The organism is Pseudomonas sp. 13B_3.2_Bac1, from assembly GCF_025466205.1.
Lineage (GTDB): Bacteria > Pseudomonadota > Gammaproteobacteria > Pseudomonadales > Pseudomonadaceae > Aquipseudomonas > Aquipseudomonas fluorescens_H.
In genome coordinates, this window is sequence record NZ_JANLOG010000152.1 from 1 (window position 1) to 55,673 (window position 55,673).

Consider the following 55,673-nt stretch of genomic DNA (forward strand, 5'->3'; position numbering starts at 1 on the left):
GGGGGGGGGGGGGGGGGGGGGGGGGGGGGGGGGGGGGGGGCGCCCCCCCCCCCCCCCCCGCGGGGCCCCCCCCCCCCCCGCTCCCACAGGGGACATGCGTTGCTCATCCGATTTTTTGTACAACGACTTACGCGGTAACCGTGCATGACATACGACTACATCATCGCTGGCGCCGGCGCAGCAGGTTGCGTTCTGGCCAATCGGCTTTCGGCCTCCGGGCAATACACGGTGCTGCTGCTGGAAGCGGGTGGCAAGGACAGCTCGCTGTGGTTCAGGATCCCGGTCGGCTTCGCCAAAATGTATTACAACCCGACCTTCAACTGGATGTACTACAGCCAGCCGCAGAAGCAGTTGGGCAATCGCGAAATCTACGCTCCGCGCGGCAAAGTGCAGGGCGGTTCGGGTTCAATCAACGCGATGATTTACGTGCGCGGCCAGGCCCATGACTTCGATGACTGGGCGGCCAACGGTAACGACGGCTGGGGCTTCAAGGACGTGCTGCCGTACTTCCGCAAACTGGAAAACCATCCGCTGGGTGACAGCGAATACCACGGCGCTAGCGGCCCGATCAGCATCACTCCGATGAAGGGCCAGACTCACCCGATTTGCGATGTGTTCCTCGAGGGCTGTTCAGAGTTGGGCTACCCGCGCAGCGACGATTTCAACGGGGCAAAATTCGAAGGCGCGGGCCTGTACGACGTCAACACCAAAAACGGCCAGCGTTGCTCCAGCAGCTTCGCGCATTTGCATCCGGCACTGAGCCGGCCGAACCTGACCGTCGAGCATTACGCATTGGTCGATCGCGTACTGTTTGACGAGACGCAGCAGCGCGCCACAGGCATCTCGATCACCCAGCATGGTGTGGTGCGGACGTTCACCGCGCGCAAGGAAGTGATCCTGTGTGCCGGCGCCGTCGACACGCCGAAAATCCTGCAATTGTCCGGCGTGGCTGATCGCGCGTTGCTGGAAAAGCAACAGATCCCGCTGGTCAGGCACCTGCCGGCAGTGGGGCAGAACCTGCAAGATCACCTGTGCGTCAGCTACTACTACAAAGCCAATATCCCGACGCTGAACGATGAACTGAGCTCGCTGTTCGGCCAGCTCAAACTGGGCATCAAATACCTGCTGACCCGCAAGGGCGCACTGGCCATGAGCGTCAATCAGGCGGGCGGTTTCTTCCGTGGCAACGCGCAGCAGGCGCATCCCAATTTGCAGCTGTACTTCAACCCGCTGTCGTACCAGATTCCGAAAAACAACAAGGCCAGCCTCAAGCCGGAGCCGTATTCGGGCTTCCTGCTGTGCTTCAACCCGTGCCGGCCGACCAGTCGCGGCTACGTCGAAATTGCGTCGAAGAATCCGCGTGATGCGGCACTGATCGATCCGAACTATCTGAGCACGCAAAAGGACATTGACGAAGTGATTCAGGGCAGTCGCCTGATGCGCAAGATCATGAACGCCCCGGCGCTCAAGAGCATCACCGTTGATGAAGTCCTGCCGGGACCGGCAGTGGAAACCGACGAGCAGATGTTGCAGTACTTCCGCGACAACTGTGGCTCGATCTATCACCTCTGTGGTTCCTGCGCTATGGGGGCGGATGAGCAGACTTCGGTGGTCGACAAGCGTCTGAAGGTGCATGGCCTTGCCGGGTTGCGGATTGTCGATGCGTCGATCTTCCCGAACGTGACCTCGGGCAATACGCATGCGGCGGTGTTGATGGTGGCGGAGAAGGGCGCTGATCTGATTTTGCAGGATGCGTAGGTTTTAGCGGCTGGCGTAATGCGCTGTGACAGATGCGCGGCGGCATTTTTTCAGCGTGCGCTAGGCTTTGATTGCCGGTCACTTATCGGGCCGGCAAGTCTTTCAAGGAGCCACGGATCATGGATGATCTGGTCAAGGAAGTTGTTCCGTTGTTGCAGTATCTGATTCCCGGATTTGTTTCTACCTGGATTTTTTACACGCTCACTTCGTTCAAGCGGCCTGACACCTTTGGGCAGATTGTGCAGGCGTTGATTTTTACGTTTGTGATTCATGGGGTGGTGTTGGGGATCGGGGCTATTGGCTTATGGATAGGCTCGAAGGGCTTTTCTGTAGGGAAATGGGATGGCAAAGCCCAGGCTATTTGGGCGTTTATGGTTGCAATGGGGCTTGGTTTGCTGTCGTGTGCTCTGGCTTCGAATGACAAATTGCACAAATGGTTACGAAGAAAAAATGTAACGAATAAAAACTCTTACCCCAGCGAGTGGTACAGCACCTTTGCTCGCCACAATCGGCTGGTTACGCTGCATTTGACGGATGAAAGGCGATTGTTTGGCTGGCCCGTCGAGTGGCCTTCCGGCCCGCTGGAGGGGCAGTTCATCATGCTGAATCCAGGCTGGCTGGGGGAGGATGGCGTGGCGTTGCCTTTTGGCGCCGAACTATTGGTGATAGATTCCTCGAAAGTCCAGTGGGTCGAATTCAGTTCTGTCGAAGAGGTTCCATCATGAGCGCAAAAGAGCCTACTCCCATGCCGCCAAGCGTCAGGCGCCTCTTTTATGGCCCGGACGGCAAGCTGCTGGCCAAACCCCTCGTCAAAGGGCCGAGTGCGCCGCCACCGCTAAAGCGCCAGTACCGGGATTGACCGAACGCCGCTCATCGAGCGGCGTTTCGTTATGTTGTGCATTGGTGGGATCTCCGGTCAGAGCGTATCCACCAACCAATCCCTGAACGCTTTCAATGACGGTAACGCCTCATTACGCGGCGGATACACCAGGTAATAGCTGCGCCGGCTGGTGATCGGCTCCCCCAGTTGCAGCAGCTCGCCGTTAAGCAATTCATCCTCCACCAGAATCCGCGGCACCAGCCCCACGCCGATATTCGCCCGCACCGCTTGGATCAGGTGCGAAGTCATTTCAAAGCTCGGGCCGATGCGCATGCTGCGGTGTGGCAAACCATGATGGGTGAACCATTCCGCCCAGGCCTGGGCGTTGCTGCTGACATTGAGCAGTAACTGCCCGGCGATGTGTTGTTCCGCTTCATCGCGTTCGGCCAATGACAACTGCGCACTGGCAATCACCACCAGTTCTTCAGTGTGCAGGGGCAGGGCGCTCAAGCCCGGCCAGTCTCCCGCACCGACACAGATCGCCGCATCGATCTCGCTGGTGTCGAAGTCAATCGCTTCGATCCGTGAATGCAAGTGCACGGTCATGCCGGGGTGCGCGGTGTAGAAGTCCTTGAGTCGCGGCAGCAGCCATTTCGAGCCGAAGGTCGGCAGCGTCGCCAGACGCAAACTGTGGATGCCTGAACCGAACGCCATGGCCTGCAGGGTTGCGCTGCGGATCTGCCCGAGGGCTTCGGCCAGTTCACGCTGGTACATGCGCCCGACATCGGTCAGCACCACTTGCCGACCTTCGCGGCTGAACAGGCGCATGCCGAGCATCTTTTCCAGAATCTGCACCTGACGGCTGACCGCGCTTTGCGTCAGCGACAGTTCGTGGGCGGCGCGGGTGTAGCTTTCATGGCGTGCGGCGGCCTCGAAGGCCAGCAATAACGACATGGAAGGGGTGAGGGTTCGCGGATTCATTCGTTTTAGTCATGGATTGCGGGTCGATTTTACGTTTGTCCCGACGGCGCCAAGCAATGAACATAAGCACCATGAGATGGCGGGAGCGTGACGCAATCATTCATTGCGCACAACTGTTCACCGCCACACGGCCCGATTTTGACCGAGATTTCCTCACCGATGATTGCCCAGCTGTCACCCGCCGCTGCATTGACCACTGATTACCAACTGTTCCTCAACGCCCTGAAAGCCAGTGGTTTTCGTGGCGAGATCAGTGCCGACTACGCCAGCCGCGTAGTGCTCGCCACCGACAACTCGATCTACCAGCGTCTGCCGCAAGCGGCGGTGTTTCCAATGGATGCGGAGGATGTGGCGCGGGTGGCACGGCTGATCGCCGAGCCGGCGTATCAGCAAGTGGTGATTACCCCGCGTGGCGGTGGTACCGGCACCAACGGCCAGTCGCTGACCGACGGCATCGTCGTCGACCTGTCGCGGCACATGAACCGCATTCTGGAAATCAACGTCGAGCAGCGCTGGGTGCGGGTGCAGGCCGGGGTGGTCAAGGATCAGCTCAACGCCGCGCTGAAATCCGCCGGGCTGTTTTTCGCCCCGGAGCTGTCGACCTCCAACCGCGCCACCGTTGGCGGCATGATCAACACCGACGCCAGCGGCCAGGGCAGTTGCACCTACGGCAAGACCCGCGACCATGTGCTGGAACTCGACATGGTTCTGCGCGGCGGTGAACGCCTGCACGGCGCCGCGCTGGCGGAAGACGACCTGACAGCGCTGTGCGCCCGTGAAGATCGGGTGGGTGAAGTCTATCGCTGTGCGCGGCAGATCATTGACGAGCAGGGCGAGCTGATCCAGCAGCGCTTCCCCGATCTCAACCGCTGCCTGACCGGCTACGACCTGGCGCACCTGCGCGAGGCCGACAACCGCTTCAACCTCAACAGCGTGTTGTGCGGCGCCGAGGGCTCACTCGGCTTTGTGGTCGAGGCAAAGCTCAACGTGCTGCCGATCCCCAAGCACACGATGCTGGTGAATATCCGCTACGCCGGATTCATGGATGCGCTGCGCGATGCCCGGGCGCTGATGGCGCTCAAGCCGCTGTCGATTGAAACCGTGGATTCCAAGGTGTTGCTGCTGGCGATGCAGGACATCGTCTGGCACGGCGTCGCCGAATACTTCCCGGAAAGTGCCGAGCGGCCGACGCTGGGGATCAACCTGGTGGAGTTCTGTGGCGACGATCCTGAAGATCTGCAGCACCGGGTTCAAGCCTTCCTTGAGCACTTGAGCAGTGACACCACGGTCGAACGCCTTGGCCATACGCTGGCGGTCGGCCAAGCGGCGGTGAACAAGGTCTATGGCATGCGCAAGCGCGCCGTCGGCCTGCTCGGCAACGTTGCCGGCGAAGCGCGGCCGCAGCCATTTGTTGAAGACACCGCGGTACCGCCGCAGCACTTGGCCGAGTACATCGCCGAGTTGCGCGAACTGCTCGACAGCCACGGCTTGCAGTACGGCATGTTCGGCCACGTCGATGCTGGCGTGCTGCACGTGCGGCCGATTCTCGACATGAAGGATCCGCAGCAAGCGGCGCTGGTGCGTCCGGTGTCCGACGGTGTCGCCGCGCTGACCCAACGCTACGGCGGCCTGTTGTGGGGCGAACATGGCAAAGGTCTGCGCTCGGAATACGCGCCGGCCTTTTTCGGTGAGCTGTACCCGGCGTTGCAGGCACTGAAAGCCGCGTTCGACCCGTTCAACCAGTTCAACCCGGGCAAGATCGCCACCCCGGCCAACACCGCTGCGGCATTGCTGAAGATCGACGAAGTGACCTTGCGCGGCGAACTCGATCGGCAGATCGACGAAAAGGTCTGGCAGAGCTACGGCGCGGCCATGCATTGCAACGGCAACGGCGCCTGCTACAACTTTGATCCCGACGACGCCATGTGTCCGTCGTGGAAAGCCACCCGCGAGCGTGCGCAATCGCCCAAGGGCCGCGCCTCACTGATCCGTGAATGGCTGCGTTTGCAGGGCGAGGCAGGGGTGGATGTGCTGTCGGATGCGATCCGCCGTCCGGCGTTTTTCCGCAACCTGTGGACGCGCTGGCGCAACAGCCGTGGGCAAGCCGCCGACTTTTCCCATGAGGTGTATGACGCCATGGCCGGATGCCTGGCGTGTAAATCCTGCGCGGGGCAATGCCCGGTCAAGGTCAACGTGCCGGAGTTTCGCTCGCGGTTTCTGGAGTTGTATCACGGCCGTTATCTGCGCCCGGCGCGGGATTATCTGATTGCTTCGCTGGAGTACAGCATTCCGTACATGGCGCGAATTCCGGCGCTGTACAACGGTTTGATGGGCGCTTCATTCGTGCGCCAACAGTTGGAGCGTCTCGGTGGAATGGTCGATGTGCCGTTGCTCAGCCGCTTTGATTTCCACGCGGCGATGCGCCGGTGGAAGGTGCAGCCGGCGACGGTTTCCACGCTGTCGACGCTGACCCAGGCCCAGCGCGAGCGCAGTGTGGTACTGGTGCAGGATGCCTTCACCCGTTACTTCGAAGCGCCGCTGCTGGCGGATCTGGTGGAGCTGATTTCGCGGCTGGGCTATCAGGTTTATCTGGCGCCGTTCAGCGCCAACGGCAAGCCGTTGCATGTGCAGGGCTTTCTGTCGGCGTTCAACCGCGCGGCACTGCGCAATGCGCGGCAACTGCGAGAGCTGGCGGATGTTGGCGTACCGTTGCTGGGGCTGGATCCGGCGATGACCCTGGTCTATCGCCAGGAATACTTGAAAGTGCCGGGTATGGAGCAATGCCCGGAAGTCGCGCTGGTACAGGAATGGCTGCTCAAGGTGATGCCGGAGCAGGCGAAGGACAAATCGGCAAGTGCATTCCGGCTCCTGGCGCATTGCACCGAGAAAACCAACGCGCCGGCCGCCACTCGTCAGTGGGAGCAAGTGTTCGAACGGGTCGGCTTGAAACTGGCGACGCAGGCCACCGGTTGCTGCGGCATGTCCGGCACCTACGGCCATGAAGCGCGCAACCGCGAAACTTCGGCGGTGATCTATGAGCAATCGTGGGCGCGGCAGGTCGAGGCACCGGCGGAGCAGGGCGAAGCACTGGCCACCGGCTATTCGTGCCGCAGTCAGGTCAAGCGCCAGTCGGATCGGGCGCTGCGCCATCCGTTGCAGGTGCTGCTTGAGGTGGTACGTCGCTGAGCGGTTCGTCGTCCGGGGAGTTGTCCCAGATCAGCCGTGGGTCGAAACTCATCGCCGAGAGCATGGTGAACACCACCACCATGCCGAAAAACAGGATGCCCGGGCGTGGTTCGATATCGCCCAGCGCCTGGAACTTCACCAGCGCCGCGACCAGCGCGACCACCAGCACGTCGAGCATCGACCAGTAGCCGATCAGCTCGACGAAACGGTACAACTTCGAGCGCTCACGGCGCGCCCAGTTGCTGTCGCGCTGCACGGTGATCAGCAGCAGCGACAGGGCCACGAACTTGATGCCCGGCACCGCGATGCTGGCGATGAAAATGATCAGCGCGATGTCCCACGCGCCGCCCTCCCAGAACTCCAGTACGCCGCTCATGATCGTGCTGTCGGCGCCGTTGCCGAGCATCATGGTGTTCATCACCGGCAGCAGATTGGCCGGCACGTAAAACGCCAGCGCGGCAAACAGGAAGGCCCAGGTACGCGCCAGGGAATTGGTCTTGCGCCGATGCAACGGCGCGTCGCAACGCGGGCATTGGTGCGGCTCATCGGTCATGTCGCAGGCCAGCCCGCAGCTGTGGCACAGGCACAGATTCAGTTCGCTGGCGGTCGCTGGACGCTTCATAGGATGTCCCAAAGGTCACGAATGTCGCGCCCGGCAATGCGGATCATCATCAGGCTCAACACGGCCAGGGCAAACAGGCCGATACCCGGCAGCACATCGAGCAGCCCGGCCAGTTTGAACACCGCGACCATCGCCCCCAGCAGACACACTTCGAGCATGCTCCACGGACGCAGGGTTTCCAGCCAGCGCATGCACAGCTTGAAGCCCGGTGCCCGGCGCGATGACAAGGCGAAACTCAGCACCCAGATCAACAGCACCAGTTGAAACGCTGGGGCGATGATGATCGAAATCGCCGCGACCATCGCCATGAATGTGATCGGTCCCTGACTCAGCGCCAGCACCGAATCCCACAGCGTCGCGCTGTTTTTCAAACCCTTCATGCTGATGCTCATCACCGGATAGAAATTGGCGAACAGCCACAGCATCGCCGCGGTGAAACTCAAGGCCAGCCGCTGCTCGACGGTCAAGCCGTTATAGCGCTGCAGCACGCCGCCGCAACGTACGCAGAGGGTTTTCTGGTGTTTGCCGAGCACGACTTTTTCGTACACGCAGTCGCAATGCTCGCAGATGATCAGGTGTTCGGTTGAGGTCATGGGCAACGCTCGACGCCAGGGCACAAGACCTGATCACTATAGACCTCACTGTCTGCTCCTGCAGTAAAGCGGATTTTGTTGATGTCAGGTATTGCCGGTAACAATAAGAAAGTTGTCGCGGATCTGAATAAACTCGCGACCGTAAACATGAAATCCCTATTCTGTTTACCCTTTGGTTTTGGCCACCTGTTATCAGGCGGCCTTTTTTTTGCCCGGTTTTTAATGTTGTTATCAACTTGACGGATATCGCAAATGCAAACAGGCCGCTTGAGCGACCTGTTTCTTCGAGCCCTTCAATCAAGTTGTTTTAGTTGTTCCATATGTTTGCTGTACAGCGCCGCTTCTTCTGTCAGCGCCTTGTGCACCGAAGGGCGGGCATCGATGCGATTCTTCCACGCCATCAGGTGTGGCAGGTGTTCGATCTGTGCGCCGGAGCGTTCGTGCCACCAGGTGGCGAAGACGTACGCATCGGCCACGGAGAACTGGTCACCGGTCAGCCAGGTACGGCCGTCGGCCAGGCGTGCGTCGAGTTGGGCATAGGCGCTGACGATCTTGTTGCGTGTCCACTGTGTGCCGTCTTCAGTCAGCAATTTGCGCATCAACGGAATGTGTTTCTGGGCGATCTCGGTGGCGACGAAGGTCAGCAACTGGTCGACCTTGACCCGTTCCAGCGTGCCGCGCGCCGGGATCAGGCCGGACTCTGGATGCTGGTCGGCGAGGTAGGAGGTAATGACGATGGTTTCCGACAGGATATCGTTGAAGGTGTTGTCGAGCAGCAGGGCGGGTACATACAGCAGTGGGTTCACCGCCGCGAAATCTTCGCCGCTGGAGGTGGTCCGGCCGAATACGTCGAAGTGCACCAATTCCGGGGTCAGGCCCAATTCGTTGGCGATGATCTGGACGGCCTGGGAGCAAGTCTGGTTGGCAATGTAGAGCTTCATGGTAGTCACCTTTGGGAGAAAGTCGGGGCCCTGGAGTGGACCGGCAAATCCAGTCTGCACGCCGCGGTTAAGGCGATAAATACCGTGAAAGGTGATGCTCTGTAGCTTTTATGGAGACAATTGGGCCGCACAGCTATCCCTCCGCCAAACCCGCCGTGGCGGGCATTCAGGCCTGATTGTCTCCGCTGGAGCTACTAAGAGTAGCGTCCGGTGTTGTTTATCCGGCGTCAGGTCTCGGCCACCATTCGCTCAACGGCAAATGCCCACCGCAGAGACCACGGCGATGTTGACGAAACAGTTGATCAGCTCAGGCGCTTATCTGGAGAAGTTCAGCGACGTTCCCCCGGAACTGTTGTGGACGCTGGAGCGGATCGGTCAGTCGATGGAAGACACCCTGAACGCGCGTCCCGGCGAGGGCGACATCTGGGTCTTCGGTTACGGCTCGCTGATCTGGAACCCGCTGTTCGAATTTGCCGAGCACCAATTGGCGACCCTGCACGGTTGGCATCGCAGTTTCTGCCTGCGGATGATCGCCGGGCGCGCGACAGTGGCACTGCCGGGTCGGATGCTGGCCCTGCAGCGCGGCGGGGAAACCCACGGCGTCGCGTTCAAGATCAGCCAGGCGGTGGCTCGCGACGAACTGATTTCACTGTGGATCCGCGAAATGCCCACCGGTGCCTACCGGCCGATCTGGACCGGCGTGCAACTGGCCGATGGTCGTGACGTACTGGCGCTGGTGTTTGTCGCGGATCCCGATCACCCGCTGTTCGAGGCGGATGCACGGATTGAGACCATCGCCGGTAGTGTGGCACTCGCCGAAGGACCGATGGGGACGAACGCAGATTATGTGCACCGACTGTGTTGCGCGCTGAGTGAAAGCGGCATTGTCGATGAATACATCGGCGCCTTGTCGGCAGAACTCATGGATTGAACTAATCGCGTATCGGGAAGTTATGCAGTGAAGTTTTATTGCAGGGATGCGTGCGTCTTGAAGTTGCAGTTTTTTAATAAGTTTTGAACATCATCAATAGTTTCGGGAGAAGTGAAATGGTCGCCAGTCGTAAACGGCTTTCCGTCGCATTAAGTGCGCTCTTAGTGGCCGGCACGGCCGGCATCGTCGTCAACTATGGCGATCATTTCGGACCGATAGCCAACGCTCATGCCGACACCGCGCCAGCCGCCAAAGCCGAGGTGGATGTTGCCACCGTCGTGTTCAAGACGATCAGTGAATGGCAAAGCTATTCCGGGCGCCTGGAGGCGGTCGACAAAGTGGATATCCGACCGTTGGTGCCGGGCACCATCGTCGGCGTGCACTTCAAGGATGGCACGCTGGTGAAGAAGGGCGATCTGCTGTTCACCCTCGACCAGCGTCCCTATCTGGCGGAAGTCGATCGCGCCGCCGGGCAACTGGCTGCTGCCGAGTCCCGTGCCGGCTATACCGCCACCGACGCCGGACGTGCCGCCCGGCTGGTGGAACAGAACGCGATCGCCAAGCGTGATTTTGACGAGAAACAAAACGCCGCCCGTGAAGCCGTGGCTCAGGTCAAGGTGGCGAAAGCAGCGCTGGATGCCGCTCGGGTCAACCTGTCGTACACCGAGATCAAGGCACCGGTGGCCGGTCGAGTTTCCCGCGCCGAACTGACGGTCGGCAACGTGGTGTCGAGCGGCGCAACGGCGCCGCTGCTGACCCGCCTGGTATCGGTCTCGCCGATCTACGCCTCGTTCGATGTCGATGAACAAACCTACCTGCGCTACCTCAATCAGGCGTCCGGCAGCGGCGCCCCCGTGTCCCTGGGGCTGGCCGACGAAGACGGCTATTCGCGTCAGGGCGCAGTGGATTCGATCGACAACCAGCTCGACACCCAGTCCGGCACCATCCGCGTCCGGGCGCGTTTCGACAACGCCAACGGCGCGCTGCTGCCGGGTCTGTATGCGCGGATCAAGGTCGGTGGCGGCAAGCCGTTCGAGACCGTGCTGGTTGACGACTCGGCGATCGGCACCGATCAGGCGCGCAAGTTCGTGCTGGTGGTCGGCGCCCAGGATCGCGTCGAGTACCGCGAAGTGACGCTGGGCAACCTGCATGAAGGGCTGCGCATCGTCACGTCCGGCCTCAAGGCAGGAGACCGGGTGATCGTCAGCGGCGTACAGCGTGTACGCCCCAACGACGCCGTTCACGTCAATACCGTCGACATGGTCAGCGTCAATCGCGCCGCCAGGCCTGCGGCTTAATCCGGGAATCGCCATGAACATCTCAAAATTCTTTATCGACCGGCCGATCTTTGCCGGTGTGTTGTCGATGGTAATCGTGCTGGCCGGGCTGATCGCCCTGACCCGGCTGCCGACTGCCGAATACCCCGAAGTGGTGCCACCCTCGGTGGTGGTGCGTGCCGAATACCCTGGCGCCAACCCGAAAGTCATCGCCGAAACCGTGGCCTCGCCAATCGAAGAACAGATCAACGGTGTCGAGGACATGCTGTACATGCAGTCTCTGGCCAACAGTGACGGCAAGATGACCACTACCGTGACGTTCAAGCTCGGCACCGATCCGGACAAGGCTCAGCAGTTCGTGCAGAACCGCGTGGCCCAGGCCCTGCCGCGCTTGCCTGAGGACGTGCAGCACCTTGGTGTGACCACCATCAAGTCGTCGCCGACCCTGACCATGGGCGTGAGCATTCTTTCGCCCAATCAGCGTTATGACCTGACCTATCTGCGCAACTATGCGCTGATCAACGTAAAGGATCGCCTGGCGCGGATTCCCGGCGTCGGTGAAGTGGTGATGTGGGGTGCGGGCGATTATTCGATGCGCATCTGGCTCGATCCGCAGAAAGTCGCACGTCTGAACATGACCGCGCTGGACGTGGTGAAAGCCATTCGCGAGCAGAACGTACAGGTCGCTGCCGGCATTGTCGGCGGTGCACCGATGCTCACCGACGTGCCAATGCAACTGAGCGTCAACGCCCAGGGCCGACTGAAGACCGAGCAGGAATTTCGCGACATCATCCTCAAGAGCAGCGCCGGCGCGGTGACGCATCTGTCGGACGTGGCACGGGTGGAAATGGCCGCCTCCGAATACACCTTGCGCGCCATGCTCGACAACAAGCCTGCAGTGCAGATGATCATCTTCCAGCAGCCGGGTGCCAACTCGCTGCAGATTTCCGATGACGTGCGCAAGGTCATGGAGGAAATCAAACAGGACATGCCGGACGGTGTCGATTACGGCATCAAGTACGACCCGACCCAGTTTGTCCGCGACAGCATCCACGCGGTGATCCAGACCCTGCTTGAGGCCATCGCGCTGGTGGTGCTGGTGGTCATCGTGTTCCTGCAAACCTGGCGTGCGTCGCTGATCCCGTTGCTGGCGGTGCCGGTGTCGATCATTGGTACGTTCGCGCTGCTGCTGGGGTTCGGTTACACCATCAACGCCTTGTCGCTGTTCGGCATGGTGCTGGCCATCGGCATCGTGGTCGACGACGCGATCGTGGTGGTGGAGAACGTCGAGCGCAATATTGCAGCCGGTCTGTCGCCCCGTGATGCGACCTATAAAGCCATGCAGGAAGTCAGCGGGCCAATCATCGCGATTGCACTGACGCTGGTGGCGGTGTTTGTGCCGCTGGCGTTCATGTCCGGACTCACCGGGCAGTTCTACCAGCAGTTTGCGATGACCATCGCGATTTCGACGGTGATTTCTGCGTTCAATTCGCTGACCTTGTCGCCGGCACTCGCGGCCATCCTGCTCAAGGGGCATGACGCGCCGAAAGATCGTCTGACGCGGATCATGGACACGCTGCTTGGTGGCTTCTTCAACGTCTTCAATCGAGTGTTCAATCGTGGCTCGGACAATTACGGCAAAGGCGTGCGCCATGTGGTCAACCGCAAACTGGTGATGCTGGTGATCTATGGCGTGTTGCTCGGCGCGGCGGTGTGGATGGGCAAAATTGTGCCCGGCGGTTTTGTGCCGGGGCAGGACAAGGATTACGTGGTAGCGATCGCGCAACTGCCGAGCGGCGCGACCCTGGACCGAACCGAGAAAGTCGTGCGCGACATGGGCGATATCGCCCTGGCGATTCCCGGGGTGAAGAACTTGCCGCAGTTCCCCGGTCTGTCGGTCAGCCTGGCCAACTCGCCGAGCAGCGCCCTGGTGTTTCCGGTGCTGGAGCCCTCGAAGTACCGCAGCAAGGAGCAATCCGCCTCGGCGATCGTTGCCCGGTTGAACGCTGAATACGCCGGTATCAAGGACGCCGCGATTGCCGTGTTCCCGCCCCCGCCAGTGGCCGGTCTGGGCACTGTTGGCGGCTTCAAGCTGATGATCGAAGACCGCGGCGCGCTGGGTTACGAGGCGCTGAACAAGGCGACGCGGGACTTCCTCGCCGCAGCCGCCAAAGCGCCGGAACTCGGCCCGGCGTTCTCGACCTTCCAGATCAACATGCCGCAACTGAATGTCGAGCTGGATCGGGTCAAGGCCAAGCAGTTGGGGGTGTCGGTGACGGATGTATTCGACACCCTGCAGATCTATCTGGGCTCGATGTACGTCAACGACTTCAACGCCTTTGGCCGTGTATATCAGGTACGGGCTCAGGCCGATGCCCCGTTCCGTGCCAACGCCGAAAATATCGGCGTGCTGAAAACCCGCAACGACAAGGGCGAGATGGTGCCGCTGTCGTCGCTGATCAAGGTCACCACCACTTACGGCCCGGAAATGGTCGTGCGTTACAACGGCTTCACCGCTGCCGATATCAACGGCGGGCCGGCCCCGGGTTATTCGTCCGGTCAGGCGCAGGCTGCGGTCGACCGGATTGCGAAAGAGGTGTTTCCGCGCGGTATCAGGTACGAATGGACGGACCTGACCTACCAGCAAGTGCTGGCCGGCGATTCGGCGCTGTGGGTGTTCCCGATCAGCGTATTGCTGGTGTTCCTGGTGCTGGCGGCGCTGTACGAAAGCCTGACCTTGCCGCTGGCGATCATCCTGATCGTGCCGATGAGCATTCTCTCGGCGCTGGCCGGGGTGTGGTTGACCCATGGCGACAACAACATCTTCACCCAGATCGGCTTGATGGTGCTGGTGGGGCTGTCGGCGAAGAACGCAATCCTGATCGTCGAATTCGCCCGTGAACTGGAGATGCAGGGCCGCAGCGTGGTGCAAGCCGCGATCGAGGCCAGTCGGCTGCGGCTGCGACCGATTCTGATGACCTCCATCGCGTTCATCATGGGCGTGGTGCCGCTGGTGTTCTCCACCGGCGCCGGTGCCGAGATGCGCCAGGCCATGGGCATCGCGGTGTTCTTCGGCATGCTCGGCGTGACCCTGTTCGGGCTGATGCTGACGCCGGTGTTCTACGTGCTGCTGCGCAAGCTGTCCGGTGTCGAGCATCTGGTCGACACGCACGGCAGGCATCCGCACCCGGGCGCCGACGCAACGGCCCACGATCACAGCATTGTCACTCACGGCGTTTCGACCCACCCGACTTTGCCGCGCACGCCGCAAGCGGCCTACGAGAAGTAAGGAGAACGACATGAAAGTATTTGCCTTGAATCGTTTGCTGGTGGGCAGTGTCTGGCTCGCCGCGGTACTGGCCACCGCCGGTTGCTCGCTGGCGCCGACTTACCTCAAACCCAATGTGTCGATGCCACCGGCCTACAAGGAAGAGAAGACCCAGGAGCCGCGTACCGCGTTGTCTGCCGCTGAAGCCGGGTCTTGGAAAACCGCGCAGCCGTCGGAGGGCATCGCTCGTGGTGAATGGTGGACGGTGTTCGGCGATCAGCAGTTGAACGACTTGCAGCAACAGGCGCGCGATGCCAACCAGAGTCTGCTGGCGGCAGCGGCGCGGTTGAAGGAGGCGCGGGCGTTGAATCAGGCGGAGCGCTCACAACTGTTCCCGACGGTGGACGCCGGTGTCGGTCCGACCCGGCAACGGGTCTCGCCAGCCTCGCAATATGAATCCGATAGCGGCAAGGGTGCCAGCCAGACCTTGTGGCGTGCGCAGGCGGGCGTGTCTTACGAGGTCGACCTGTTCGGTCGGGTGGCGTCGACGGTAGAGGCTGCCGATGCACAAACCCAACGCAGCGAGGCACTCTACCGTTCGGTGTTGCTGGCGTTGCAGGCGGACCTGGCGCAGAACTACTTCACCTTGCGCCAACTCGATGCCGAAAACGAGGTTTATGCCTCGACGGTACGGTTGCGCGAACAAGCGCTGAAGCTGGTGCAGCAGCGCTATTCGCTGGGCGACATCAGCGAACTGGACGTGGCCCGGGCCGAGACCGAGCTGGCCACGGCGCGTTCAGATGCGATGACCGTGCAGCGCTTGCGCGCAGTGTCCGAGCACAGCCTGGCGGTGTTGCTGGGCAAAAGTCCGGCGCAGTTTTCCCTGGCGGCCAGTCCGCTCGATCCAGTGACCTTGCGCATTCCCGCGGGGCTGCCGTCGTCGCTGCTGGAGCGGCGGCCGGACATCGCTGCGGCCGAGCGGGAAATGGCGGCGGCCAATGCGCGGATCGGTGTGGCGAAAGCGGCATTCTTTCCGTCGCTGACATTGACGGGCTCGGCCGGGTTCGAGTCCGGCTCGCTGAGCAATCTGTTCCACTGGAGCAGCCGGACCTTCCTGCTCGGGCCGCTGGCCGGCACTGCGCTGAACTTGCCGATCTTCGACGGCGGCTTGCGCAAGGGCAATCTGGCCAAGGCCAACGCCGAGTATGAAGAGGACGTGGCCAACTATCGGCAGCAGGTGCTGGTGGCGTTCCGCGAAGTGGAAGACAACCTGTCCGACCTGCGGGTGCTGGAAGAGCAGACACAGACTCAGGCGCAAGCCGTGGATGCATCGGCGCGTGCGGCCCGGTTGGCGCAGGCGCAATACACCGAGGGCGATGTGATTTATCTGTCGGTGATCGACGCCGAACGCACGGCGCTGCAATCGCGTCGGGCCGCCGTGCAACTGCAGGGCGCGCAGGCGGTGGCAACGGTCAATCTGATCCGTGCCCTGGGGGGCGGCTGGGGCAATGCTGGGGAGAAATCGATATGAAAACCGGTGCGGTCAATGTGATCGAAGTGCTGGCGGTCAGCGGCCAGTCGCAAGACTTGCGTGCGCCGATCGACCGGCTGCTGCAAACCCTGGGCGAGGTGCCGGGATGTCTGTCCTATCAGGCGGTGCGCAGCCTGGCGGATGCCGATCTGTGGATCATCACCGGCTACTGGGAGTCGACGGCGGCGATGCGTGCGCACTTCGCCCATCCGGCGTTGAATGATCTGGAACGGCTGCTCGATTGTCGCGCGGTCAAGCGCGTCGCGGCCAGCAGTTTCACCGCGAGTCAGGTGTGAGGCAGGGCGATGGCGATCAACGAGGCGAGTTTTCGTGGTGTCGATCTGAACCTGCTGGTGACATTTGTGGTGCTGTTTCGCGAGCGTAATGTTTCGCGCACGGCGGCGCTGCTCAAGGTCGGTCAGCCCGCCGTGAGTGGCGCACTGGCGCGGTTGCGGGTGCGGTTTGCCGATCCCTTGTTTGTACGCACGGGCCGGGGCGTACGCCCGACGGCCCGGGCCGTTGAACTCGCAGCGACGCTGCTCCCGGCGATGCACACGATCGAATGCCTGATTACCTGTGGGAGCGGGCTTGCTCGCCAATGCGCTGTGTCAGGTGAACGTGATGGTGACTGACCCGGACTCTTCGCGAGCAAGCCCGTTCCCGCAGTGATGTATTGCAAGGCTAGCGCAAGCGATCGGCGAGGTAGTTGAGCACGGCGCGGGTTTTCGCCGGCATGCGATTGCCGAGAGGGATCAGCGCGTGCACCGGAGGCCCGGGCGAATCCAGTGCCGGCAATACCGGGACCAGACGTCCGCAATCGACATAGGGCTGGGCGACCTGGTTGAACAGCTGTGAAATGCCGAGGCCCACCACCGTCGCATCGATCATCGCCTGACCGTCGGAAAGCACCAGCACCGGCGGTGGCGCCAGTTCGCGAAAGTGCCCGTTTTCGGTCAGCGACCATGGCCGCAGCTTCCCGGTGAAACCACGGAAAATCACCGCATCGTGGTGCACCAGGTCCGCCGCCGTTTCAATCGGCGCATGGCGGGCCAGATAGTCCGGCGATGCGTACAGGCTCAACGTGGTGTTGCACAGTTTGCGCACGGTCATTTCGCTGTCCTGGGGCAGGACGCCGGCACGCACGACGATGTCCCAGCCTTCGCCCACGGCATCTGACATGCGATCGGTCATCGACAGCTCAAGCGTGACCTGTGGGTAACGATGACGCAGCTCGGAAAGGGTTGGCAGAAACAACTGGCGAAAACCCGAGGGAATGTCGAGACGCACACGGCCGATCGGTTCTTCCTTGCGCGCTGCCAGCGCCTGGGCGGCGTCGCGCAAGCCATCGAGTGCGGCTTGCGCGGCCAGCAGATAAGTCTCGCCGTCTTCGGTCAGACGCACCGCGCGGGTGGTGCGTTGAAACAGCTTGGTGCCCAGGCGTGATTCCAGGCGCTGAACGGCCTTGCCGACGTTGGATTTGCTGGTCGCCAGATTCTCCGCTGCGCGGGTGAAGCTGCCGGTCTGGGCGACACCGACAAACGCAGCGATGTCGGGAAATGAAGTATCGGCACGTTCCATGATTGTCTCCCCTTGAGCGACTAAGCGTCTCGATTTGCGCAGTTTATCAATAGGTCGGCGTCATCAACAATGGCCTTCCAACGGCGTCCCCCTACAGGGATCGGGCTGTTTACACGTTGCCTTAAAGCAGCGATTTTTCCTTCTGACACAGGATTGACTCATGACATCTGTTGCTCAACAGCGGGGTGAGCGCGACAAGCTGCTGATCCTCGCGGCCATCTGCCTGTCGGCACTGGTACTGCCTTTGAGTTTTACCGGTGGCGCGGTGGCAACCCCCGCCATCGGCCGTGATCTGGGCGGCAGCCCTGTCGCCCTGACGTGGATCACCAACGCGTTCATGTTGTCTTTCGGCAGCTTGCTGATGGCCGCAGGTGCACTGGCTGATGTCTACGGCCGCAAGCGCCTGTTTACCTTCGGCATGTTGCTGTTTACCGCAGCCTCGCTGGCGCAAAGCCTAGCGCCGTCGGTGTTCTGGCTCGACGTGCTGCGCGCCGTTCAGGGTGTGGCGGGGGCTGCAGCGCTGGCCAGTGGTTCAGCGGCCTTGGCCCAGGAGTTCGAAGGCCATGCCCGCACTCGTGCGTACAGCATGCTCGGTACTACGTTTGGTATCGGTCTGGCCTTCGGTCCGTTGACGGCCGGGGCCTTGATCGAAGCGTTCAATTGGCGGGCGATTTTCGTGTTCACCGCGTTGATCGGTGTGATCGCCATGGTCTTCGGCCTGCCCCGCATGCGCGAAACCCGTGACCCGGACGCCACGGGCCTGGACTGGCCGGGTACTGTCACCTTCAGCGCGATGCTGGCGCTGTTCACGTTCGGCGTGATCCAGGCCCCGGAAAGCGGTTGGGGCAGCCCGCTGGTGGTCGGTCTGCTTGGTGCGTCGGCATTGTTGCTGGCGTTGTTCGTGATCATCGAAATGCGAGTCGAACGGCCGATGCTTGACCTGACCCTGTTCCGTTTTCCGCGTTTCATCGGCGTGCAAATGCTGCCGATCGGTACCTGCTACTGCTACATCGTGCTGGTTGTAATGCTGCCGCTGCGCTTTATCGGGGTTGAAGGCTTGAGTGAAATCGACGCCGGTCTGCTGTTGCTCGCGCTGTCCGCACCGATGCTGGTGGTTCCGATGCTGGCGGCGTCGATGACCCGGTTTGTCTCGGCGGGCATCCTGTCGGGGATCGGTTTTCTGATCGCCGCGCTGGGTCTGCACTGGCTGAGTCTGTACAACGTTGGCGAGCCGAAATTCGCTCTGGTCATTCCAATGGTGTTGATCGGTGTTGGCGCCGGCCTGCCATGGGGCTTGATGGATGGCTTGTCGGTCAGCGTGGTGCCGAAAGAACGTGCAGGGATGGCCGCGGGGATTTTCAATACGGTGCGCGTGGCGGGTGAGGGCATTGCCCTGGCAAGTGTCGCGGCGATTCTCGCTTCGCTGCTGCACACCGATCTGTCGAGCGCGGTGGCTGGCAGTGTCGACACGGGGTTGATTGCCGAGACCGCGCACCGGGTTACCACGGGCGACATGGCGCACGCGATCAACGCCATTGCGGGGCTGGCCAGCGAGCGTCTGGTGCAAGGTTATGCCTCGGCGTTCCAGTACCTGCTGCACATCCTGACCGTGATCACGCTGGCTTCGGCGGCAGTGGTGCTGGGGCTGCTGAGCAAGGATCGGGCGGTTGCGCAGCCGCAAAAAGCAACGCCCGACTTGCTATAGCGGTGTGTGCGGAATTTTCGAGTGTGGGAGCGGGCTTGCTCGCGAAGGCGTCAGATCAGTCACTATCAATGCTGAACATGCCGACCCCTTCGTGAGCAAGCCCACTCCCACCAGTGCGTGTTGGAGTCCTGATTATTTGCGATCCAGCCACACGGTCTGCGCGTTGCAGAACTCGCGCACGCCGAAGTGCGACAGTTCGCGGCCGAAACCGCTTTTCTTCACGCCGCCGAAGGTCACGCGCGGGTCGCTGGCGGAGTAGCCGTTGATGAACACGCCGCCGGTTTCCAGTTCGCTGGTCAGTTGCTGGGCCAGTTGCACGTTGGCGGTGTAGATCGTCGCGGTCAGGCCGAAGTCGCTGTCGTTGGCCAGGGCGATGGCGTGGGCGCAATCGCGGGCGGTGATGATCGAGGCGACCGGGCCGAACAGTTCCTGTTTGAACGAGGTCATGCGGTCGGTGACATCCGCCAGTACGGTTGGCTCGTAGTAGTTGCCCGGGCCTTGGGCCTTGCCACCGCCGAGCAGTAAAGTGGCGCCTTCTTCAAGGGTGTCGCGCACTTGCTGATCGAGTTCATCACGCAGGTCGAAACGCGCCATCGGCCCGATGTAAGTGTCGGCGGACAGCGGATCGCCGACCTTCAGCTTGCGGGTCGCCTCAACGAATTTGCGGGTGAACTCCTCGACCACACCTTCTTCGATGATCAGACGCTTGGCCGCGGCGCAGACCTGGCCGGAGTTCTGGTAGCGGCCGACGACGGCAGCCTGCACGGCTTCGTCCAGATCAGCGTCATTGAGCACGATGAACGGGTCGGAACCGCCCAGTTCCAGCACGCATTTCTTCAGCGCGGCACCGGCCTGGGCACCGATGGCCATACCGGCGCGCACGCTGCCAGTCAGGGTGACAGCGGCGATGCGCGGGTCGGCGATGGCGCTGGAAACGCCTTCCGGGGTGACGTTGATCACTTCAAACACGCCATCGGCGAAACCGGCGCGCTTGAACGCGTCGCGCAGCAGGTAGGCGCTGCCCATCACGTTCGGCGCGTGCTTGAGCACGTAAGTGTTGCCGGCGATCAGCGCCGGAACCGCACCGCGCAGCACTTGCCAGATCGGGAAGTTCCAAGGCATCACCGCGAGGATCGGGCCCAACGGACGGTACTCGATGCGCGCCTTGCCGCCTTCGACCTGAGTCGGTTCGGCGTCGAGCATCGCCGGGCCGTTTTCGGCGTACCACTCGCAAAGCTTGGCGCATTTCTCGATTTCGCCACGGGCCTGGGCGATCGGCTTGCCCATTTCCAAAGTGATCATGGTCGCCATGGCTTCGGCAGTTTCGCGTAGAGCGCCGGCAAGGGCGGTCAAGGCGCGGGAGCGATCCTGCAGCGGCTTGCGTTTCCATTTCGAGAAACCGAATGCGGCGCGGGTCAGCGCAGCGTCGAGGGCTTGCGCCGATTCAAAGGCGTAGTGACCGACCTGCTCGCCGGTAGCAGGGTTGATCGAGATGGCGTGGGTCTGGCTGGAAATCTGGCTCATGGCGTCGTCCTGCGAGTTCAGTGGATGGGCCTAGAGTAGGGTGGCGTTTGTTTTCTGGAAACTGAATAATAAAGATCGTTTCTTTCACGATTGGAGAATGACTGTGGATCTGGTGCAGCTGGAAATCTTCAAGGCCGTTGCCGAGCACGGCAGCATCAGCGCTGCGGCGGCGCACATCCATCGCGTGCCGTCGAACCTGACCACGCGGATCAAACAGCTGGAGCAGGATCTGGGTGTCGACCTGTTTATCCGCGAGAAAAGTCGCTTGCGCCTGTCACCGGCCGGCTGGAGTTTTCTCGAGTACGCCCGGCGCATTCTCGATCTGGTGCAGGAAGCGCGGGCCACGGTCGCCGGTGAAGAACCACAAGGCGCGTTTCCCCTAGGCTCGCTGGAAAGTACCGCAGCGGTGCGCATTCCCGAACTGCTGGCGGCGTACAACCAGCTTCACCCGAAAGTCGATCTGGACCTGTCCACCGGGCCATCCGGGACGATGATCGATGGCGTACTTTCTGGGCGTCTGGCCGCTGCGTTTGTCGACGGCCCAGTGTTGCATCCAACGCTCGAAGGCGTGCCGGCGTTCGAGGAAGAGATGGTCATCATCGCGCCACTCAATCACGCGCCGGTGCAGCGCGCGGCGGATGTGAACGGCGAGAACATCTATGCGTTTCGCTCCAACTGCTCCTATCGTCATCACTTCGAAAAATGGTTCAGCACCGACGCCGCCGTGCCGGGCAAGATCTTCGAGATGGAGTCCTATCACGGCATGCTCGCCTGCGTCAGTGCCGGGGCCGGTTTGGCATTAATGCCGCGCAAAATGCTGCAGAGCATGCCCGGCAGCGCGACGGTCAGCGTCTGGCCGCTGGCGGCGGATTTTCGTTATCTGACTACGTGGCTGGTGTGGCGCCGGGGCACGGTGTCGCGCAGCCTGAGCATGTTTGTGCGCTTGCTGGAAGAACGCGGCGTGGTGCGCGCAGAAGAGTAATTGACACGTTGTGTCATGGCTGTATCTTGATCGGCGTTTCGCAATATAAAAAACTATACAGCGTAGCCATGAGGACAAGGACATGAGTGCAGCCCTGAGCGGTAAAGAAGCAGTCGGTGAACGGTTTGTGCTGGAGACGATGCGTCATGCGCAGGGCCTGACCTGGAATGCGGTTGATGCCATCGCACAGGTGATCAAGCCCGGCATGCGTGAATCCGAAGCCCAGGAACGGGGCAAGCAGATCCTCGCCGAACTGGGCATGGACCGCATCTGGCACCCGCTGCTGATCCGCTTCGGCGCCAATACGCTGAAGGCGTTCAAGGAACGTTCCGAAGGCGATCCGGTACTCGGTGAAAACGACATTTTCTTCATCGACATGGGCGTGGTCTGGCAGGGGCACGAAGGCGATGCCGGCGAAACCTTCACCACCGGCTCCGATCCGGAAATGATCGCCTGCGCGGCGGCCTCCAAGGAGCTGTTCAAGCGCGTCGAGGCGCTGTGGCGCCAAGGCGTGAGCGGTGTCGAGTTGTACCGTTGCGCCAGCGATCAGGCCGAAGCCATGGGCTGGAAACTCAATCTCGACATCAAGGGCCACCGCGTCAGCGATTTCCCTCATGCGATCCATCGCGGCGGCAATCTCGGCGATTTCGAGCAGACGCCAAATGCCGGGGTGTGGATTCTGGAAATCCAGATCGCCCACCCGCAGCGACCGTTTGGCGCGTTTTATGAAGATCTGTTGATCTGATCTATTGTTGCTCGACAGGTGTTTGCACAGTGCAAGTGTGACAACAGAGCGCAGCGCTGTAGTTGTTTCTACATAACGCTAACTCTGATGATGCAGGCCGTTTTTCCTAACTCTAAAGTCAAAAAAGGAAGCCCGTCATGAAAGTCAGCGCACGCAACGTATTCAAAGGCAACGTCAGCCAGGTGCAGGCCGGTGCGGTCAACGCCGAAGTGGTTCTGACCCTGGCCGGGGGCGAGCAACTGGTTGCCGTCGTGACCATGGAAAGCATCAAGAACCTTGGCATCGCCGTTGGCAAGGAAGCCGTTGCGCTGGTCAAGGCACCTTGGGTGATGCTGATGACTGAATCCAGCGACATTCGCCTGTCGGCGCGCAACTGCCTGGAAGGCAAAGTGCTGAGCGTCACCGACGGCGCGGTCAATGCTGAAGTGGTGATCGAGCTGGCCGGCGGTTCGAAGGTTTATTCGATCGTTACCCGTGATGCCGTTGCCGAGCTGGGTCTGGCCAAAGGTGTGAGCGCCACGGCGGTGATCAAGGCGTCGCACATCATTCTGGGTGTTCCGGCCTGATCTACGTTTCAGGCCAATAAAAACCTCTGGTTCCGTGATCGGGAACCAGAGGTTTTTTCGTTATGGCGTACCGTTTCGGCCATACAGGCGAAAGCCTTCGCGTTGGCTCAGACGCTGGTAATACGCGCTGACGGCGGGATAGTCCGGATGCGCGAGCGGCGTTTCGAACCAGCGGTTGATCGACAGCCCGATGGGGATATCGGCGAGGGAAAACTGTTCGCCACTGACGTAGGCGCCAGTCTTCTGCAACTGCTGATCGAGGATGCCCATGGTCTGCGACCACTGCTCAATGCCCTTGGCCACAGCGGCGCGGTCCTGGTGATCCGGTGACTGGCGCACCAGCGACATGAACGCATACGACCACGAGCGATTCAGCTCCGACGCCTGCCAGTCGATCCACTGATCGACCCGCGCGCGGGTTCGCGGCTCGGCGGGGTAAAGGTCTGCGCCGCCATGGGCGCCCGCCAGATACCGAATGATCGTATTGGATTCCCACAGAGTGAAATCGCCGTCCTGAATCACCGGCACCATCGCGCATGGGTTGAGGGCGAGGAACTCTGGGGTGTCGGTGGGTTTGAATCCCGATCCCCAATCCTCACGCGTGAACGGAATCTGCAGTTCGGCGCAGGTCCACAGCACTTTGCGTACGTTGATCGATGAGGCCTTGCCCAGAATTCGCAGCATGAGTTTTCCCTGTCTCGTGGGTACCTGTAGAAACTCAACAAATACCACACCAAAACGCAGAAGGCCCGCACAGCGGCGGGCCTTCTTTTTACATCGAATCAAGCTCAGAGACTGCCCACCAGTTTCCCGTCCATCATCCGCCGCCGATAGGCGCTGTCACGACTCGCCAGCCAGAAGTACAGCGGCGAAGTCACCAGCAGCCCGACCAGCCACGACAGGTCCGCGCCGTTGATGTGCGCCGAGACCGGGCCGACGTATAGCGGCGTGTTCATGAACGGGATCTGCACCGCGATGCCGATCGCGTAGGCCAGCAGCGCTTGCGGGTTGTAGCGTCCGTAGATGCCGCCGTCGACCTGGAAGATCGACTGGATGTCGTACTGGCCCTTGTGAATGGCGTAGAAGTCGATCAGGTTGATCGCGGTCCACGGCACCAGCACCACCAGCAGCACCAGCACCATGTCGACGAAGTGGCCGATGAAGTCCTTCGAGGCGCCGACGGCGGCGAAGCAGCAGGCCAGCAGGACGATCACCGAGATCACCGCACGACTTTTCGCGGTGGGGATCCAGCGGTAGGCGAAGGTCTGCACCAGGGTAATCAGCGACAGCACTGCGCCGTACAGGTTGAGGGCGTTGTGGCTGATTACGCTGAGCAGGAACAGCACCAGCATCAGCGGCCCGATCGAGCCAGTGGCGAGCTTGACCGCATCCATGGTGTCCATGCCCACCGGGGTCGCGAGCACGGCAACGGCACCGAAGATGAACGCCAGGCTTGAACCCAGTGCTGACCCCAGATAGGTGGTCCAGAACGTCGACGAGACTTTTACGTCGGCCGGCAGGTAACGCGAATAGTCGGACACGTACGGCGCAAACGCGATCTGCCACAGCGCGGCCAGCGACACAGTGGCGAGCCAGCCGGAGAGGTTGAAGCTGCCGCGGGTGAGGAAGTCATCGGTTTGAATATGGGTGAAGATGTAGCCGAAACCGACGACGATGCCGATCCCCAGCACCCAGGTGCCGATGCGGTTGAGCACGTGGATGAAGCGGTAGCCGATAATGCCGATGATCCCCGAACCGAACGCGCCGATGACGATGCCGACCGGCACCGGCACGCTGTCGACCACGCCGTGCAGCGACTTGCCGGCCAGCACGATGTTGGAGGCGAAAAAGCCGATGTACATGACCCCGGCAATCAGCACCACCAGCAATGCGCCCAGCGAGCCGAACTGCGCGCGGCTCTGGATCATCTGCGGAATGCCCATCTGCGGGCCTTGCGCCGAGTGCAACGCCATCAGCACGCCGCCGACCAGATGGCCGACCAGAATCGCGACGATGCCCCACACCAGGTTCAAGTGGAACAACTGCACGCCCAGCGCGCCGGTGACGATGGGCAACGGCGCGATGTTGCCGCCGAACCACAGCGTGAACAGATCCCTGACCTTTCCGTGGCGATCTTCGGGGGGCACGTATCCTATCGTGTGTTTTTCAATGAGCGGGGCGGACGTTGTTGCAGAGGTGGACATGACGAACTCCAAGGCAAGGATGAGTACGTGGACGTACTTCGGTAAGCGCCGACACGGACGGCGCATTTCTTGTTGAAGCGATCATGTGCAAAGGCCCGGGATAGATAAATTAGTAAGTTTGTTGCTTCAGACCTTAAAAAATATATGCCCCGGGTTTGGGGGCTGTCCGGTATGTTCAACCGTGATCAACAACAAAAACTTTCAGAGGCGAACCCTTTCCTGTGGCGAGGGAGCTTGCTCCCGCTGGGCTGCGCAGCGGCCCCCAAAATTGCGCCACGCCCGCTGATGTTGTGAGTGCTGCGCACTCAAGCGGGAGCAAGCTCCCTCACCACAAAAGCGTCGTCTTACTTGCAGAGGTTTTATATGGCCGCCTACAACCTGCGCCAGCTCAAATACTTCGTCACCACCGCCGATTGCGGCAGCGTCGCCGAAGCCTCGCGCAAGCTCTACATCGCCCAGCCGTCGGTCTCCACCGCGATCAAGCATCTGGAAGAAAGCTTCGGCGTGCAGCTGTTCATCCGCCATCACGCCCAGGGCGTGTCGCTGACGCCCAGTGGTTCGCGGTTTTATCGCAAGGCGCTGGAGTTGCTGCGGGTGGCGCATGAGTTCGAGCAGAACGCGCTGGCCGACAACGACGTGGTCGCCGGGCAGATCGATATCGGCTGTTTCGAAACGGTGGCGCCGCTGTACCTGCCGCGCCTGATCGCCGGTTTCAAGCAGCGCTGGCCGGGCGTGGAAATCCGTATTCGCGATGGCGAACAACAGGAATTGGTACAGGCGCTGACTGCCGGCAGCATCGATGTGGCGATGCTGTTCGAACACGATCTCGACACCACTATCGAAACCACGCCGCTGATGCCGCCGCAGCAGCCCTATGCGTTGCTGCCGGCCGACCATCGCTTTGCGCAACAGGCGAAAGTCTCGCTGCACGATCTGGTGCTGGAGCCGATGATCCTGCTCGACGTGGTGCCCAGCCGCACCTACTTCGTGAGCATTTTCGAGGAGCGCGGACTGACCCCGCACATCGTCTTCAGCTCGCCGTCGATCGAGATGGTGCGCGGCATGGTCGGGCGCGGTTTCGGCTTTTCGATTCTGGTGACCCGACCGTTCGGCGAGTACACCTACGACGGGCAGAAAGTGGTGTGCGTGCCGCTGGCGGAAACCGTGACCGGTTCGGGCTTGTCGGCAGCCTGGCTGCGCCGGGTGCAACTGACCAAACCGGTGCAGTTGTTCGTTGATCATTGCCGGGAGGAGTTGGCCCGACTGCACGCCTGAAGGCAGGCAGTCAGGCCGAAAGGATCAGGCGCGAATCGAGGCCAGCATTCGTTGCAGCATCGCATCGCAGGCATCGAGTTGCGCACGACTGACAAACTCGTCCGGTTTGTGCCCCTGATCCATGCTGCCGGGGCCGCAAACCACCGTGGGAATACCCGCCGCATCGAACAGCCCGCCCTCGGTGCCGAACGCCACGGTGCCGAATTCCCGTGAACCGCAGAACGCCGCAATCAGCTCGGCCGCCTGACTCTGCGCATCGGTGGCCAGGCCCGGATAGGCCGACAACTCACTGAAACGAATCGCGCTGTGCTCGCTGACCGCACGCATGCGCGGCAGCACTTGCTGCTCGGCGTAAGCCTGCAACTGTTGTGCGACCTGGGTTGGATCCTGCGAGGGCAGGGCGCGGATTTCGAAGTCGAAGCGGCAATCGGCAGGCACGATGTTCAAGGCCTTGCCGCCGCTGATCACCCCGGTCTGCACCGTGCTGTAGGGCGGATCGAAGCGCGCGTCGTGATGCTCGGGCGCTTTCAGTTGCTGGCCGATACGCCCCAGCTCGCCGATCAGCTCGGCGGCGTATTCGATGGCGTTGACTCCCAGCGGTGCGTAGGCCGAATGGCAGGGATGACCATGCACGTCGCAGCGCATCGCCAGTTTGCCTTTATGGCCGAGCACCGGTTTCAGCTCGGTGGGTTCGCCGATGATGCACAGCAAAGGTTTGACTGGACGCTGCTGCAGCTCGGCGAGCAATGAGCGCACGCCGAGGCAACCGACTTCTTCGTCATAGGACAGGGCGATGTGCACCGGCATGCGCAGGTCTGCAGCGACCAGCGCCGGCACCAAGGCCAACACGCAGGCGATGTAGCCCTTCATGTCGGCGGTGCCGCGCCCGAATAGCTTGCCGTCGTGCTCGCTGAGTTCGAACGGCGCCACCGTCCACGGTTGGCCGTCGACTGGCACCACATCAGTGTGTCCGGAGAGCACGATGCCCGGTTGCTCGGCCGGGCCAATCGTCGCGAACAGATTGGCCTTGCTGCGCTCGGCGTTGTAGATCAGCTCGCACGGCACGCCGAAGCCAGCGAGGTAGTCACGCACGAACTCGATCAGTTGCAGATTGGATTCGCGGCTGGTGGTGTCGAACCCCACCAGCGTCTTGAGCAACGCGACGCGGCTGCTCATCGATCATCTCCGGCAACGCCATAGCCCGGCGCCTTGGCCGGGTCGAGGGCACGGTCGATGTAGTCCTGCAGCTGCGGCTGATAGGCGTCCCAGAGTTTTTGCAACTGGCTGATCGGGTCTGCGTCTGCCCAGTCGACTCGCAAATTGACGATCGGCCACGTCTGTTCGCCGACCACCACCACAGCTGCCGAATGCACCGGCCCGGCTTCGCCACCGAGGGCTTGTGCGGCGTGCAAGGCCTTGAGCAAGCGGTCGGCCAACTGGCCTTCGCCGTCCTCAAAGGCACTGACCATCGCTTCGATTACCGAGCGCCCGGCGAGCATGTTGCCGGCGGCCACGCATTGTTCGCCGGAGACCGCGTTGTGCACGCCGAGGGTTTGTGCGCCGCTGAAATGCGCGGTCTGGCCGAGGTGGTTGATCGCGGTGATCTGCCGGTATTGGCTGTAGCCGTTGCGAGTCAGCACCTGGTCCAGCGCAGCGTCGGGCGCGTGGCCTTGCTCCATCAATGCAAGGACTTCCGGGCCGAGGGACGGCAGGGTGATGTTCTGGCTCGACACCGCGCCGACACCCGGCAGCAGCCACGGACAACGCGCGCCGACGGCGATGCTGGAGGAACTGATGGCGACACCGAACTGGCCGGTTTCGGGGCAACGGGCTGCGATTGAAAAGGTCATGGTCTAACTCCTTTCGAGGAATTTGTTGTCCTTGCGGGCCTCTTCGCGAGCAAGCTCGCTCCCACAGTTGGCATGTATTTCCCTGTGGGAGCGAGCTTGCTCGCGAATGTCGCGACTCGGTTTTCAGGGTTAATCGGGAATCACCGCCACCACATCAATCTCCATCAGCCACTGCGGCTGCCCCAGTGCCGACACCACCAGCCCGGTGGAGATCGGGAACACGCCTTTGAGCCACTTGCCGACTTCCTGATACACCGGCTCGCGGTAGCGCGGGTCGATCAGGTAGGTGGTGGTCTTGACGATATGGCTCATGTCGCTGCCGGCTTCTTCCAGCAGTTGCTTGACGTTGCGCATGGCCTGTTCGGCCTGCGCACGCGGATCCCCGAGGCCCACCAGATTACCGTCGAAATCGGTGCCGACCTGACCCCGGACATACACGGTGTTGCCGGCGCGTACGGCCTGGCACAGGTCGTTGTCCAGAGTCTGGTTCGGGTAGGTGTCCTTGGTGTTGAACATACGGATGCGGGTGTGGGTTGGCTTGCTCATGTACAGCTCCAGACTAGGTGTTCAGCGGCGCACCGGGCACCGCCGCGAAAAGGGAAATCAAGCGTCGACGGTGCCGACGGCTTTGCTGTGAATCTGCGCATGCAGGGCGGCTTCACGCTGCTCGGCATCCTGGTAGTCGAGGTATTTGCGCTGGGTGGCGATGTGATCGGCCACGTGTTTGGCGTCGTGCCACACGCCCCAGATGAACGACGAGCCGCGCCGTGACTGCCATGGCAGCCCAAGGAAATACACCCCCGGCTCGCTGGACACGCCACGCTGATGCTGCGGTTTGCCCTTGTCGTCAAACGCGGCGACCTGCAGCCAGGAATAATCCACGGCGAACCCGGTGGCCCAGATGATCGAAGTGATCCCGGCCTTGGCCAGATCCAGATCGAGCAGCGGATTTTTCACGCACTCGGGATCCGCATAGGTTTCGCGTGCTTCGGGTTCTTCCGGCAGGTCGAGACCGTTGCGCTCGATGTAGGCATCAGCGGCATCCAGCAGCGCCAGATAGTTTTCGTCGCCACGCCTGAGGTTGTCGCGCAGGTCCTGCTTGAAGGTCACCACGCCGTTATTGAACGACTCGGTCACGCCGACCAGCGTCATGCCGCGATGGGCCAGACCACGGAAGTCGATGGTGCGCCCGCCATGCGCGCCGCTGACCGCGATGGTCACGTGCTCGCGGCCAGGTTTCATCGCTGCTTGATCCCACTCGCCGAGCACCCCCAGCCACCAGCAGAAATCACGGTTGCGATAGGCACGCGGCGGACGGTCATGCGCACCTACCGACAGGTACACCTGCTTGCCGGAGCGCTGCAGTTCATCGGCGATCTGCACGCCTGACGAACCGGCGCCAACCACCAGCACTGCGCCTGCGGGCAGTTGCTGCGGATTGCGATAGTCGGCGGAGTGGATCTGCAACAGACGCGGGTCTTGCGGCGCAATCGGCGGGATCACCGGGCGCTGGAACGGGCCGGTCGCCGCGACCACGCGGCTGGCCTCGATCACTCCTTCGGAAGTCTCAATGGTGAAGCCCGGACGCCCGACATTGCGCACCACGCTTTTGACTTCAACGCCGGTGCGGATCGGCGCGTTGAATTTCTTCGCATAGGCTTCGAAGTAGTCCGCCACGCGCTCCTTATGGGCGAAACCGTCGGGATCGACATCATCGAATTCCAGCCCCGGGAAGCGGTCGTGCCACGCCGGGCCGTTGGCTACCAACGAGTCCCAGCGCCCGGTGCGCCAGCGTTCGGCGATGCGGCTGCGCTCAAGCACCAGGTGTGGCACGCCGAGTTTGCTCAGGTGCTCGCTCATCGCCACACCGGCCTGTCCGGCCCCCACGACAAGCGTGTCTGTTTTTATTATTTCAGTGGTCATTTCTACATCCTTCCTGGCAAGGCAAGTGGATTCGGATCGCTTCAGGCTGGTCCGTTTTGCTTGCGGTCAGACTAGGCAGGAGGGGGGTATCGGTAAAATATTATTAAGCTGGGATGTGAATACAAATTGCTGAAGCAGAAGGGGCGAAGCCAGTAAAAACGCGGCTTGCAGGACAGGGGGAGGGTTGTCCCGGGCAGGAAAACCCGGGACAGGAAGGTGAAAATTCACTGTAAGAGGGGGGCGTCGCGTCAGTTACCGTCGGCGACCTTGCGTTCGATCGCATCGGTCTTACGCTTGAGTTCCTCGGTGTCCTGTTCCATGACGCGGGTGGAGGTGGGGGTAATCACCTCGTCCACGACGCGGGTGTCGTCGTCGCTGTCCTGCAGATCGCGGTTCACCACATCCACCGGTTTGCCCGAGGAGTCGAGTGGTGGCGCGTTATGAGGTGTTGCAGGCTTGATATCGTCGGTGCTTTTCATTTCTCATACCTCCATTGACCTACAACGTTGGATACGAAGCCATGACGGGAGTTCGAGAAATTTCACGGGTGACCGCAGCCGCCCTCGGCTGTGCGCTGCTGATCGCTGCAAATTCGACGCAAGCCGCCAGTTTCGACTGCGACAAGGCCAAATCCATGGACGAAAAAGCCGTCTGCGCCAACCGCGCCTTGAACGACCTGGACGTCACCATGGGCGAGCTGTTCAGCCTCGATAAACGCCTGCTGCCGATGGGCGGGCGCGATGCTCTGATCGGCGAACAACAGGCCTTCCTCAAAAGCCGCAAGGCCTGTGGCGCGAAGCTCGATTGTTTGACCGATCTGTATCAGAAGCGGGTCGTTGCGCTGCGCAGCATTATCGAGACGCGGGTGATGACGCAGGGGCCGTTTTGACGGACGGGTTGACCCTCTGGTCGATGCATAGCAGCATCCCGGGCAAACCCATTCACCAACAGGAATTTGCCACGATGTCTGCGCCTGATGATCTTGATGAGTTGCTGGAACGCGTGAACGACGAGCAATCGTTCATTACGTTTATTCAGGCACTGGGTGCCGATTTCGCCCGTGAGCGGACAATGAACGAACCGCTGTCACCCTATGGTCGGGGCGCCTTGGGTTGGGAAAATGGATCTGTGGATGCGTTTTTTGAGGCCGCAGGTGCCTGGGCGATCGACAGTTCCAGGCAGGTGGCAGCAGATGTCTCTTCGGCCAACGTATGGCAGCGCTGTGCGAGCATTTTGCTGGCCGGCAAGTTTTATGAGTGAACCGGGCGAGCATCAAGAACAGAGCAGGAAAATGAGTGATGAGTAGGCCGTTGAGTGAAGCCGATCTTTATCTGGTCATGCTGGAGGCGATTGAAGAAGGCTTGAACATCGATCTGCAACCCTTTTGTGAGCGGCTGCAGGTCGAGCGTCGCGATCTGCTTAATCAAGTCGCGATCGCCGTAGCCAGAGATTTCCTGTCAAACAAGCGTGATTTTGAGTTTGGCGATGAAGTGATGAATGCACTTATCAACCCCATCGTTGATGTGTCGATGCACGCAGAAATGCCCCAGCCAGCCTTTGACATCTATCAGGAATTTGATTCCGGCGAGTATCTGCACACAGGCGATGCGCAGGATGTTTGCCCTTGGGAGAAACATACGCGGCCGGGGCTGGAGAATATTTTGCGTAATCATTTGCCTACGTTGGAGTAGTAACCCGGCGGGTTGCCGAGTATGCAAACCGTCAGAGCAAACTCCACGACACCCCGACATAAACCCCCAGCCCTTCACCCGGCGTAGACCGCGCCGCATCCAGGCCCTTGTCGTCATACCCCGGCGTGACCGTCGCGGCGTAGTGCTGGTTGGTCAGGTTGCGCAGGTCCAGCCAGGTCTGCCAGTCGTTTTTCGGCGCGTTGTAGCCGACAGTGGCGCCGAACAGTGCGTAGGGATCGGCGTAGTAGCTGTTGGCGTAATCCACCGCGACCTTGGACACCAGTTGCGTGTTGACCGCCGCGAAGAAACCCTGCGGCCAGTCGTGGCGCAGTTCGCCTTGGTAGTAGTGCATCGGCAGGCCGGGCAGGCGGTTGTCGCCGAAACGCTGGTCGTCGCGGTAGTGGAAATCGCTGAAGGTGTAGGCCTGGCGCAGGCTCAATTTACGTCCGTCGGGGGCCGACCACAGTGTGCTTTGCAGACTGGCTTCCACGCCCTGGTGCACGGTGGGGCTGGCGTTGAGTTCGTACGGGGTGACGGCGTTGGCGTCCGGCAGTACCGAAAGCAGTTCGTGGCGCACCTGCGCGTAGTACCACGCCAGGCTCCACTGGCCGAGTGCGCTGTCGCCGCGACCGCCGAGTTCGAGGGTGGTTGCGGTCTGGTTCTGCAGTTTGATCGGGTCGCTCTGGGTGCCGGTCGCCGCACCGTTGCCGGCGGGGAAGCGGATGTTCGAGCTATAGATCAGCGACCACGGGTGCGGTGCCTCGACTGAGCGGCTGAGGTTGCCGAACAGTTGCAGGTCCGGCGTGACCTGATAGCGCAGGCCCAGACGCGGGGCGTAATCCCAGTCATTCAGGCTGGTTTTGCCGCCGCTTTGCGGGTAGGTGACGGCGCTTTCGCGGCGGGTGTAGATGGCGGCGAGGCCGGTGGTCAGCCACAGGTCGTCGGCGAGTTCCAGGTCGTTGCCCACATGCAGCACGGTGTCCGAACCCTGATAGGTGAAGTTGCGCATGCGTGTGCCCGGCGTATACGCGGCAGTGTTGCCGGACGGGATGCGCACGAATTCACTGGCGCCGTCGTTGGGCAAATGTTTGGTGGTGCGCAGGCCGATGGTGCTGCGGCTTTCCATGCCGAACAGGGTGTCGCGGCGCTTGTAGTCGAACGTGCCGCTGACGTCGGTGTAGGCCACTTTCAGACGGTTCGGGCCTTCGCGCAGGTCCATCGGGTAATCGTGATAGACCAGGCCGGTCTGAATGCTCGAATCGTCGTCGATGTAGTAGGTGGTCTTGTTGCCGATGAAGGTGCTGCCCGGTTGTTTGCGGCTGTCGTCGCGCGACACATAAGCCGGGTTGGCCGCCCGCGGATCGTGCTCGATCGAGTGCTTGGTCACGCGACCGGCGAGGTCGTTGTCGGTCTCGCGATAGCGGATATAGAAGCGGGTTTCCAGGTTCGGATTGAAGCGATAGCCGAAGTTGGCGATCACGCCTTTGCTCTCGCTGGCGGTGTGATCCTGATAGCCGTCGGCGTTCGAGTCGGTCAGCGACACGTAGTAATCGAAGTCGCCCAGCACTTGCCCGGAGCTGACTTGCCGCTGCTGATAACCATGGCTGCCGGTGGCATAGCGCACCTGCAATTTCGGTGCGTCGTAACCGGTGTGGCTGACGTAATCGACGGCGCCGCCCAGCGCCAGGGCGCCGCGATCAAAGCCGTTGGCGCCGCGCAGCACCTCCACATGATCGAGCCACAGCGGTTCGAGCAATTCGTAGGGCGTGCCGCCGGGGCCGGTCAGCGGCAGGCCGTCGAGCAGGGTGTACAGCCCCGAAGCGTGCGCGCCCGGCGCCCGGTTGATCCCCGAACCACGAATCGAAATCTTCACCCCTTCGTTGCCCGCCGATTGCGCGTAAACCCCCGGCTGATACGCCAGCACGTCCTGATTGCTCGCCACACGACCCTGCAACGGTTGGCGCATGTCGACCACGTTGCTGCCGCCGGGCACTTGCGCCAGACGCGCTTGGGCCTCGGCGACGGAGGCATCGGCGCCGCTTTGTTCCTCAGCCGAAATCAGCACCTGGCCCAACTCCATGCCTTTGGGTTCCTCGGCCATGACCGGGCAGGCGAGGGCCAGGCCCAGCAGGGCAGAGGGCAGGGATTTGGGCGACGGCATCGAGAAACTCCAGACAGACAGGGGACGGGCAATGAACAGTGCGACGCAAGAAGGAACGATGGAAACACATGGCAATTTTGCTTTTTTTGCCGGGGAGCGAGGTGACAGTAGCGGCGTGGATTTTTCAGGAGGCGGCATTAAACGCCGTAAATGCGGGCGGCTGGCCGCTTTCGATCACGGCCAGTCGCACGGTTTACCTGCACGTCAGCCGACGCGCATGGAAGGATCAGGCAATTTTCAACGCCATGAGAATATCCAGCGGAGTCTGGGCAAATGCCCGCGCCTGTTCGGTCATCTCGGCCAGGTTTTCTTCGGGCGTGAGCAGCGGCTGGTCACCCTTGAGCAGCACTTCGCCTTGATCACCGATGACGGCCCATGCCAACTGCGCCCACTCGCTCGGTTGTGTCATGCCTTGCTTGATCGAAATCAGGAACAACTGCTGAACGCGGCTGATCGGTACGCCACCACCGGTGACCGGGCTGGCCAGCACCTGAATGTTGTTGTTGAACAGCGCGCGTTTGCACAGTTGCAGGTTGAGAGTGTCGCAACGTTCCTGCACCTGCCTTTCGGCGGCTTCGCTCTGGCACGGGGCGGCGACGCCCATGCCGATCAGCACGGTGACAGCCTGCACCAGGTCGTCGTAAGACACGGAGCCGACGGCCATCGACAACTGCTGCAGGGTCGGTGCGTAGGCACTGGCGGCGAGCGCTTCGAGCACCGGGCTGTAAATCTCTGTTTGCAGCGCAGCCTCGCCGGCGGGACCAGTGACCGTGCCGGGAATGCTCTCAATCGCTTGCAGCAGGACAAAACGCGTTCTCAGCAGGCCATCGCGCTGCTCGGCAGCAGACAGCCGATTGGCGCCGCGTACATACAGATCCCGGCGGAAATTCTGATTGATGAAATAGTCGCGCGCCTGTTCACGCATGATCGGGTGCTCGATACCTTCCAGAAAGTCCATGCCTTCTGCACTCAAATTCAGCGGGGCCACTGTGTCCAGCGGCACGGCTGTGGTGGCGTAGTCGAGTTTGGCTGCGGTCATGGCGTCGACCACGTCAGTGAAGTACATGCAGTCCCAATTGCGGTTGAAGTACTCATGGGCCACGTACTGACGATTCTGGCCCTTGATGCTCTGCAACTGGGCACCGAGGGCCGGCGCCGCTTTGGCGTACTTCGGATTGGCCGCCAACAGCGCTTCGGAAAACTGCATCGCGGCATCGATGCGCTTGGCCGGGCTGGTCGAGGCCTGGCTGGCAAAGCGGTTGTGCAGGCTGAACAGATTGCGCAAGGGTGCCGAAGGTGACCAGCCCGGGAAGCAGTTGTAGCTGACGTACAACATGCCCCCTGGCTTGAGGTGGCGCCGGGCGAATTCGACGATCAGTTTCTGGTTGTCACGGCTGACCCAGGTCCAGATGCCATGCAGGCTGATGCTGTCGAAGGCCGGCAGGTCTTCACGGGCCAGCAACTGCTCGAAGCTGTCGTCATACAGTCGTGCCTGACTGTTCCAGTCATTCGCCAGCGCAATGGCATGCGCGGCCTGGGACGGTGTGAAGTCGGTGCCGACGTAGTTGCCCGGGTTGGCGGCGGCGTGGATGTTGATTGAAACACCCTGGCCGAAGCCCAGTTCGCAGTGGTAACCGCCGGTGTCTTCGAGGGTGGCAAAACCGCGCAACAACAAACAATAACGCTGGAACACCGGGTTGATTTCCCGGCTATACGAGTAGGTGTAGCCCTCGTCGGTGAAATACCCTTCGTTCCAGGCATTGCTCATGTTTACATCCTTCAATTCGCGAGTGAGCCGCTCTTATAAATGGTTGTCATTACGCACCACAAGCGGAAAAACATGTAAGTGAATCTTACGATTGCAAAGGCACATAGATGTCCGTCTGCCATTGCTCCTGCGGGGTCTCGGGATACACGCTCAGGTAGTGGAAAAACAGCGGATGATCGCGCAATTCCTCACCGCTGGCCGGCAACCAGTCACGGTAGACCGGATAGATGGTTTCGCCGATATGATCCGGCGAACCGACGTGCCGCACCACCACGCAACGTCCACCGGGTATGACGAGTTCCCGCACGCCGAACGTATTGGGTGCTACCGGCTCTTCGATCTCGCCACAGATGGCGAAGCGAAAATCCTGCGCCGCAGTGGTGTCGGGGTTGTTGTAGGGAATGCCGAAGGTACGACTCGACGCCACGGGCGACTGCCCGCTGTGCATGCGCCAGGCGATGAATTTCTGCACGCTTTGCTGAACCTCCCCCGGTGCGCCGCAGTGCTCAAGCGCTGCGACGCGCACGGTGGGGAAATCGACGATTCGTGTTTGCATGATGACGCTCCTGGAAAAATGAGGGATGGCAAACACCGCATTCCAGATCTGCCAGTTCGGTTGCTTCCTGAAGGCACTCGGCGTCATGCCGAAGTCACGTCGGAACGCTCGACTGAACGCTTCCGGACTTTCGAAACCGGCGCCAGACGCGACATCCAGTATCGAATGCTCCGGCTGCGCGGCCAGCCGATGTGCAGCCCGGCGCAAGCGCATCAGTTGCACATAGCGCGACACCGGCACGCCAACGAACGCGCTGAATTGCCGATGGAAGTGAAACACCGAAAAGTGCGCCAACTGACTCAACGTACTCACCGAGAGGTCGCCTTCGAGATGCGCGTCGATATAGGCGAGTACGGCGTTGAAGCGCCGGATGTAGGCGCGCTGGGTCGGCAGGTCGGACACTGGGTGGAGACTCCTGGAAGTGCGGTCGGCTATAGCCTCGTCGATTTTGGCGTAGGCGCGCCTAGCCGGGTTTGCTCAAGTATCGGTTCTGTAGGAGCTGCCGAAGGCTGCGATCTTTTGAGGTTGATTTTTGGCGTCCTCCATCAAGGTCAGAATCAAGAGATCGCAGCCTCGTTGCACTCGACAGCTCCTACAGGGGAGCGTGCGGAGTCAGCGGCCGTGCGCTGCGTCCGCCAGTTGCCCGGTATCAACCCGCACGAACACCGAATCACCCACCGCCGTCAGCACCTCCCCGGCATACACCTCGCAGATCACCCGCGTCTTGCGCCCGACCTCGCCCTCGACCCTGGCGCGCAAGGTCAGGGTGACGCCCATCGGCGTGGGTTTGATGAATTTGATGCCGAGGTTGCCGGTCACGCAGTCGATGCGCGGCAGGCTGCCTGGTTCACGTTGTTCGTGGCGGTAGTGCCAGGCCATGGCGGTCCAGTTGGAATGGCAGTCGATCAGCATCGCCAGCAGGCCGCCGTACACCAGGTCCGGCCAGCCACAGTATTTGTCGTCCGGCAGATGTTCGGCCATGACGTGCACGCCGTCCTCGTGCCAATAGCTTTTGACGTGCAGCCCGTGGGGGTTGCGGCCGCCGCAGCCGTAGCAGACGCCTTCGGGGGCGGCGAGGTCTTGCAGGGGCGTCTCGGAACGGGTCATGGGTCTGGTCATCCTGAAGTGGTAAGCCCGGTCAGGCGCAGGCGATTGCGGCCGCCGCGCTTGGATTCGTAGAGCGCGGCGTCGCCTTGCTCGATCAGTGCCGCGAGGCTGGCCGGCGGCTGGTTGAACAGGGTGGCGCCGATGCTCAGCGTCACCGGTTCGGCGGTGGGGAAGGTCTGGGCGGCGTTGCGCTGGAACTGATCGCGCAGGGCGTCGCCCAGTCTGACGATGTGATCACTGGGCGCGTTGCTCAGCAAAATCACGAACTCGTCACCGCCCAAGCGCGCGGCCAATGTCTCATCGGTGGTCTCGGTGCGAATCATTTCGCTCAAGGCGACGAGCAAACGGTCGCCGGCGCTGTGACCGTACTGGTCGTTGACCAGTTTGAAGTTGTCGATGTCGATCAGCAGCAGGGCGCCGGGATGCGCCGGGGAGACGTCCTGCAGCAGGCGCGGCGCGCGCACGTCGAGCGCGCGCCGGTTGTACAGGGCGGTCAGCGGGTCGCGGGCGGCCAATCGGGCGATCTGCTCTTCGCGCCGGTAGCGTTCGGTGCCGGTCATCGACAGCGCGATCAGCATGATCGCCATCGCGCCTTCGACCAGCGAGATCTGGATGATGACGCCACGGAACGCGGCGAGGTCGATCAGCGTCCCCGGGATCATCACGGTCAGGGCCTTGGCCACATAGAACATCCCATGGCCCAGCAGCACGTAGCGCAATTGCACCGCGCCGACGCTCAGCGATTTGCCATGCGGGCGCAGCAGCAGACTGGCCTTGAGCGTCGAGGCGGCCACCAGCAGCGAGTTGGCCGCCAGCATGACTTTCGACCACAGCGGCCCGTCCGGCAGCAACAGCATCACCAGCCAGCAGACGAAGATCAGGTACCAGGCGCGGGACAGGCGAATCTGGGTGAAGCGCGCCACGCCGAGTAGAAACAGGAAATGCGCGGTCACCAGCAAGCCGTTGGCAAACCAGATGCCGACCAGCAGAAAGCCGTTGCTGCGTAGCAGTGCCAGGGTGGAACCGACGGTAATCGTGGCGAAACCGGCGCTCCAGAACAGCAGCGAAGGCTCACGAATGCTGCGCCACTCGACCGCCAGATACAGCGCGGCAGCGGCAGCGAGAGCGATCGAGATGGTCAGCATCGTTGGTGGATCGAGCAGCATTTCTTGAAGCGCCTGTCTGAGGGGGCGGTTAGACGGGCGATTGTAAGCGTTCGGGGCTGTTTTGGCAGGAGGTGCGGCGGCTGCCCTCGCAGGCGCCGCACAGGATCGTCACTGACTGGCGTCCAGCACCACGCGATAGCGCGCCTTGCCACTGCGCAGATGATCGACGGCCTCGTTGACCTTGCTCATGGGAAACATCTCGACCTGCGGCAGAATCTGATGCCGGGCGCAGAATTCAAGCATGGTCGCCATCGTGCCGGGCGAGCCGACCGGGGAAGCGGACAGGGATTTCTGCTGGGGGATCAGGTCGAACACATGCACCGGAATCGCGTTGGGCACGATCCCGACGAAATGCAGCCGCCCATTGCCGCGCAGGGTGGCGAGCATCGCGGTCCAGTCGAGGTCGGCGTTGGCGCTGATCAGCAGGAAGTCCAGGCTGCCGGCAATCGCTTTCAGCGCCTGGCTGTCAGTCGAGGCGACCACGTTATGCGCGCCCAGACGCCTGGCTTCATCCTGTTTGTTCAAGGACGAGGTAAACGCAGTGACTTCGCAGCCCCACGCGTTGAGAAACCGCACTGCCAGATGACCGAGGCCACCAATGCCGACCACGCCGACCCGGTCGGTGGGTTTGACGCCGAACTGCAGCAACGGGTTGAACACGGTGGAACCGGCGCAGAACAACGGGCCGACCATCGCCGGATCAAGATTGGCCGGCACCGGAATCGCCCACGCCCAGTGCGAACGCAAGCGATCGGCAAAGCCGCCGTTGCTGCCGATAATGGTCGGTTGGGCGGTGCCGCACAGTTGCTGCGAGCCGCTGATGCACGACGAACAATGCATGCAGCTGCCCTTGTACCAGCCGATGCCGACGCGCTGGCCGAGTTCGAGGCCGCGCACTTGCGGGCCCATGCGCACGATTTTGCCGACCACCTCGTGACCCGGCACGAACGGGTAGCGGCTGATGCCCCAGTCGTTGTCGATCAGCGACTGATCGGAGTGACAGACGCCGCAATATTCCACCGCGACTTCCACCTCCTCTTCGCCCAAGGGGCCGGGATCGTAGCTGTAGCGTTCCAGCGGGGCGCGGGCGGCGGTGGCGGCCCAGCCGTTGAAAGTTGCAGGTTCGCTGTTGCTCATGGGGGACACCTCCGGTTCGACTGACGGGGACATTGGCAGCCCGGCAAGTCTAGTCGGTCATCGCTTTGGCGCGAGCCAGGTGTCGACGATCCGTCGATCCAGTTCTTCCCAGTAGGCCATGCCCAGCACGCGCGTGGTGTTCAGCCCGCGCAGATAGCCGCGCAACTGGTTGGCGGTATCGCGCTTGAGCTGCGCATTGGTGATGTTTTTGTCCAGCAACACGCTTTCGTACTGCACCAGGTATTCGGCCACCCGCTCGCGAAAGTCGGGCAAAACCGCGTCGCGGATCAGGTCAAAGGTTCTCAAATCGACTTCCTCACTGTTGTTTTAGTCATTAGGGATGAGCGTGCATCAAACTTTATCGTCGTTAACTATCGCTAGAAGTAATAGTGACCATCACGAAACGCAAGTTCAGCTTTGCATTCAATAGGCGGAAAATCGCTTTCATTGAACACGCAGCTCAAGGAAATTGCGCGATGAAGACACTGACCCGACTGGCGCTGATCGCTCTGCTGATGAGCGGCGTGGTAGCCACGGCACCGTCTTACGCAGACGACGCCTGTGAGTGTCATCTTCAACCGATCGCCGGCAGCAGCGCGACCTTGCAGCATTCACAGACCGTGGGTGTGCTGTACAGCGAAAACACCCGGGAAAACCTGCAGTACCTGACGCGTTACCACGACATGGCGCTGCACGGTGCCAAGGATGCGCTGGACTCGCGGATTCGTGCAGCGTTTGTCCGCAGCTCCGATCCGGAGCTGGCCATCGACTGGTTGCTCAGCTCGCTGCAGCGTCAGTTCATGTCGGTGACCGTTTACGACAACCTTGATGCATTGATTCTGGCGCATCCGGATATCGTGGTGAAACTCGACACCTTCAACCGCTTGCTGACCCAGCAGAACAGCCTGTTCGAAGCGCACTTCATCGCGCGTTTCTACGATGCCGACCTGCAGTACATCGGCAAGGCCGAGGGCTCTGTGGAGAAACAGATCCCGTCGGTCTGGGTCCACGACAAAGCGGCGCAAGAGATTGCCGCGCAGATCGAGAAACAACGTGACTTGCAACTCAATGCCTTGAAGCAGTTCGACGCCTCGCTCAAGGCGCTGGTGGCTTCCAGCTGAACACTCAAAACCAAAAGGGCAGCGGCGGCGCCGTGACGCTGAACCGCTGCCAGTTGAACCGGACCTTTATTTTCAGGATTAGCCCGATGCGTGCTTTGTTTGCCCCGACCCTGGCCGTTGCCTCCTTGCTGCTCGGCGGTTGCGCCTCCGCACCGAACGACCCGACGCTGACCTTGCACACCAACAAGACCCCGGCGCAATACGCCGATTGCGTGGTGCCGAAGCTGCAGGGCAGTGCGCTGAACCCGACCGTCTCGCAAACCCAGCGCAGCTACCGGATCGTGGTGCCGAGCAAGGTGTCGGCAGACAACGTGCTGGAAGCCTACAAGGCCGGCAGTGGCGGCAAGGTGTTCATCTACGAGCGCCATTTGCTGGCCTCGAATTTCCTGCCGTCCAGTTTTGAACGCGCCGCCCAGGATTGCATCTGACCGGCTGCGCAAACCGTTCTGACCGAGCTCCTTTGGTTGGCCGCAACCAACCAATACTTTGCCCCGCACCTCATTCGGTTGCGGGGCTTTTTTTTGCCGGAGTTTGTGTGGTTCAGGCGACTTGATTCAGCGCCACTATGTAGGCGCTGAACATGTCCGCCAACCCATCGGCGAAAGCCGTGATTTCCTGATCGCTGCGTGCAGTACCGGAAAAGTCTTTGCCCACCGAACTGAGCGTGGTCAGGATCAGATCACAAGTTGCGGTGCGGCTTGCCTCATCGACATCCGGCAGCAATTGCAGCATGAACTCGGCAAAGATCTGCCGTCCGGCGGCGCGCACTTCGTGGGCCTCGGGCGCATCGCGATACAGCGGCGCCGCGTCATTCAGTGCGCAGCGCATCTGCGCTTCCTCGCACTCCGAACGGATGAACGCCTGTACCAGTGTGCGCAGACGAAGCAGGGGTGGCTGTTCGGGATTTTCCAGAATTCGCTGCAGCATCTGCGTGGTGTGCAACCACTCATCGCTCTGTAAACGAAACAGGATCGCCGCCTTGTTGGGGAAGTACTGGTACAGCGAGCCGATGCTCACGCCAGCCTTTTCCGCGACCCGTGCGGTGGTGAATCGGGTCGCGCCATGCTCGGTCAAAACCTGAATAGCCGCCTGCAGAATCGCCGCGACCAAGTCAGCCGAGCGTGCCTGCTGCGGCTGTTTGCGCGAGGAAATACGGGCGGTCTGACGATTGCTCATGGGCGGCTCGGGCCTCGGGGGAAACGCGAATAGCGGATCGAGTGAATCACTCGCATCATTTAAATGCGACGAATCACTCGCATCTTAATCCCCTATTGACGGAAAGCAATCATGACCACCCTGACTTCTGAGCCATTGGCCAGCCTGATCGAACGCCTCTACAGCCAAGCCAGCGCTGCCACCAGCCCGGTGCTGGAAACGGTGTCGGGCGAGGAGCGCGAGCGCCTGATGCACAGCAAGACCGAGTACCTGAAACTCTACGCCATGCTCAAGGATCTGTGGCTGCCGGTCTCGCGCGACACCGGCAAACTGCTGTACATGCTGGCGCGCAATACCAACGCCAAAGCGATTGTCGAGTTCGGCACCTCGTTCGGCCTGTCCACTCTGCACCTCGCGGCGGCACTGCGCGACAACGGTGGCGGCGTATTGATCGGCAGCGAATTCGAATCGTCGAAAATCGCCCTGGCGCGCCATCACTTCATCGAGGGCGGCGTCAGCGATCTGGTGGAAATCCGCGAAGGCGATGCACTCGTCACCCTCGCCAGCGACCTGCCGCCGTCAGTCGACTTGCTCCTGCTCGATGGGGCCAAGGCGTTGTACGGCGACGTGTTGAGGCTGGTGGAAAAACACCTGAAGCCTGGCGCACTGGTGGTGGCGGATAACACCAACTATTGCCCGGAATATCTGGCTTATGTGCGCGCGCCGCAGAACGGTTACCTGTCGGTGCCGTTTGCGGATGACATCGAGCTGTCGATGCGATTGGGTGATTACGCGTGAGCCTCGAAAGGTCCTGATGATCGCTATTGTTCCAGTCAGTCAGGCTTCCTGCGCCTTGGAGCTGGCGATTGAAAACTCTTTCGGCAGGCTGGCGCCATTCTTCGCGGCCAGGATCTCGGCCATCACGCTGACGGCGATCTCCGCCGGTGTCTTGCTGCCAATGTAGATGCCGATCGGCCCGTGCAGGCGCTCGAGTGACGCCTGGGTTTCACCAAAATGCTCGATCAGACGTTCGCGACGCAGCTGACTATTGCGCCGCGAACCGATGGCGCCGATGTAAAACGCCGGGCTGTGCAGGGCTTCGAGCAGCGCCAGATCGTCGAGTCGTGGATCATGACTCAAGGCGACGATGCAGGTGCGCAGATCGACCGCGAAGTCGCGCACCACGTCATCGGGCATGCCGATGATCCGCTCCACACCGTTCACCGCCCAGGTTTCGATGTATTCCGCACGAGGATCGCAAACCGCGACCTTGAAGCCGTTGAACAGCGCCATGGTCGCCAGATACTCGGCCAGCGCGCCGGCACCGATCATCAGCAGCCGATACCCCGGCCCGAGGGTATTGAGCATCTGTTGGCCGTCGAAACTGAATTGCTCCGGGGTTGCCGTGGGTTGCAGTGTGACCTGACCGTTATCCAGTGCCAGGCAGCGGCGCACCAGTTGCCCGGCATCCAGTTGCACCAGCAGTTCGTCCAGCACCTGCCACGACGGGTTGAACTCGAGAATCAGCTCAAGCGTGCCGCCACAGGGCAAACCGAAACGATGCGCCTCGTCGGCGCTGACGCCGTAGCGCACCACCTCGGGCGCAGCGTCCTTGAAGCCGCTGCCGCCATGGGCGGTGGTGTAGCGATGGATCAGGTCGTCCTCGATGCAGCCGCCGGACACGCTGCCGACCACGCGGCCGTCGTTACGCAAGGCCATCATCGACCCTGTCGGACGTGGCGAAGAGCCCCAAGTGCGCGCCACCGTGGCGAGCAATACTCGCTCGCCGGCGGCGAGCCAGTCCCGCGCGGTGCGCAGGACCAGCAAGTCGATGCTTTCCATCAAAGTTCCTCTAACGCATTTGCAGGATGATCGGGCTGCTGCTGGCCGGATCGGTGTGTTCACGCAGCTTGTTGACGGCCTGCGCTTCAACGGCACCGCCCTGATTGCCCCAGGTGCTGCGCATGAAGGTCAGCACTTCGGCGATCTGCTGATCCGACAACTGCTCACGGAAGGCCGGCATGCGATAGGCGTCCGGCACTCCGGCAGCCACCACCCGCTGCGAACCGTTGAGGGTGATGTTGATCGCCGAGGCACTTTCCTTGGCCAGTGCCGAGGTGGCGCCGGCCAGCGGTGGCATCCATTCCGACTGGCCCTTGCCGTCGAGGCCGTGGCACGAAGCGCAGCGCGTGACGTAGGTATGAGCACCGGGCGCGTCCAGACGTTCCGTCGCTGAAACCGTTTGGTACTGCCAGGGTTGGCCATCGCGCTGAGGGTCCCCCGGCAATGACTTGAGATAACGGGCAATCGCGGTCAGATCGTCATCGCTCATGAACTGCGTGGAGTTGTTGAACGCCTCGGTCATCGAGCCGTAAACCACCGCATGTTTGTTGCGCCCGGTCTTGAGGAACTGCACGATCTCCGGTTCGCTCCAGCGGCCCAGGCCGGTATTGTGGTCATCCCGCAGGCTCGGCGCGTACCAGCCATCGAGCAAGGCGCCGGCGAGGTACGGCGTGGCGGATTCATCCAGGGCCTTCTCGTTGAACGCCAGACCGCGCGGCGTATGGCAACTGCCACAGTGTCCTGCGCCTTGAACGAGATAAGCGCCGCGGTTCCACACTTCATCCTGCGACGGTTTGGCCACGTAAGGTTCGGCATCGGCAAACACACCGTTCCACAGCGCAATCGGCCAGCGCAGGTTCAACGGGAAAGGAATTGCGCTCGGGATATTCGCCTGCTTGACCGGTGCCACGCCTTTCATGAAAAACGCGTACAGCGCCCGCACGTCGTCGTCACTGAGCTTGGCGTAGGACGGGTAGGGCATCGCCGGGTACAGACGGCGGCTGTCGGGTGCCACGCCGTGGCGCACCGCACGGTCGAAGTCCGCCAGGCTGTAGCGACCGATGCCGGTTTCCGGCTCCGGGGTGATGTTGGTCGCGTGAATCGCGCCCAGAGGTGTGGCCATTTCCAGGCCGCCAGCGAACGGTGCGCCGCCCGGCACGCTGTGGCACGCGACGCAATCGCTGAGTCGGGCGACGTATTCACCACGGGCCACCAGCGCCGGGTCGATATCGGCCACGGCGATTTGGTTGTTTTCAAGGCGCGAGACAGGCTCGCGGGTGACATACCAGGCCAGCAGGCCTGCCGCGACCAGGCACGGCACTGCCAGCCAGCCAGCGGTTCTTGCGAATCGGCGGTTATTCATGGACGCTCCGGCGCTGATCAAGTGAAGGTGTGTCGGCTCATGGGCAGGCTGCGCACCCGTTGCCCGGTCAGCGTTGCCACCGCATTGGCGACAGCGGGCGCGACGGCGGGCAGCGGTGGTTCGCCGATGCCGCCCATTTTTTCCCCGCTCTCGACAACACGCACGTGGACCCGAGCCATCCGCGCAGGCGGCAGGATCGGATACAGGTCGTAGTTGCGCGCGCGCGGCTTGCCATCAATCCACACGGCTTCCTCCACCAGGGTCTGCGACAGTCCCAGCGCCACCGCGCCATTGACCTGCGCTTCGACAATCGCCGGGTTGACGATGCTGCCGGGGTCGATCGCCTGCCAGATGTCGTGCACCTTGACCTGGCCGTTCTCGATGGAGACCTCGGCGATCACGGCGGTCTGGGTACCGAACGGCGACGCCATCGCCACGCCTCGCGCACGTTTGCTGCCGTCCGCCGCGGTAAACGGCCCACGCTTCCAGCCACCCGACAGCTCGCCCACTGCTTGCAGCAGCGTGGTCAGTCGACGGTTGTCGCGCAGCAGATGCAGGCGCAATTCGAACGGGTCCTTGCCGCCCTTGTCGGCCAGTTCGTCGAGGAACGACTCATAGAAGAAGTCGTTGAGCGAGTTGCCCACCGAACGCCAGTAACCCAGCATCGCCGGGCCTTTGGCGTAGATCTGCGCGATGCGCTTGTTGGGGATCGCATAGGACTTGCCCGATAACCCTTCAAGCGCCGTCGGGTCGAGCTTTTCACCCTGCTTGCCGGCAAGCGCCTCGGTCGGACCTTCGGTGGCGCTGATCGCTTCGATTGCCAGCGGCCAGCCGTCGTTGTCCAGCGCGGCGCGGAAATTCACGGCGGCTACGGGACGCAGCACGTCGCGCAGGAACTCTTCCTCGCGGCTCCAGATCAGTTTGACCGGGCGGCCAACTGCCTTGGACAGTTCGATCGCCTGGGGGTAGGGGCTGGCGGCGTCGTAGAGGAAATGCCGACCGAAGAAGCCCCCCAGCAATGGCGAATGCAAGGTAATCCGCGACGGGTCCAGCCCCGTGCGTTTGGCGATGTCCGCACGGAACATGTCCGGCGCCTGATTCGGCAGCCAGACTTCCAGCGAACCGTCGGGATTGAATCGGGCCAGCGCCGACGGCGGCTCCAACTGGCCGTGGTTCAGGTACTGGTTGTGGTAGGTGGCGTCGATCCGGGTCTTGGCACTTGCCAGAATTGCAGCCACGTCGCCTTCATTTTCATCATCCTTGGCCGGGCCTTTGTCGTCAGCCAGGCGCTTGAGCCAGGCATCGCTGGAAAAGTCGGCGGGCATCGGCCGTACCTTGCTGTCGGCCGTGGGTTCCTGCCAGTCGACCTGAATCGCTTCCACTGCACGTTTGGCGTGCCACCAACGTTCGGCGACCACGGCCACGGCACCCGGCAGACGATGCACGGAATGCACGCCTTTCATCGCCTTGACCTGCTCTTCGTTACGCAGATTGCCCACCGTCATCCCCAGACGCGGGGCATGTTGAACGGCGGCGTGGAGCATGTCGTCGACCTTCAGGTCGATGCTGTAGAGCGCCTTGCCCGTGGACTTGTCGTAGGCATCGACGCGCTTCACCGGTTTGCCGATCCAGCGGAACTGGCTCGGATCACGCAGCTGCACCGAGGCCGGATCGGGAACCGGCAGATCCATGGCGTGCTCGGCCAGTTCGCCGTAGGCCACCGAGCGGCCCGACTTCGCGTGCACGACTTTGCCGGGTTCGGTGCTCAGTTCGCCCACCGGCACCCCCAGCTGCTGGGCGCCCGCCTGCAGCAGCATGGCGCGGGCGAGGGCGCCGAGGCGGCGCATCACCGGGTAACTCATGCGCACCGACATGCTGCCGCCGGTGATGCGCATACCGTTTTCCATCACTACATAGGTTTCGCCGGGCGGCGCGGCTTCCACCAGGAACGTCGACGGGTCGGCATCCAGTTCTTCACCGACGATCTGCGCCATCGCGGTGAACGTACCTTGTCCGCCTTCCATGAACGGGCAGAGCAGGCGCACGCGGTTGTCCGGGCGAATTTCCAGAAACGCCGGCACCTGCGTGCCGCGCTCGGCAGTCGCGGCCGCCACTGCGGCTTGCACCCGAGTCGTGCCCAGCGGCAGGCCGAAACCGAGCACCAATGCGCCGACGGCGGTGCCGGCCAGGAAACGTCTGCGCGACACGTTGATCGGTTCGTGCAGAGTCAGTGCCGAGGCTTCCTGAGCAGGATCGATACGCACGTTCATCAGGCGTCTCCCTTGCCGGCCAGCTCATGCACGGCGGCATGAATGGCGTTGTATGTGCCGCAGCGGCACAGGTTGACCATCGCCGCCTCGATCTGCGCGTCACTCGGTTTGGGGTTTTGCTTGAGCAGCGCCGTGGCGGCCATCACCTGGCCGGACTGGCAGTAGCCGCACTGGGCGACCTGCAGATCGACCCAGGTCGAGACCACTCGTTTGCCCACTTCATCGGCCTCGATCGCCTCAATGGTGGTGACCTCGCGGCCTACCACACCGGCCACCGGCGTGACGCACGAGCGCACCACGTTGCCGTCCACCAGCACGGAGCAGGCGCCGCACTGCGCCAGTCCACAGCCGTACTTGGTGCCGGTCATGCCCAGGTCATCGCGGATCACCCACAGCAGGGGCGTATCGGCGTCGGCATCGACCTGATAGGTTTTCTGGTTGATTCGTAGTTCCATGGTTCACCCGCTCGATCATCGGTTGACGTGCATTTTTATAAGCGGAGAAACGCGGCGTGGCGCCTCACCGGTAAAGCGTGTTCTTTTGCTCAACTGGTCGCGTTGCCCAGCGCTTCTGCGGCGTATTGCTCGCCCCGCAGCAGCGCCATGTCACGACTCGGTGCGGTGCCGTACAGGCGTGCGTATTCGCGGCTGAACTGCGAGGGACTTTCATAGCCGACCGCAAACGCCGCTCGCGAAACGTCCAGACGCTCCATCAACATCAGCCGGCGGGCTTCGTTCAATCGCAGCCACTTCTGGTACTGCAGCGGGCTCATGCCGGTGAGCTGGCGGAAGTGGTGGTGAAAGGTCGGTGTGCTCATCTGCACCCGCGCCGCCAGTTCATCGATGCGCAGCGCCGCGCTGTAGTTGACCTTGAGCCAGTCGATGGCTTTGGCGATGCGATAACCCTGGCCATCGACGGCAGTGATCTGCCGCAGCCGCGCGCCTTGATCGGTATGGAGCAGCCGATAGTGGATTTCCCGCAGCACCAGCGGCGCCAGCAGCGGGATTGCCTCGGGCTCATCGAGCAATGCCAGCAGGCGTTCGAGCGCGCCTTCCAGCGCGCACGACATGTCGCCAATGCCAGCGCCTGAACCCGTGGATGAATGCCGCTTGGCCGGCAGGCCAACCTTGGTGATGACCTCGGCGAGCATGCTCACATCCAGTTTCAGCACCAGTCCGACACAGGGCTGTTCGGGGCTGGCAACCAGCACTTCAGAGTTGGCGGGCAGATCCAGTGAGGTGACCAGAAACCGCGAAGGGTCATAGCTGTAACCTTCACCCCCGACCCACAAGCGCTTTTCCCCACGGCCCACGAGAATCAGGCTCGGCTCGATCATGCACACGGCCGGTGGCGCCGGCTGATCGCGACGAAACAGCGACAGCCCGGGTATGGCCGTGGGGAAGTCACCCGGCACGCTCACGCGCGGGTCAATGTTCAACGCCAAAGGTGACTCGTGGCGCAGCGGGGTAGTGATCATGTCGGGCAACTCCTGATGATCGAACTCTAGTCCGCCGAACAGACGTTTCCTATACATCACCCTGCATCCTCAGAGGATCAGGCAAGCATTCAAGAGGAATGCACTAGGGCAGAGGTCAATCGACCGGGAGAATGTGTCAAACCATTACAGGAGAGCCGCGATTCGACAACGCGATCCTGACGCCTCTCGCAATACAGGTAGTTCCCATGACTTCTCTTTCTACAGAACAACGCGGCTGGAGCGCCGTGCTGGCCATGTCGTTGGCCGCCTTCGCGCTGGTCGCTTCAGAATTCATGCCGGTCAGCCTGCTGACGCCCATTGCCGCAGAACTGCACATCACAGAAGGCCAGGCCGGGCAGGGGATTTCCGTGTCCGGGGCGTTCGCCCTGGTGACCAGCCTGGTGATTGCAGCGGTCGCTGCTCGCGTCGAGCGCAAGAAGCTGTTGCTGGGTCTGACCTTGCTGATGATCGTCTCGGGAACAGTGGTCGCGTTCGCGCCGGGCTACCCTTCGTTCATGTTCGGGCGGGCCTTGATCGGTATCGCTATCGGCGGTTTCTGGTCGTTGTCGGCGGCGACCGCAATGCGTCTGGTGCAGCCTGATCAAGTGTCTCGGGCACTGGCCATCGTCAACGGCGGTAACGCGCTGGCGACGGTGATTGCCGCTCCGGCGGGGAGTTTCCTCGGCGCGTTGATAGGCTGGCGCGGCGCATTCTTCTGTGTGGTTCCGGTCGCTGCGCTGGCGGCCGTGTGGCTGCTGATCAGCCTGCCGTCCTTCAAGCTCGAGCGTCAGGCCGGTAGCGGCAATGCCCTGCGGTTGATGAAGCAATGGCCGGTCGCCTTGGGGATGGTCGCCGTCAGCGTATTTTTCATGGGGCAGTTCATGCTGTTCACTTACCTGCGTCCCTTTCTGGAGGTCGTCACCGGGGTCAGCGTTGCAACCCTGTCGTTGATGCTGCTGGGGCTGGGGCTTGCCGGTTTCATCGGGACCTTTGTGATTGAAAGATTCCTCGGCACCGGCCTGTACCGCACGCTCACGGTTATTCCGCTGATCATGGCGGTGATTGCACTGGCCCTTGTGAACTTCGGCGCATCGCCGTTGCTCAGCGCAGTGCTGCTCGGACTGTGGGGGCTGGTCGCCACGGCGGCTCCCGTTGGCTGGTGGACATGGCTGGCGCAGACGCTCCCGGAGGATGCCGAAGCCGGGGGCGGCTTGCTCGTGGCCATTGTTCAACTGGCTATCGCAGCCGGGGCAATCGTCGGTGGCCTGGCATTTGATCTGAGCGGTTATCAAGCCACCTTCGAGCTGAGCGCTACGGTATTGGTGGTTGCGTCGGTGCTCGCGTGGTTAGCGGGGCGCAGTGCAGTGGAGGTTCATCTTGTCGAGTCGAATGTGACCGGTTGAGAGAAGTGATTGCGGAGTTGGCAGCTCAGCTCCAGCAACGGACTTGTCAATGACACGAAGTGTCATATAGTCTTTCGCGCATCACTCATCCTGCTCCTCACCAAGGATTTCCAATGAACGTTCATTTCGTGGTTCACGAAGCATTCGAATCGCCCGGCGCCTATGAAACCTGGGTTCGCGAACGTGGCCATGAAGCGAGCTATTCGCGCGTTCATGCGTTTGACGCGTTGCCTGCCAGCGTCGAGAACATCGACCTGCTGGTGGTGTTGGGCGGTCCGCAATCGCCGGCGACGAGCAAAGAGCAATGCCCGCATTTCGATGCGGCCGCCGAGTGCGATCTGATCGTCAGAGCGATCAACGCGAACAAGGCAGTGGTCGGTGTTTGCCTGGGGGCGCAATTGCTCGGCGAAGCGCTGGGTGCAGCACATGGCCATAGTCCGGAAAAGGAGATCGGCAATTTTCCGATCACCTTGACTGAGGCGGGCAAGAGCAACGCCAAGGTTGCGCACTTCGGCGATAAGCTCGAAGTGGGGCATTGGCACAACGATATGCCGGGGCTGACGGCGCAGGCGAAGATCCTTGCCGTCAGTGAGGGCTGCCCGCGTCAGATTGTCGAGTACAGCGATCTGGTCTACGGCTTCCAGTGCCATATGGAGTTCACTACGGAGGTCGTGGAGCGCTTGATTGCCGCGTCCGGCGACGAGTTGGCGGCGGCGGTGGATCGGCGTTTCGTTCAGCAGCCGGCGATGCTACGAACCAACGCTTATGAGGAGATGAACCTGAAACTGTTCGAGTTCCTCGACAAGCTGGTTGCGCAGTATCAGCAGCAACGCAAGGGCTAGGAATACCGGACCAGACGATGACGCCAGTTGCCACCGTGAGTGCGTTGGCATTCCTCTTCGGAGTCGAAACGCACGTTGCGGTCTGAAACGGGTACATCGATGTTGGCCTCATGCAGCGCAGTGGCCGCCAGTTCATGGATGCGTGCCTTGGCGTCGGTCAGGGCGAGATTTTTGTCGGCCTCGGTTTCGAACACCCAGATGACTTTCAGGGTTTGAGCCAGCGCGTTCAAATCAGCGGTGTGGGTGAGCCAGGTGAAACCTTTGATTTCGCCTTTTGCGGTCTCACACGCGTCAGTGAGCGTGGCAATCAAGCGCCGCTCGATTTGCGCCAGTTCACGTTTTCCAGGGGGCATTGCAGATCCTTCGGTGACAGTGGTGGTGTGGAGATGGGTTTATCCGGTGGGTCTTGCGAAACAGGGCATTGCGCGTCGCGCACTCATGTTGCTGTGGGAGCGGGCTTGCTCGCGAAAGCGGTATGTCTGGATGTGAGTGTTGACTGAGCCGACGCCTTCGCGAGCAAGCCCGCTCCCACAAGGATTGCGGGTGATTGCGGATGCCCAAGTCCAGCACAAGTCCCACTGTAATTGCAGGGGCTCTCAAATCCTCATGTCCAACCCGAACCCCTGTGGGAGCGGGCTTGCTCGCGAAAGCGGTAGGTCTGTGATGCCAGTGTTGACTGACCCGGAGCCTTCGCGAGCAAGCCCGCTCCCACAAAGATTGCTGTGATCCCGGATCCCTGTGGGAGCGCGGCGTCAATCCAGATCGCTGGCCTGATGCCGTTCAGGAACTTGGCTGGCCTCGTCACCCCAGGTGCGATTGACGCGCTGGCCACGGATCACCGCAGGGCGTTGAGCGATTTCTTCTGCCCAGCGCTGCAAGTGGGTGTAATCCTGTGCCGATAGAAATTCAGCCGCCGAATACACGTTATTGCGCACCAGTTGCCCGTACCACGGCCAGACCGCGATGTCGGCGATGGTGTAGCTGTCGCCGGCCAGGTAGCGGCTCTCGCCAAGGCGCCGGTCAAGCACATCAAGCTGACGCTTGGCTTCCATGGTGAAGCGGTTGATCGGGTATTCGAGCTTCTCCGGCGCATACGCATAGAAGTGCCCGAAGCCGCCGCCCAGATAAGGCGCCGCGCCCATTTGCCAGAACAGCCAGTTCAGGGTTTCCGTGCGACCGGCGGGATCTTTCGGCAGGAAGGCGCCGAATTTTTCTGCCAGATACAACAGGATCGAACCGGATTCGAACACCCGAGTCGGCGGCTGTGTGCTGCGGTCGAGCAGCGCTGGAATCTTCGAGTTCGGATTGATCTCGACAAAACCGCTGGAGAACTGATCCCCCTCGTTGATGCGGATCAGCCACGCATCGTACTCGGCACCGGTATGCCCCAGTGCGAGCAATTCTTCCAGGAGGATGGTCACCTTCACGCCGTTGGGCGTCGCCAGCGAATACAGCTGCAGCGGATGCTTGCCCACCGGCAACGTCTTTTCATGGGTCGGCCCGGCAATCGGGCGGTTGATGTTGGCGAACTGGCCGCCGGACGGCGCTTCGTGTTTCCAGACTTTGGGCGGTACGTAGGGCACTTTACTCATGAAATGGGCCTCATCGTGGGTGTGCCGAGGGATACCTCGACAGGTATCAGACTCGACAGCATAAACGCTCTACCTCAGGACTGTGCAACCCCGGGAATCATCAAACACGCCGCCAGACCAATCAGTGCCGTACCAATCACCTTGTCGATGAGCCGCTGTTTTTCCAGCATCCGGCGACGTAATCGATCCGTTGAAAAAAACAGTGCAACCAGGCTGAACCACGCCCAGTGAGTGAACGACATGAACAAGCCATAGGCGAAGTTTGCTGTCAGGGAACTGCCTGGCTCCACCACCTGGCTGTACGCCGCCACCACGAACAGCATGGTTTTCGGATTCAGTGCATTGGTCAGAAAACCTGAGCAGAACACTTTCCAGGCGCGGGGTGCCGAAGCGCTCGCATCGGCAAATATCAGCACCGATTTATTGGTAAAGGATTTGATGCCCAGATAGACCAGGTAACCGGCACCCAGCAGCTTCATCATCCAGAACAGTACCGGCGATTGAGTAATGATCAGCGCCACCCCGAACACGGTGTAGAACACATGAACCTGCACGCCGCAGGCAATGCCCAGCGCAGCCAGCAAACCGCTTCGCCGGCCATAGGCGTAACTGTTGCGGGTGACCATGGCAAAGTCCGGCCCGGGACTGATCACGGCCAGGATGGTGATCGCGATTACCAGCAACAACTCGTTCATTCCTGCTCTCTCCATGACGATATTTGCGCTACTCGAATTCACAGATGTCGAGCTTCGATCTGCCCAATGACCAACAGTCATTGATGCGAATCTGCTCCAGCGTCTGCGAGCGGCGCCATGATGGAGAAGTGTCTTCGGCAAAAAAAACGATTTATAGTCGCGAAAATCTGTGAGAAATCATCGCCTATATGAACCTTCCTCCATTGGCTGCCTTTCGCTTCTTCAATACCGCCGCCCAGACCCAGAGTTTTGTAAAAGCTGCCGAGCTGCTGCACGTTACTCATGGTGCGGTCAGCCGCCAGGTGCGCTTGCTGGAGGAGGCGATCGGCGTGGAATTGTTCGAGCGGCGCAATCGGGCGATCTTTCTCAACCACGCCGGGCGCTTGCTGTTCAATGTCACCGCGCCGATGTTCGAGCAGTTGGAAAGCGCTGTTTATCGTCTGCAACGCGAAGTCCACGATGACGTGCTGGTGGTGTCCTGCGAGCCGACCATCGCCATGAAATGGCTGATCCCGCGCTTGCCTGACTTCCACAGCGCGCATCCACAGTTGCAGGTGCAATTGCTGACGGCCGGCGGGCCCATCGACTTCGCTCGTTCAGGGGTGGATCTGGCGATCCGGCGCGACGATTTTCATTGGGGCGAGACCGTGCATGGGGTGACCCTTTGTGAGGAATGGATCGGCCCGGTCTGCGTGCCGTCCAGTCGTCCTGCAAGCGATCATTTGCGCGGTGCCTGCATGCTGCGCAGCAAGACGCGCTCACAGGCGTGGGATAACTGGCTTCGACTGGCCGACATGATCACGGTGCAGGTCAGTCGGGTCGACTACGAACACTTCTATCTGTGCATTCAAGCGGCGTTAGCGGGGCAAGGGATCGCCATGGCGTCGTTTCTGATGGTTCAGGACGAGCTCAAATCCGGCCAATTGATCGCGCCATTCGGCTTCATTCGCGACGGCTCGAGTTATTGCCTGTTATCGCCGCAACCCTTTGAGCAGAGCACCAATGCGATGGTTTTCCGCGAGTGGATCACCCAGCAGATGAGCGCCTGTAGCCGGCAGTTTGAGGGGGCTGATGATTCGCCCGGCGCTATTTAGTGATGCTGCCCTGACGCAGATCCGCGCAAAAAATATCCACGCTGCCATCAGTCGCCGCCGTGCGCACTACCACGGAGTAATCGCCGGACAGCAACTGCGACAGGGCCACCGGCGCGCTCCGGGAAAACGTCCAGCCACGAATCGCCTGTCGTTCGGTATTGACCCTGTCGTTCAACGCATAGGCCACCGCTCCGGGTTGCTGGCAACTGCCCTTGTTGACGAAGGCATAAAGGCGCAAGGGTAGCGAGGCACCGCTCGGCGTACCGCTGATGAAGAAATTGAAATTGGTCCGCTGGCCCCAGTCGGCCAACGTGACATTGCCGATCTGCCCGGTGTTCTGCCGGGTGGCGGTCAGCGGGAGGTACACGCTGGAGCCAGCTGACCCGGCGCAACCGGCGAGGCTGGTCGTCATCAATAACACCGCAAACGGGGTTGTGAGCTGCATTGCCGATCTCCTGTGGTGGGGAGTTGCAATGTTTCAGTTAAGCAGATCGACACGGCGGCAGGAGAACGGTTGATAGCGATTCCGGATCGAATGATGTGTTGGCAATCTTGCTGACCTCAGGTTCCAACTGCCATTGGTCACAGCGGTTGGTAATCTGGCGTAGAACCCATTCCTGCGGGCCAGTCCAGGACAGCTCGATATAAGTTCCTGCAAGCTCTCCGTTGGTGATCAGCAAACCTGCTTCCTCCGCAGGACCCGGGCACATGCCTCCGACAGCAAAAGGTACACGCGCAAGCATTAGTGCGTTGAGCAGGCGTATCAGTTCGACGTGTGAAGTGAACGCCATGTGGATTTTTCCGGCCGCAGCGCCGGCGAAAACCAGATTGCCGGTCATCGAATCAGTCGAGTTGATCGATGCCAGATATACGGGTGGCTGACCATAGCCTTTTGCGTAGCGAGGAGTGTTCACTGCAAATCCTTTTCAGTGGGCGCGTGAAACGACGGGGCCAAAGCATCTTCGATCGGCCA

55 protein-coding genes (1 of these 55 running past the window's edge) are annotated in these 55,673 nt (G+C 61.5%); 23 read left to right on the forward strand and 32 right to left on the reverse strand.

The genetic code is table 11. The features are described from left to right. The first annotated feature begins 144 nt into the window (after positions 1-144). Together NTD85_RS25745 and NTD85_RS25750 are read left to right on the forward strand one after the other, a co-directional pair. Positions 145-1,758, forward strand: coding sequence for a GMC family oxidoreductase (locus NTD85_RS25745; RefSeq protein WP_262143527.1), 1,614 nt, complete (start codon positions 145-147; stop codon positions 1,756-1,758). 119 nt (positions 1,759-1,877) lie between these two features. Beyond that, complete coding sequence (locus tag NTD85_RS25750) at positions 1,878-2,483, forward strand: DUF6338 family protein (protein WP_262143528.1); 606 nt, start codon at positions 1,878-1,880, stop codon at positions 2,481-2,483. Between the two features lie 191 nt (positions 2,484-2,674). Here NTD85_RS25750 and NTD85_RS25755 read toward each other — a convergent pair whose 3' ends face one another. Continuing rightward, on the reverse strand, positions 2,675-3,559 hold the full coding sequence (locus tag NTD85_RS25755; RefSeq protein ID WP_045122511.1) for a LysR substrate-binding domain-containing protein: 885 nt from the start codon (positions 3,557-3,559) through the stop codon (positions 2,675-2,677). Positions 3,560-3,718: 159 nt separating this feature from the next. Here NTD85_RS25755 and NTD85_RS25760 point away from each other — a divergent pair, with 159 nt between their 5' ends. Next, positions 3,719-6,745 carry an FAD-binding and (Fe-S)-binding domain-containing protein gene (locus NTD85_RS25760; RefSeq protein ID WP_262143607.1) on the forward strand — a complete coding sequence of 1,009 codons (3,027 nt, stop codon included), beginning with the start codon at positions 3,719-3,721 and terminating at the stop codon, positions 6,743-6,745. Here NTD85_RS25760 and NTD85_RS25765 read toward each other — a convergent pair. The 3 genes from NTD85_RS25765 to NTD85_RS25775 all read right to left on the reverse strand — a co-directional run bounded on the left by NTD85_RS25765 (position 6,678) and on the right by NTD85_RS25775 (position 8,901). After that, positions 6,678-7,367, reverse strand: a complete 690-nt coding sequence (locus NTD85_RS25765; protein WP_262143529.1) for a paraquat-inducible protein A — start codon at positions 7,365-7,367, stop codon at positions 6,678-6,680. The two genes, NTD85_RS25760 and NTD85_RS25765, sit on opposite strands and share 68 nt — an antisense overlap. After that, on the reverse strand, positions 7,364-7,960 hold the full coding sequence (locus NTD85_RS25770; protein WP_003225887.1) for a paraquat-inducible protein A: 597 nt from the start codon (positions 7,958-7,960) through the stop codon (positions 7,364-7,366). The genes NTD85_RS25765 and NTD85_RS25770 overlap by 4 nt, the downstream gene beginning before the upstream one ends. 293 nt (positions 7,961-8,253) lie before the next feature. Then, positions 8,254-8,901 (reverse strand): glutathione S-transferase family protein, encoded by a 648-nt coding sequence (locus NTD85_RS25775; RefSeq protein ID WP_003225885.1) that lies wholly within the window; start codon positions 8,899-8,901, stop codon positions 8,254-8,256. A gap of 283 nt (positions 8,902-9,184) precedes the next feature. Here NTD85_RS25775 and NTD85_RS25780 point away from each other — a divergent pair, with 283 nt between their 5' ends. From NTD85_RS25780 to NTD85_RS25805, 6 genes are all read left to right on the forward strand, one after another. Continuing rightward, the gene (locus NTD85_RS25780; RefSeq protein WP_003225884.1) at positions 9,185-9,832 is read left to right on the forward strand and encodes a gamma-glutamylcyclotransferase; all 648 of its coding nucleotides are present in this window, start codon (positions 9,185-9,187) and stop codon (positions 9,830-9,832) included. A 116-nt stretch (positions 9,833-9,948) separates the two neighbouring features. After that, complete coding sequence (locus tag NTD85_RS25785; protein ID WP_103484171.1) at positions 9,949-11,130, forward strand: efflux RND transporter periplasmic adaptor subunit; 1,182 nt, start codon at positions 9,949-9,951, stop codon at positions 11,128-11,130. Between the two features lie 13 nt (positions 11,131-11,143). Then, positions 11,144-14,398: an efflux RND transporter permease subunit gene (locus NTD85_RS25790; protein WP_262143531.1), complete on the forward strand. Its 3,255-nt coding sequence runs from the start codon at positions 11,144-11,146 to the stop codon at positions 14,396-14,398. A 10-nt stretch (positions 14,399-14,408) separates the two neighbouring features. Continuing rightward, positions 14,409-15,908, forward strand: coding sequence for an efflux transporter outer membrane subunit (locus tag NTD85_RS25795; protein ID WP_003225878.1), 1,500 nt, complete (start codon positions 14,409-14,411; stop codon positions 15,906-15,908). Further along, positions 15,905-16,204, forward strand: coding sequence for an antibiotic biosynthesis monooxygenase family protein (locus tag NTD85_RS25800; protein ID WP_003225876.1), 300 nt, complete (start codon positions 15,905-15,907; stop codon positions 16,202-16,204). Before NTD85_RS25795 ends, NTD85_RS25800 begins: the two co-directional genes overlap by 4 nt. Before the next feature lie 9 nt (positions 16,205-16,213). After that, positions 16,214-16,540, forward strand: a complete 327-nt coding sequence (locus NTD85_RS25805; RefSeq protein ID WP_103484169.1) for a LysR family transcriptional regulator — start codon at positions 16,214-16,216, stop codon at positions 16,538-16,540. 49 nt (positions 16,541-16,589) lie between these two features. On the opposite strand, the gene NTD85_RS25810 is transcribed toward NTD85_RS25805, so the two are convergent. Further along, on the reverse strand, positions 16,590-17,486 hold the full coding sequence (locus NTD85_RS25810) for a LysR family transcriptional regulator (RefSeq protein ID WP_051018084.1): 897 nt from the start codon (positions 17,484-17,486) through the stop codon (positions 16,590-16,592). A gap of 160 nt (positions 17,487-17,646) precedes the next feature. Here NTD85_RS25810 and NTD85_RS25815 point away from each other — a divergent pair, with 160 nt between their 5' ends. After that, a complete protein-coding gene (locus NTD85_RS25815) occupies positions 17,647-19,191 on the forward strand; it encodes an MFS transporter (protein ID WP_003225875.1) in 1,545 nt (514 codons plus the stop codon). Between the two features lie 132 nt (positions 19,192-19,323). Here NTD85_RS25815 and NTD85_RS25820 read toward each other — a convergent pair whose 3' ends face one another. Next, a complete protein-coding gene (locus NTD85_RS25820) occupies positions 19,324-20,715 on the reverse strand; it encodes an aldehyde dehydrogenase family protein (RefSeq protein WP_262143534.1) in 1,392 nt (463 codons plus the stop codon). Between the two features lie 103 nt (positions 20,716-20,818). Here NTD85_RS25820 and ptrR point away from each other — a divergent pair, with 103 nt between their 5' ends. The 3 genes from ptrR to NTD85_RS25835 all read left to right on the forward strand — a co-directional run bounded on the left by ptrR (position 20,819) and on the right by NTD85_RS25835 (position 23,008). Next, the gene (ptrR, locus tag NTD85_RS25825; RefSeq protein ID WP_262143608.1) at positions 20,819-21,697 is read left to right on the forward strand and encodes a putrescine utilization regulator PtrR; all 879 of its coding nucleotides are present in this window, start codon (positions 20,819-20,821) and stop codon (positions 21,695-21,697) included. Positions 21,698-21,779: 82 nt separating this feature from the next. After that, complete coding sequence (locus NTD85_RS25830; RefSeq protein ID WP_262143536.1) at positions 21,780-22,442, forward strand: M24 family metallopeptidase; 663 nt, start codon at positions 21,780-21,782, stop codon at positions 22,440-22,442. Between the two features lie 137 nt (positions 22,443-22,579). Further along, positions 22,580-23,008, forward strand: a complete 429-nt coding sequence (locus NTD85_RS25835) for a molybdopterin-binding protein (RefSeq protein WP_262143537.1) — start codon at positions 22,580-22,582, stop codon at positions 23,006-23,008. 60 nt (positions 23,009-23,068) lie between these two features. On the opposite strand, the gene NTD85_RS25840 is transcribed toward NTD85_RS25835, so the two are convergent. Continuing rightward, positions 23,069-23,692, reverse strand: coding sequence for a glutathione S-transferase family protein (locus tag NTD85_RS25840; RefSeq protein ID WP_262143538.1), 624 nt, complete (start codon positions 23,690-23,692; stop codon positions 23,069-23,071). Between the two features lie 104 nt (positions 23,693-23,796). Then, the gene (locus NTD85_RS25845; RefSeq protein WP_262143539.1) at positions 23,797-25,212 is read right to left on the reverse strand and encodes a purine-cytosine permease family protein; all 1,416 of its coding nucleotides are present in this window, start codon (positions 25,210-25,212) and stop codon (positions 23,797-23,799) included. A gap of 363 nt (positions 25,213-25,575) precedes the next feature. Here NTD85_RS25845 and NTD85_RS25850 point away from each other — a divergent pair, with 363 nt between their 5' ends. Next, the gene (locus tag NTD85_RS25850) at positions 25,576-26,487 is read left to right on the forward strand and encodes a LysR family transcriptional regulator (RefSeq protein ID WP_139054754.1); all 912 of its coding nucleotides are present in this window, start codon (positions 25,576-25,578) and stop codon (positions 26,485-26,487) included. 24 nt (positions 26,488-26,511) lie between these two features. Here the strand turns inward: NTD85_RS25850 and argE are convergent, their stop codons facing one another. The 5 genes from argE to NTD85_RS25875 all read right to left on the reverse strand — a co-directional run bounded on the left by argE (position 26,512) and on the right by NTD85_RS25875 (position 30,739). Continuing rightward, a complete protein-coding gene (gene argE / locus NTD85_RS25855; protein WP_262143540.1) occupies positions 26,512-27,663 on the reverse strand; it encodes an acetylornithine deacetylase in 1,152 nt (383 codons plus the stop codon). Next, positions 27,660-28,337, reverse strand: a complete 678-nt coding sequence (locus tag NTD85_RS25860) for a DUF1028 domain-containing protein (RefSeq protein WP_262143541.1) — start codon at positions 28,335-28,337, stop codon at positions 27,660-27,662. The genes argE and NTD85_RS25860 overlap by 4 nt, the downstream gene beginning before the upstream one ends. 129 nt (positions 28,338-28,466) lie before the next feature. Next, complete coding sequence (locus tag NTD85_RS25865) at positions 28,467-28,883, reverse strand: RidA family protein (RefSeq protein WP_095136459.1); 417 nt, start codon at positions 28,881-28,883, stop codon at positions 28,467-28,469. A 57-nt stretch (positions 28,884-28,940) separates the two neighbouring features. Continuing rightward, complete coding sequence (locus NTD85_RS25870; RefSeq protein WP_262143542.1) at positions 28,941-30,260, reverse strand: flavin-containing monooxygenase; 1,320 nt, start codon at positions 30,258-30,260, stop codon at positions 28,941-28,943. Positions 30,261-30,508: 248 nt separating this feature from the next. Further along, the gene (locus tag NTD85_RS25875) at positions 30,509-30,739 is read right to left on the reverse strand and encodes a hypothetical protein (RefSeq protein ID WP_262143543.1); all 231 of its coding nucleotides are present in this window, start codon (positions 30,737-30,739) and stop codon (positions 30,509-30,511) included. Between the two features lie 41 nt (positions 30,740-30,780). Here NTD85_RS25875 and NTD85_RS25880 point away from each other — a divergent pair, with 41 nt between their 5' ends. From NTD85_RS25880 to NTD85_RS25890, 3 genes are all read left to right on the forward strand, one after another. Beyond that, entirely contained in the window at positions 30,781-31,149 is a 369-nt protein-coding gene (locus NTD85_RS25880; RefSeq protein WP_003225866.1) for a lysozyme inhibitor LprI family protein, read from the forward strand. 74 nt (positions 31,150-31,223) lie between these two features. Beyond that, positions 31,224-31,520 (forward strand): hypothetical protein, encoded by a 297-nt coding sequence (locus NTD85_RS25885; protein WP_003225865.1) that lies wholly within the window; start codon positions 31,224-31,226, stop codon positions 31,518-31,520. Positions 31,521-31,558: 38 nt separating this feature from the next. Further along, entirely contained in the window at positions 31,559-31,951 is a 393-nt protein-coding gene (locus NTD85_RS25890; protein WP_262143544.1) for a hypothetical protein, read from the forward strand. Positions 31,952-31,982: 31 nt separating this feature from the next. Here NTD85_RS25890 and NTD85_RS25895 read toward each other — a convergent pair whose 3' ends face one another. The 7 genes from NTD85_RS25895 to NTD85_RS25925 all read right to left on the reverse strand — a co-directional run bounded on the left by NTD85_RS25895 (position 31,983) and on the right by NTD85_RS25925 (position 40,152). Next, entirely contained in the window at positions 31,983-34,112 is a 2,130-nt protein-coding gene (locus NTD85_RS25895) for a TonB-dependent receptor family protein (protein ID WP_262143545.1), read from the reverse strand. A 226-nt stretch (positions 34,113-34,338) separates the two neighbouring features. Further along, positions 34,339-35,880 (reverse strand): class I SAM-dependent methyltransferase, encoded by a 1,542-nt coding sequence (locus NTD85_RS25900; protein ID WP_262143546.1) that lies wholly within the window; start codon positions 35,878-35,880, stop codon positions 34,339-34,341. Positions 35,881-35,965: 85 nt separating this feature from the next. Continuing rightward, positions 35,966-36,838: a GyrI-like domain-containing protein gene (locus tag NTD85_RS25905; RefSeq protein WP_262143547.1), complete on the reverse strand. Its 873-nt coding sequence runs from the start codon at positions 36,836-36,838 to the stop codon at positions 35,966-35,968. A 210-nt stretch (positions 36,839-37,048) separates the two neighbouring features. Further along, complete coding sequence (locus NTD85_RS25910) at positions 37,049-37,543, reverse strand: PaaI family thioesterase (protein WP_003225858.1); 495 nt, start codon at positions 37,541-37,543, stop codon at positions 37,049-37,051. Between the two features lie 8 nt (positions 37,544-37,551). Then, positions 37,552-38,709 (reverse strand): GGDEF domain-containing protein, encoded by a 1,158-nt coding sequence (locus NTD85_RS25915; RefSeq protein ID WP_262143549.1) that lies wholly within the window; start codon positions 38,707-38,709, stop codon positions 37,552-37,554. Positions 38,710-38,817: 108 nt separating this feature from the next. Further along, positions 38,818-39,846 (reverse strand): NAD(P)-dependent alcohol dehydrogenase, encoded by a 1,029-nt coding sequence (locus tag NTD85_RS25920; protein ID WP_262143550.1) that lies wholly within the window; start codon positions 39,844-39,846, stop codon positions 38,818-38,820. Positions 39,847-39,903: 57 nt separating this feature from the next. Continuing rightward, positions 39,904-40,152 carry a hypothetical protein gene (locus tag NTD85_RS25925; RefSeq protein ID WP_262143551.1) on the reverse strand — a complete coding sequence of 83 codons (249 nt, stop codon included), beginning with the start codon at positions 40,150-40,152 and terminating at the stop codon, positions 39,904-39,906. Between the two features lie 170 nt (positions 40,153-40,322). Between NTD85_RS25925 and NTD85_RS25930 the strand changes: the two genes are divergently transcribed. Both NTD85_RS25930 and NTD85_RS25935 read left to right on the forward strand, forming a co-directional pair. Further along, entirely contained in the window at positions 40,323-40,967 is a 645-nt protein-coding gene (locus NTD85_RS25930) for a hypothetical protein (RefSeq protein ID WP_003225851.1), read from the forward strand. A gap of 86 nt (positions 40,968-41,053) precedes the next feature. Next, on the forward strand, positions 41,054-41,395 hold the full coding sequence (locus NTD85_RS25935) for a hypothetical protein (protein WP_103484147.1): 342 nt from the start codon (positions 41,054-41,056) through the stop codon (positions 41,393-41,395). Between the two features lie 112 nt (positions 41,396-41,507). Here NTD85_RS25935 and NTD85_RS25940 read toward each other — a convergent pair whose 3' ends face one another. Continuing rightward, positions 41,508-42,143 carry a TetR family transcriptional regulator gene (locus tag NTD85_RS25940; RefSeq protein ID WP_262143552.1) on the reverse strand — a complete coding sequence of 212 codons (636 nt, stop codon included), beginning with the start codon at positions 42,141-42,143 and terminating at the stop codon, positions 41,508-41,510. A 111-nt stretch (positions 42,144-42,254) separates the two neighbouring features. Between NTD85_RS25940 and NTD85_RS25945 the strand changes: the two genes are divergently transcribed. Further along, positions 42,255-42,920, forward strand: coding sequence for an O-methyltransferase (locus tag NTD85_RS25945; RefSeq protein ID WP_262143553.1), 666 nt, complete (start codon positions 42,255-42,257; stop codon positions 42,918-42,920). A gap of 39 nt (positions 42,921-42,959) precedes the next feature. Here NTD85_RS25945 and NTD85_RS25950 read toward each other — a convergent pair whose 3' ends face one another. The 5 genes from NTD85_RS25950 to NTD85_RS25970 form a co-directional block, all read right to left on the reverse strand. Then, on the reverse strand, positions 42,960-43,964 hold the full coding sequence (locus NTD85_RS25950) for an XdhC family protein (protein WP_262143554.1): 1,005 nt from the start codon (positions 43,962-43,964) through the stop codon (positions 42,960-42,962). Positions 43,965-43,974: 10 nt separating this feature from the next. After that, entirely contained in the window at positions 43,975-45,327 is a 1,353-nt protein-coding gene (locus NTD85_RS25955) for a c-type cytochrome (RefSeq protein WP_262143556.1), read from the reverse strand. Between the two features lie 17 nt (positions 45,328-45,344). Then, positions 45,345-47,597 (reverse strand): xanthine dehydrogenase family protein molybdopterin-binding subunit, encoded by a 2,253-nt coding sequence (locus tag NTD85_RS25960; RefSeq protein ID WP_262143558.1) that lies wholly within the window; start codon positions 47,595-47,597, stop codon positions 45,345-45,347. Continuing rightward, the gene (locus NTD85_RS25965; RefSeq protein ID WP_011333895.1) at positions 47,597-48,052 is read right to left on the reverse strand and encodes a (2Fe-2S)-binding protein; all 456 of its coding nucleotides are present in this window, start codon (positions 48,050-48,052) and stop codon (positions 47,597-47,599) included. The genes NTD85_RS25960 and NTD85_RS25965 overlap by 1 nt, the downstream gene beginning before the upstream one ends. Before the next feature lie 89 nt (positions 48,053-48,141). Beyond that, positions 48,142-49,074 carry an AraC family transcriptional regulator gene (locus NTD85_RS25970; protein WP_262143609.1) on the reverse strand — a complete coding sequence of 311 codons (933 nt, stop codon included), beginning with the start codon at positions 49,072-49,074 and terminating at the stop codon, positions 48,142-48,144. 206 nt (positions 49,075-49,280) lie between these two features. Here NTD85_RS25970 and NTD85_RS25975 point away from each other — a divergent pair, with 206 nt between their 5' ends. After that, positions 49,281-50,477, forward strand: coding sequence for an MFS transporter (locus NTD85_RS25975; RefSeq protein WP_262143561.1), 1,197 nt, complete (start codon positions 49,281-49,283; stop codon positions 50,475-50,477). Between the two features lie 113 nt (positions 50,478-50,590). Further along, positions 50,591-51,319 carry a type 1 glutamine amidotransferase gene (locus NTD85_RS25980; RefSeq protein ID WP_262143562.1) on the forward strand — a complete coding sequence of 243 codons (729 nt, stop codon included), beginning with the start codon at positions 50,591-50,593 and terminating at the stop codon, positions 51,317-51,319. Here the strand turns inward: NTD85_RS25980 and NTD85_RS25985 are convergent. The 3 genes from NTD85_RS25985 to NTD85_RS25995 all read right to left on the reverse strand — a co-directional run bounded on the left by NTD85_RS25985 (position 51,316) and on the right by NTD85_RS25995 (position 53,606). Next, positions 51,316-51,672: a hypothetical protein gene (locus NTD85_RS25985; RefSeq protein ID WP_262143563.1), complete on the reverse strand. Its 357-nt coding sequence runs from the start codon at positions 51,670-51,672 to the stop codon at positions 51,316-51,318. The two genes, NTD85_RS25980 and NTD85_RS25985, sit on opposite strands and share 4 nt — an antisense overlap. Positions 51,673-52,071: 399 nt before the next feature. Then, on the reverse strand, positions 52,072-52,911 hold the full coding sequence (gene yghU / locus NTD85_RS25990; protein WP_262143564.1) for a glutathione-dependent disulfide-bond oxidoreductase: 840 nt from the start codon (positions 52,909-52,911) through the stop codon (positions 52,072-52,074). Between the two features lie 74 nt (positions 52,912-52,985). Beyond that, entirely contained in the window at positions 52,986-53,606 is a 621-nt protein-coding gene (locus NTD85_RS25995; protein WP_262143565.1) for a LysE family translocator, read from the reverse strand. Positions 53,607-53,794: 188 nt separating this feature from the next. On the opposite strand from NTD85_RS25995, the gene NTD85_RS26000 reads away from it, so the two are divergent. Then, positions 53,795-54,700 (forward strand): LysR substrate-binding domain-containing protein, encoded by a 906-nt coding sequence (locus NTD85_RS26000; RefSeq protein WP_262143566.1) that lies wholly within the window; start codon positions 53,795-53,797, stop codon positions 54,698-54,700. Here NTD85_RS26000 and NTD85_RS26005 read toward each other — a convergent pair. The 3 genes in view from NTD85_RS26005 to NTD85_RS26015 are tightly spaced (at most 37 nt apart) and all read right to left on the reverse strand, a layout consistent with a single transcriptional unit that may run on beyond the window. After that, positions 54,693-55,145 carry a hypothetical protein gene (locus tag NTD85_RS26005; protein WP_262143567.1) on the reverse strand — a complete coding sequence of 151 codons (453 nt, stop codon included), beginning with the start codon at positions 55,143-55,145 and terminating at the stop codon, positions 54,693-54,695. The genes NTD85_RS26000 and NTD85_RS26005 overlap by 8 nt on opposite strands. Before the next feature lie 37 nt (positions 55,146-55,182). Continuing rightward, positions 55,183-55,614, reverse strand: a complete 432-nt coding sequence (locus tag NTD85_RS26010; protein ID WP_262143568.1) for a hypothetical protein — start codon at positions 55,612-55,614, stop codon at positions 55,183-55,185. Next, positions 55,611-55,673, reverse strand: the 3' end of a protein-coding gene (locus NTD85_RS26015) for a LysR family transcriptional regulator (RefSeq protein WP_262143569.1). The gene runs 909 nt beyond the window's last position; the window shows 63 of its 972 coding nt (coding positions 910-972); its start codon lies beyond the right edge, outside the window — the gene reads right to left on this strand; it ends in the stop codon at positions 55,611-55,613. The genes NTD85_RS26010 and NTD85_RS26015 overlap by 4 nt, the downstream gene beginning before the upstream one ends.

Bases quoted from the DNA above. Each gene is read 5' to 3' on its own strand.
- NTD85_RS25745 (WP_262143527.1), top strand. From the start codon at position 145: ATGACATACGACTACATCATCGCTGGCGCCGGCGCAGCAGGTTGCGTT.
- NTD85_RS25750 (WP_262143528.1), top strand. From the start codon at position 1,878: ATGGATGATCTGGTCAAGGAAGTTGTTCCGTTGTTGCAGTATCTGATT.
- NTD85_RS25755 (WP_045122511.1), bottom strand. From the start codon at position 3,559: ATGAATCCGCGAACCCTCACCCCTTCCATGTCGTTATTGCTGGCCTTC.
- NTD85_RS25760 (WP_262143607.1), top strand. From the start codon at position 3,719: ATGATTGCCCAGCTGTCACCCGCCGCTGCATTGACCACTGATTACCAA.
- NTD85_RS25765 (WP_262143529.1), bottom strand. From the start codon at position 7,367: ATGAAGCGTCCAGCGACCGCCAGCGAACTGAATCTGTGCCTGTGCCAC.
- NTD85_RS25770 (WP_003225887.1), bottom strand. From the start codon at position 7,960: ATGACCTCAACCGAACACCTGATCATCTGCGAGCATTGCGACTGCGTG.
- NTD85_RS25775 (WP_003225885.1), bottom strand. From the start codon at position 8,901: ATGAAGCTCTACATTGCCAACCAGACTTGCTCCCAGGCCGTCCAGATC.
- NTD85_RS25780 (WP_003225884.1), top strand. From the start codon at position 9,185: ATGTTGACGAAACAGTTGATCAGCTCAGGCGCTTATCTGGAGAAGTTC.
- NTD85_RS25785 (WP_103484171.1), top strand. From the start codon at position 9,949: ATGGTCGCCAGTCGTAAACGGCTTTCCGTCGCATTAAGTGCGCTCTTA.
- NTD85_RS25790 (WP_262143531.1), top strand. From the start codon at position 11,144: ATGAACATCTCAAAATTCTTTATCGACCGGCCGATCTTTGCCGGTGTG.
- NTD85_RS25795 (WP_003225878.1), top strand. From the start codon at position 14,409: ATGAAAGTATTTGCCTTGAATCGTTTGCTGGTGGGCAGTGTCTGGCTC.
- NTD85_RS25800 (WP_003225876.1), top strand. From the start codon at position 15,905: ATGAAAACCGGTGCGGTCAATGTGATCGAAGTGCTGGCGGTCAGCGGC.
- NTD85_RS25805 (WP_103484169.1), top strand. From the start codon at position 16,214: ATGGCGATCAACGAGGCGAGTTTTCGTGGTGTCGATCTGAACCTGCTG.
- NTD85_RS25810 (WP_051018084.1), bottom strand. From the start codon at position 17,486: ATGGAACGTGCCGATACTTCATTTCCCGACATCGCTGCGTTTGTCGGT.
- NTD85_RS25815 (WP_003225875.1), top strand. From the start codon at position 17,647: ATGACATCTGTTGCTCAACAGCGGGGTGAGCGCGACAAGCTGCTGATC.
- NTD85_RS25820 (WP_262143534.1), bottom strand. From the start codon at position 20,715: ATGAGCCAGATTTCCAGCCAGACCCACGCCATCTCGATCAACCCTGCT.
- NTD85_RS25830 (WP_262143536.1), top strand. From the start codon at position 21,780: ATGAGTGCAGCCCTGAGCGGTAAAGAAGCAGTCGGTGAACGGTTTGTG.
- NTD85_RS25835 (WP_262143537.1), top strand. From the start codon at position 22,580: ATGAAAGTCAGCGCACGCAACGTATTCAAAGGCAACGTCAGCCAGGTG.
- NTD85_RS25840 (WP_262143538.1), bottom strand. From the start codon at position 23,692: ATGCTGCGAATTCTGGGCAAGGCCTCATCGATCAACGTACGCAAAGTG.
- NTD85_RS25845 (WP_262143539.1), bottom strand. From the start codon at position 25,212: ATGTCCACCTCTGCAACAACGTCCGCCCCGCTCATTGAAAAACACACG.
- NTD85_RS25850 (WP_139054754.1), top strand. From the start codon at position 25,576: ATGGCCGCCTACAACCTGCGCCAGCTCAAATACTTCGTCACCACCGCC.
- argE (WP_262143540.1), bottom strand. From the start codon at position 27,663: ATGAGCAGCCGCGTCGCGTTGCTCAAGACGCTGGTGGGGTTCGACACC.
- NTD85_RS25860 (WP_262143541.1), bottom strand. From the start codon at position 28,337: ATGACCTTTTCAATCGCAGCCCGTTGCCCCGAAACCGGCCAGTTCGGT.
- NTD85_RS25865 (WP_095136459.1), bottom strand. From the start codon at position 28,883: ATGAGCAAGCCAACCCACACCCGCATCCGTATGTTCAACACCAAGGAC.
- NTD85_RS25870 (WP_262143542.1), bottom strand. From the start codon at position 30,260: ATGACCACTGAAATAATAAAAACAGACACGCTTGTCGTGGGGGCCGGA.
- NTD85_RS25875 (WP_262143543.1), bottom strand. From the start codon at position 30,739: ATGAAAAGCACCGACGATATCAAGCCTGCAACACCTCATAACGCGCCA.
- NTD85_RS25880 (WP_003225866.1), top strand. From the start codon at position 30,781: ATGACGGGAGTTCGAGAAATTTCACGGGTGACCGCAGCCGCCCTCGGC.
- NTD85_RS25885 (WP_003225865.1), top strand. From the start codon at position 31,224: ATGTCTGCGCCTGATGATCTTGATGAGTTGCTGGAACGCGTGAACGAC.
- NTD85_RS25890 (WP_262143544.1), top strand. From the start codon at position 31,559: ATGAGTAGGCCGTTGAGTGAAGCCGATCTTTATCTGGTCATGCTGGAG.
- NTD85_RS25895 (WP_262143545.1), bottom strand. From the start codon at position 34,112: ATGCCGTCGCCCAAATCCCTGCCCTCTGCCCTGCTGGGCCTGGCCCTC.
- NTD85_RS25900 (WP_262143546.1), bottom strand. From the start codon at position 35,880: ATGAGCAATGCCTGGAACGAAGGGTATTTCACCGACGAGGGCTACACC.
- NTD85_RS25910 (WP_003225858.1), bottom strand. From the start codon at position 37,543: ATGACCCGTTCCGAGACGCCCCTGCAAGACCTCGCCGCCCCCGAAGGC.
- NTD85_RS25915 (WP_262143549.1), bottom strand. From the start codon at position 38,709: ATGCTGCTCGATCCACCAACGATGCTGACCATCTCGATCGCTCTCGCT.
- NTD85_RS25920 (WP_262143550.1), bottom strand. From the start codon at position 39,846: ATGAGCAACAGCGAACCTGCAACTTTCAACGGCTGGGCCGCCACCGCC.
- NTD85_RS25930 (WP_003225851.1), top strand. From the start codon at position 40,323: ATGAAGACACTGACCCGACTGGCGCTGATCGCTCTGCTGATGAGCGGC.
- NTD85_RS25935 (WP_103484147.1), top strand. From the start codon at position 41,054: ATGCGTGCTTTGTTTGCCCCGACCCTGGCCGTTGCCTCCTTGCTGCTC.
- NTD85_RS25940 (WP_262143552.1), bottom strand. From the start codon at position 42,143: ATGAGCAATCGTCAGACCGCCCGTATTTCCTCGCGCAAACAGCCGCAG.
- NTD85_RS25945 (WP_262143553.1), top strand. From the start codon at position 42,255: ATGACCACCCTGACTTCTGAGCCATTGGCCAGCCTGATCGAACGCCTC.
- NTD85_RS25950 (WP_262143554.1), bottom strand. From the start codon at position 43,964: ATGGAAAGCATCGACTTGCTGGTCCTGCGCACCGCGCGGGACTGGCTC.
- NTD85_RS25955 (WP_262143556.1), bottom strand. From the start codon at position 45,327: ATGAATAACCGCCGATTCGCAAGAACCGCTGGCTGGCTGGCAGTGCCG.
- NTD85_RS25960 (WP_262143558.1), bottom strand. From the start codon at position 47,597: ATGAACGTGCGTATCGATCCTGCTCAGGAAGCCTCGGCACTGACTCTG.
- NTD85_RS25965 (WP_011333895.1), bottom strand. From the start codon at position 48,052: ATGGAACTACGAATCAACCAGAAAACCTATCAGGTCGATGCCGACGCC.
- NTD85_RS25970 (WP_262143609.1), bottom strand. From the start codon at position 49,074: ATGATCACTACCCCGCTGCGCCACGAGTCACCTTTGGCGTTGAACATT.
- NTD85_RS25975 (WP_262143561.1), top strand. From the start codon at position 49,281: ATGACTTCTCTTTCTACAGAACAACGCGGCTGGAGCGCCGTGCTGGCC.
- NTD85_RS25980 (WP_262143562.1), top strand. From the start codon at position 50,591: ATGAACGTTCATTTCGTGGTTCACGAAGCATTCGAATCGCCCGGCGCC.
- NTD85_RS25985 (WP_262143563.1), bottom strand. From the start codon at position 51,672: ATGCCCCCTGGAAAACGTGAACTGGCGCAAATCGAGCGGCGCTTGATT.
- yghU (WP_262143564.1), bottom strand. From the start codon at position 52,911: ATGAGTAAAGTGCCCTACGTACCGCCCAAAGTCTGGAAACACGAAGCG.
- NTD85_RS25995 (WP_262143565.1), bottom strand. From the start codon at position 53,606: ATGAACGAGTTGTTGCTGGTAATCGCGATCACCATCCTGGCCGTGATC.
- NTD85_RS26000 (WP_262143566.1), top strand. From the start codon at position 53,795: ATGAACCTTCCTCCATTGGCTGCCTTTCGCTTCTTCAATACCGCCGCC.
- NTD85_RS26005 (WP_262143567.1), bottom strand. From the start codon at position 55,145: ATGCAGCTCACAACCCCGTTTGCGGTGTTATTGATGACGACCAGCCTC.